Consider the following 56,386-nt stretch of genomic DNA (forward strand, 5'->3'; position numbering starts at 1 on the left):
AAACAGAGCGCTTGGCAAAAATGGCCGGTATTCCATTAACCACCTTCTCTGAAGTGAACATGTTGGACCTTTCGATTGATGGCGCCGATGAAGTGGATGCCATGTTCAACTTGATAAAAGGGGGAGGCGGGGCATTGGTAAGGGAGAAGTTCATTGATACGTTCACCCGCAAGTTCATCATTGTCGTGGACGAGTCCAAATTGGTCTCAAAGCTTGGCTCCTTTCCCCTCCCTGTTGAGGTCATCCCCTTCGGATGGGAAGTGACATGCCAATCACTAGCTGAATTAGGTTGTACCCCGGTTCTAAGAAAAAGAAATGATGGACGATTTATATCCGATAACGGAAACTATATCGTGGATTGTCATTTCAGAGGCATTGATGCCCCTGCCTCCCTTCACTCCCAATTAAAACAATTATTAGGTGTCGTGGAAACAGGTCTTTTTATTGACTTGACCGACCTGATGATTGTCGGCAAACGAGATGGCGTGGAGGTTGTCTCACCTCATAAGAATCTCCCATGACGGCACTCAGCACAAAAGCCAACCTTATTGGTTGGCTTTTTGGAATTCCATGTCTTTTTCTCTCATCAAATACTGAAGTGCTGTGCGGAATGTCAGGAAAGTTTTGATCCCTTCAAGCTCCCTCACTCCTGAATTGATCATGATTTGTGTAAGAGAAGGAGTGAATCCGACAAAAAGAGTTTCGATTCCCATTAACCCGATGGCCTTCGTCAAGTTATGGATATAGGTGCCAAAGATATCAATTTCCCCGATTTCTTTTTCTGATATCGCTGAGAAATCTATAATGATGGTGTTAATATCCCCTCCATAAGAGACATCCAATATCTTTGTCATGATTTTTTCAAAGCGTTCCGGACTTAGCCTGCCTGTAATGGGAATCAGGATGGTTTCAGGAACGATGGATGGAATAATAGGTGCTGAAATTTCCATGATGAGCTGCTCTGATTGAACCAGCTGTTCTTTCAATTCTTTGATTTCCTGCTTTAATTGATTAATTTCTTGACTTTCGCTTGTCATGACAACCCTCACCACTTATAGAATGTTTTTTAAAGTACCTTTCTCTATTCTAGCACTTTGCATACAGAATAACCTAATAATTTCATATGTTAGGAGATAAATAGATGACAGTGAAAAACCAGCCTCGTCGGCTGGTTTTTCTCACGCGAATGCTTTTTCCTGCTCCTTGTGGAAGAAACTCTTCATGGCATGGAATACATCGGCTTTTTGTTTAAGGATGTAGTAGCGGAAATCGTCGTTCTTTATATTTTTATAGGCTGACATTAATGTAGAGTGACGATTATACTGATTCACTTCCCCATATCCAAACATGCTGGAGACTTTCATTAATTCTTCGACAAGCTTGACACAACGCACATTATCACTCGTCAGGTTATCCCCATCGGAGAAATGGAAAGGATAAATATTGTAACGGCTTGGAGAATACTTTCCATCGATGAGCTCAAGGGCTTTTCGATAGGCTGATGAACAGATCGTGCCCCCGCTTTCCCCTTTCGAGAAGAAGTGCTCTTCTGACACCACCTTGGCTTCGGTATGATGAGCGATGAATTCGATTTCCACGGTTTCATATTTCGTGCGCAAGAATCGGGTCATCCAGAAAAAGAAGCTTCTTGCCATATACTTCTCCCAAACTCCCATACTTCCGCTCGTATCCATCATCGCGAGGACAACGGCTTTGGATTCCGGCTTCAATACTTCGTTCCACGTCCTGAACTTCAGATCTTCTGTAAAGATCGGATGGAAGCTTGGTGCTCCTTTCATGGCATTTCGTTTGAAGGCAGACATCATTGTCTTCTTTTTATCTATATTTCCCATTAGGCCAGTTTTACGGATATCATTGAATTCAATATGCTCGACGGTTTGGACATCCTGCTCTTTCTTCTTCAGGTTCGGAAGCTCCAATTGGCTGAATAAGGCTTCTTCAATTTCAAGCATTGACACTTCTGCTTCATAATAATCTTCACCGGCTTTGTCTCCGGCCCCTTGACCTTTTCCTGGACCCTGCTGCTGTTGTGAGCCGTCCCTTGCAATGACGTCCCCTACCTTGCTCTCACCGTCTCCCTGCCCGACGTGTTTATTCTTATCATAGTTGTAACGGATTTTATATTCATCTAACGAACGAATCGGGATTTTGACGACGTCACGGCCATTGGACATGACAATGTTTTCTTCTGTGATCAAGTCTGGTAAATTATTGCGGATAGCATCCTGTACTTTCTCTTGATGTCTCTGCTGATCATCGTGACCTTTGCGGTGGAGGGCCCAATCTTCCTTGGAAATGACAAACTGATGATTATCCATTTGACTCAAATTATTCCCCTCCTTAATTTTTTTCACATTTTTTCATTTTTCTGCATACACTATGTTGACTGTCTAAACTGCACGTATCCCATGAAGTGAAACGGGGATTACTCTATCCTATGCAGAAGTATTAATAAATTTACAAATAATTTCGACAATTAACCGTTCTTTACTATTTGGACGAGCCTATTTTTCTGACAGGTTGTAATGCCTGTCCCGAATTGATCGGATTCCAAAAAAAATAATCAGGCACGATCACCTGATTAAGCTTCCTCTTCATATTGAGCCGGGTCTGAAACTCGATTGTGCAACTTTAATTCGCCACTGGAACGTAATTTCTCCATTTGCTTTCCCAGTTTAATGACTTCCTCCATATTGGAAGCCATGCTTCCGTTAAGAGGTTCCGCTTCTTCCCGAGGTTTAGGTGTAAAAGACATCCTATCAACCCACCTTCATTCGATAATGGGTCCGGCTCTCTATTTATAGATTATTATATTCAGAGTTTTCTGTCAACTAATCCTTGTCTTTCTCCTTATATTGAACAGGATCGGGCTGCTTTTTATCCTCTTTCAATTCTTCATTCGTTCTGAGCTTATCCATCTGTTTCCCTAACTGCTCCATTTCTTCCATATCATGTGCCATTGAACCGTTTTCCGGTTCATGATTTTTATCTAATTCGTGTTTGCTTTTACTCATATCTCTTCACCTCTTGGATACTACTTTTCCCTTTAGATGAGAGATTTAAACACCCCGGAAAAAAACCGGGAGATGTCGAAGCACCTCCCGATTGCACTTATATTAACGGTTTAACAGGCTGCCCACATAGCGCAGTAATTCGTTGGCGGATGTCGAGTTGTAGCCATGTTCATCGATGAGGCGGGCAACCACTTCGTTGACTTTTTTCAGCTGCTGTTCATCTGGCGTTTTGGATGATGTCGTGATCTTTACAACATCCTTCAAGTCAGCGAATAGCTTCTTCTGAATGGCTTCTCTCAGGCGATCATGTGAATTGTAGTCGAATCGCTTCCCTTTACGGGCATAGGCAGAGATACGGATCAGGATTTCTTCACGGAATGCCTTCTTCGCATTTTCAGAGATTCCGATCTGCTCCTCGATGGAACGCATCAGCTTTTCATCCGGATTGATTTCTTCACCCGTTAACGGATCATGAAGCTTTGCTTTGTTGCAGTAGGCTTCAACATTATCAAGATAGTTATCCATAAGCGTTTTGGCAGACTCTTCATACGAGTACACAAAGGCTTTCTGGACTTCTTTCTTCGCAATATCATCATACTCTTTCCGGGCAAGGGAGATAAAGTTTAAATATTTTTCCCGAAGTTCATTGGTGATCGATGGATGTTGGTCCAGCCCTTCCTTCAAAGCCCGGAGAACATCTAATGCGTTAATGGTCGGTACTTCTTTTCGAATGATGGTAGACGAGATACGGTTGATCACATAACGCGGATCGATACCGCTCATACCTTCATCCTGGTATTCCTTCTTCATTTCATCCACATCTGCAGAATTGAAGCCTTCTACATTTTCTCCATCATACAGGCGCATCTTTTTGATTAAATCGATGTCACCACGCTTCGGTTCCTTCAGCCGGGTCAGGATCGTGAACATCGCTGCGACCCTTAATGTATGAGGAGCCACGTGGACGTTCGAAACATCACTTTCGTTGATCATTTTTTCATATATCTTCTCTTCCTGGGTGACCTTCAAGTTATACGGAACCGGCATGACGATGATACGTGAATGCAGGGCCTCATTCTTTTTATTCGAAATGAAGGATCGATACTCGGTTTCATTTGTGTGAGCCACAATCAATTCGTCAGCAGATATCAGGGCAAACCGGCCAGCTTTGAAGTTCCCTTCCTGGGTAAGAGATAATAAGTGCCATAAGAACTTTTCATCACATTTGAGCATTTCCTGGAATTCCATCAACCCACGGTTCGCTTTATTTAATTCCCCATCAAACCGGTATGCACGAGGATCGGATTCTGAACCAAATTCAGCAATCGTTGAGAAATCGATGCTTCCTGTTAAATCAGCGATATCCTGTGACTTTGGATCTGAGGGACTGAATGTACCAATTCCAACACGTTTATCTTCAGAGAAGAAGACTCTTTCCACTTGGACGTCTTCAATGCGGCCCTGGTATTCTTTCTCCAAACGCATTGTATTCAACGGAGAGAGATTTCCTTCAATGCGGATGCCATACTCTTCATAGAACTCTTCACGTAAATGCTGAGGGATCAAATGCAGCGGGTCTTCATGCATCGGACAGCCTTTAATGGAGAACACTCCTCCTCTTTCAGACCGTGAATACTGCTCGAGTCCCCGTTTCAGCATGGAAACGAGTGTCGATTTCCCTCCACTTACAGGACCCATCAATAATAAAATCCTCTTTCTCACGTCTAATCGTTTCGCAGCAGGATGAAAGTATTCTTCAACGAGTCTTTCCAGCGCCTCTTCTAAGCCAAATAATTGATTGCTGAAGAATTTATACTTCCGTTTCCCCTCGACCTCCTCGACTCCGGCATCTTTAATCATATTAAAGACTCTTGAATGAGCAGACTGCCCGATCCAAGGCTTCTCTTTCAGCAGGTCTAAATACTGAGCAAACGTCCCTTCCCATTTCAGTTTCTCTTCTTCTTCTCGGTAATGTTCAATTCTTTTTAAAATATCCATAAGGACCTCCCCCTGTCGCTTAATGAGAGACGATTAATATAATCTATGCGCTTGTTCACCCGAACATGTTAAGAAGATATTTTAATTAAAGACAAACGGTCGGTATTCGCTTCATTCTTTGTAATAGGGCTTAAATATGAAACGCTTTCTCTTCCGACCTTCAAACTTTCACAAAACAGCAAAAAAAATCCAACTTTCGTTCACATCAATTTAAAAATAGGCTATACTAAAGACAGACTGTGAAATATGTTAACTGGGAGGTTGCAAAACATGGGTACTGTCATGATCGTAGGTGTATCTTTAGTATTCTTAGTAGCGATTTTCACTGCTGGATATAACGATAAACCCGGCTCAAACTAATTAATAAAACCTGAAAAAGAACTGACCACATGGCCAGTTCTTTTTCATTTTTCCGGTTGAATTTCTTATCTTTTATTAAAACCTTTCTTCTCCACGAATTCCTTCATATACATCCGCTTCTTACCAGACAGCATCTTCGCCATTTGCGCGGTCCAGCGATCCGATCGTTTACCCGCGGTCCGTGCATGATAATAAGCAGAAATGGTTTCATCATAACAGTCGAGTCCTTCCTTTATGGACGTCTCATCCACATTGTATGAATCCTCATGATAAACCGATTCCATCGGCAGTCTCGGCTTAACATCCGAATGATGTTCGGGAATACCGACAGCAAGTCCAAATAAAGGGATGACCCTCTCCGGCAGCCCCAGCAGTTCACTCACGGATTCCAGATCATTACGGATCCCGCCGATATAGCAGATTCCAAGTCCCATTGATTCAGCAGCGATGGCTGCATTCTGTGCTGCCAGGGAAGCGTCAATGAGAGCCACCATGAATTTTTCCGTGCTTTCCAAAGAAGGAATTACGTCTGCTCCTTCCCAATCACCGATTTTTTCATGGCGGTATAAATCAGCACAGAATACGAAGAAATGACCGTTTACTTCAACATAAGGTTGATTCCCGGCAAGCTCAGCAAGCTTCTTCTTTTTCACGGGGTCCTTCACTCCAATGATCGAATACGCCTGTATATAACTTGATGTACTCGCAGCCTGTGCACTGGAGATAATCGTACGGATCTGCTCCTCTGTCAGTGATTCATTTTTAAATTTACGGATGGATCGATGTTTCAGGATGGTCTCGATGGTTTCATTCATTATGTAGTCTCTCCCTTCTCATTATCCTCCTAGTATAAGCTAAATAAAAAAAGGAATGAAAATCATTTGATTTTCATTCCTGCTTTTTATAAGAGACCCGGATAATTCCGCTGCCTTAAGGCTTCATAGATGAGTATCGCCGCTGTGTTGGAAAGGTTTAAAGAACGGACGTTTTCATTCATCGGGATGCGGAGGGCCCGGTCCAGATTATTCTGGATGATGTCATCAGGAAGTCCGGATGTTTCCCTGCCGAAAATGAAGAAGTATTCTTTATCTTCCACACTATAATCAAAGTTCGTGTGAGGGATTTTCCCGTACTTTGTTAAATAGAAAAATTCACCGCCTTCGTTTTTCTCGAAGAACTCTTCAATGGAATCATAGTAGACAATGTTCACAAATTGCCAGTAATCAAGGCCGGCGCGCTTTAACATTTTATCGTCCGTCGAGAATCCGAGTGGCCGGATCAGGTGCAGGGTTGTGTCTGTCGCTGCACAAGTTCTTGCGATATTCCCTGTGTTAGCAGGGATTTCTGGTTGATATAATACAACATGTACTCCCATGTCAATGTCACCTCATTCATAAAACTCTAAGTGACATTATACCATTTCTCCCCCATAGAACAATACTTAACGGTCATCTACAATCGTAAAAAAACGATATTTGATATTAGGTGTATAGGCAGTGGAATCTTCATATTTCCAATATCTCATCCGGCTATTGAAGGTATGGGCATTCACGAGGGGCTCTCCCCCGGCATCATTCCCAGTAACGATAGTCGTATGATCAAAACGTCCGTCCCCTTCAAAGTCGTAGCAGATCACATCCCCAAGCTTTAATTCTTTCGGATCATCTACAAGCTTCCCGCGAAGACCGATCGTCGAATTAGGGATATACCACCTCAAGGAATTCGCCACCGTCCAGCTGTAACTCCAGTTCTGATTCCGCATCCACCAGCCCTTTCCCTTGGTGGGATACCCACGCATGGGAGCATCCCCTGCATGAAGGCATTGCGAAATATAGTTCGTGCAATCATTCTCGAACTTCTTGAATGCCGGGTTATAGCTGTTCCACCACCGCTCTGCATATTGAACGGCACTTAGTCGGTCATACCTGTACGTCACTCTTTCTTCTTCAGTAGCGACGCTCTCGTCTTCTTCCACACCCTCTTCACGTTGAATCTGGATTTCTCCATCTTCATACATTTTATCATTGTAGAAGACCGCCCTTCGATTCTCTACTTCCTCTTCCAAATAGAGCAGGTCGCCCTGCTTGATGAGATATTTATAATGAACATCATATAAAATGGTTTGAGTCTCATTGCTTTCTTGTGTAATACGGAGGACCTTTCCGGTTGCATCCACCTTCACGATTTCTGCGTGGCGCTCCTGACAAGATGTTTTTTTCCTTCTCACTTTGTCACTCTCGTAATCTGATTGACTGCGAGAAGTATATTCTTCGATTACATGATGGACTTTTTCCATTAACAGCTTTCGAATCATCGTCTCCCCTCCTCACTAATTGATATGCTCCACTCAAACCATTCAAAACAAAAAAGGATAAACTCGAGGAGAATTGATGAGTTTATCCTTTGTGGCGTATTAGGTTAAGACCTTTTTGTATTTCATCTATGACTTCTTCATCCGTTTCAACCGCTTGCTGCATGAGGAGTGCTTTTTCCGCTGTTTCTCCGCCGATTTTCCCCAGGGCCCATGCGGAGGTTCCCCGCATGACGGGCCTCACATCTTTTTCCATCACATGGATAAGGTCATCTACGGCCGTAACATCTTTAAAGTGAGCAAGAGCAATGATGGCATTTCGCTGAATGGGCTTCTTTCCTCTCCAAGAACCCGATACATGACCGTATTTCTCTTTGAACTCACGGTTACTGATGGTTAATAGGGGCTTTAAGAGTGGCTTTGCGATTTCAGGATCCGGCTCCATCTCTTCATGAAAATGAAAGTCCATCCCTTTATTTTCCGGACAAACGGTTTGACAGGTGTCACAACCGTACAGACGATTGCCAAGCTTAACACGGTACTCATCCGCAAGAAACCCCTTCGTTTGGGTTAAAAACGCAATGCATTTCTGGGAATCCAGCTGCCCGCCTTCAATGAGGGCCCCTGTCGGGCATACGTCCACACATTTATTACATGTCCCGCACTGGTCTTCCATCGGTGTATCCGGTGCAAATGGCAGGTTTGTCACCATCTCCCCCAAATACACATAAGAACCGAATTCAGGTGTAATGATCGAACAGTTTTTTCCGCTCCAGCCAATCCCTGCACGCTCCGCGACGGCCCGGTCCACGAGTTCCCCCGTATCCACCATGGATTTGAAACGCGCCTGTGGGACTCTGGAGACAATATACTCTTCAAGTCTAGAAAGACGATCCCTGAGCACATGGTGATAATCCGTCCCCCATGATGCCCTGCAGAATATCCCCCGTCTCTCCCCCCTCTTGCTTTGGGGGGCATTTTTCATCTTGGAAGGATAGGCAAGGGCAATCGCGATGATCGATTTCGGTTGATCAAATATCAAGGAAGGATCGACCCGCTTCTCAATATCCTTCTCCTCAAACCCGGATTGATACCCGAGCATCTCCTGACGAAGGAGCCGGTTCTTCATCTCAGAGAACGTACCGGCGGTGGTGAATCCAATCTTATCTATTCCAATCTCCTTACTGTACCGAATGATATCCTGCTTTAATTGATCTATATCCATTGCCCCTGCCTCCTTTCTGAATTTTTTTAAAATAAGCATTCGTGAAATAGCAACGTGTATTATGATAAACTATTTTAAAACAAATGTGGAGGGAAAATAAGTGGAAATCACAATTGATTCATCCATAACCAGTAAAATCCCCGATTTCAAAGTCGGATTCATTCAATACCATCATATCGAAGTCGGCGCTTCTCCTCAAATGCTGAAAGGCAGACTTCAGCTGTTTCAGGAATCGATCTTCTTTGATCTTCATGATAAGAGCGTGACTGAACTGGAAGGGATAGCCACATGGAGGGGAATTTTCAAAAGTACAGGAAAAGATCCGAACCGTTACCGACATTCAGCCGAGGCCCTTTTCCGCCGTGTCAAAAAACAAAACTATCTGACTACCATTAATTCTGCCATCGATCTCAATAACTTCTTCTCCCTTCAATACGAAGTGCCGATCGGTATCTACGACTGTGCGGGGCTCAAGGGGAATCACCTCGAGTTAAAAGTCGGGGAAACAGGACAAACCTACACAGGTCTCAACGGCCGGGAAAACTCCCTGGAAAACCTCATCGTCGCCTGTGACGGGGACGGACCCTTCGGCAGTCCATTCGTCGATTCCGACCGCGCCCCTGTCGGCGAAGAAACCAAAAATGCCGTGCAGATCATCTTCCTTAAGCCTTCCCTTTCTAATGAAGAAAGCGGGAAACTGACGAAGTCATTGATGGATATGTTCATCGGGATTCATGGTGGGGAAGGGTCGTTTGAAGTGGTTGGTGGATAGTGGATTCTCCAACCTAATTTTGACTGTGGCCGGGGTCAATCCGAATCCGGCCGAAATTCACCATAATCCGGCCGTTTTTGCCGTTAATCCAGCCGAAATTACGTTGTATCCGGCCATTTTTGTGAAAATCCGGCCATTTTAACAAATAATCCAGCCAATTAACAATAAATGCAAACCCGAAACACCTACTCGAGACAATCACACTTACGCCTCAAAAAAAAGAGAGCCCAATGGACCCTCTCCCTTCAAAAAACCTACACCCACCACATATCCGACGGCTGTTCTTCAATCAAAATCGATTTCAGATTCTTCACGGCACGGCCGAATCCTTCTTCAATCGACATGATCGGATCTTCATGCTCGATGCTGACGACATAATCATACCCGAATGTGCGCAGGGCACTCATCATATCCGACCATTCCTGCAAGCTGTGTCCACAGCCTACTGAACGGAAGGACCACGCCCTTGTCTGGATGCTGCCGTATGGCTGCATATCTGTCAGACCGTACATATTGACGTTGTCCTGGTCGATGTATGTGTCCTTCGCGTGGAAATGATGGATCGCATTTTCTTTTCCAAGGATCTTGATGGCTGCAACCGGATCGATCCCCTGCCACCAAAGATGACTTGGGTCCAGGTTGGCTCCGATCGCATCGCATGTTTCTTCACGAAGCTTCAATAAGGTATACGGAGTATGTACAAGGAAACCTCCGTGCAGTTCGAGACCGATCTTCACGTTATGATCCGCTGCCAGCTTCCCGATGTCTTTCCAATACGGAATCAACTTTTCTTCCCACTGCCATTTCAAGATATCCCCGTATTCATTTGGCCAGGGGGAGACAGGCCAGTTCGGGTGCTTGGCTCCTTCATGGTCACCTGCTGTTCCGGAGAAGCAGTTCACGACAGGTACGTTCATCAACCCGGCAAGCTTGATCGTTTTCTGAAGCGCTACATGGGATTCTTCCGCAAAGGCAGCATCAGGTGAGATCGGATTTCCATGACAACTGAAGGCACTGATCTCAAGCCCTCTAGACGTCACTTTCTCTAAATACTCGTTTCTCTTTTCTTCGCTTTCTAAAAGGGCGTCCAGGTCACAATGGGCATTTCCGGGATATCCTCCCGTACCGATTTCCACCCCGTGAAGACCGGCTTCTTTTACATAATCAAGCATTTCATCAAGATTTTTTTGTGAAAATAATACGGTAAATACGCCTAGTTTCATTTATACTTCCTCCTATTTCAATGTGATGCTCTGTCCGGTTTCACTGCTTCTATAAATGGCATCTATGATTTGGGACACCTGCTTGGCTTCCTTTGGTTTCACAACCAATTCCTCTAAACCGAGACAGCTGTTGATAAAGTTCCGGGCTTGTGGAAAACTCGGATCATCTTCACCGGGAACCCAATCCGCGTCACTATTCAGGAGCATGCCATGTTTCATCTGGTTCATCTGGAACGGGAATAGATCGATTCCTCCCGTTTCCCCTGAGATGCTCATGCTTTCTTCATCACTCTTCACGTTTGCGGACCAGGACGTTTCAAAAAGCATGGATGCACCGTTATCGAATCTGATATAAGCGGTCACGTGGTCATCGACTTCGAAGCTCTCTTTATCAAAATCTCCCCATTGATTCACTTGATCAGGCATTCTACTAAGTTTGTTATAGGTCGTCCCCGTCACTTCAACAGGTGCCGGATTTCCGAGAAGCCACAGGGATAGATCGAGGAAGTGACATCCGTAATCGATCAGGCTGCCGCCGCCTTGAAGCTCCTTATTGGTAAACACTCCCCAGCCCGGTACTTTGCGTCGACGGATCGCTCTTGCCCTCGCGACCATCGGTTCTCCGATTTCATCTTCCATGATCACCCGCTTCGCCGCACGTGAGTCCTTCATGAAACGATAATGATAGGCGATTGCCAGAACCTTCCCTGATTCTTCAGCGGCAGCGATCATTCTTTCACATTCCTCAGGAGTCATGGCCATCGGTTTCTCGCAAAACACGTGAAGACCCGCTTCGAGGGCGGCAATCGTGATTTCCGCATGAAATTTATTCGGAGTACAGACCGTTACGGCATCCACATGCCCGAACATATCCCGATAATCACTGAATACGTGTGGGATGTTAAAGGTTTCTGCCACGGTTTGAGCCGTGACTGGATTGATATCACTGATTGCTTCAATAGATACTGAATCTGATAGTTTAATAAAAGTAGGGATGTGACGCGTCTGGGCGATACCTCCGACGCCGATCACTCCCATCCGAAGTTTGGTCATCGCTCGCATTCCCCTTTATAGCTTTACAATTCGTTTTGTTTCACTTGATTCAAGAGCAGCCAAGACAACCTCAAGTGATTTCTTTCCTTCTTCACCCGGTACGGGAGGCTCTGCATCGTGGAGGATGCTGTGTACAAATTGATCGATCACGCGGGAATTCGATTGTCCTCCCTCGTCATTCGTTTGAATGCCCCCAAGCTCATACTTCACTACTTCCCCGCTCGAGTATTGCACGATAAGGGAGTTGACCGGATCATCTTCTAAACGGAGAATCGCTTTCTCCCCATATATGATTGTCGAGTTGTCTTCTTTTGACACATAAGACCAGCTTGCTGCAAGGGTACCGATTGTACCGCTTTCCGTTTTCAATACGCATACTGCTGTATCATCCACATCAGCATTTTCCTTTGCGCTTGTTTCCACAAAGGCACCGACTTCGGAAAATTCTTCCCCTAGAATGTAACGAAGAAGATCCGTTTTATGAACACCAAGGTCACCCATGGCACCGATGAACGCTTCATCCTTTTTAAAAAACCAACTGTTCTTCCCGTCAGCACTCCAACCTTCTGGACCGCCGTGGCCGAATGCAGAACGGAAGCTGTAGATTTTGCCCACTTCCCCGTTTTCAATGAGCTGCTTCGCCTTTTGATGCGAAGGGACAAAACGCTGGTTGTGAGCGATCATCAGCTTTTTACCGTTTTTAGCAGCGGCCTCGATCATGCTTTCTGCTTCTTCACTTGAAGTCGCCATCGGCTTTTCACATAGTACATGCTTTCCTGCGTTCAGGGCATCGATGGAAATCGGTGCATGCAGGTAGTTCGGTGTACATACGCTCACTGCTTCCACATCAGCGTTTGCCAGCAGTTCTTTATAATTGGTATAAGCTTTAGCTCCGACAGCATCAGTGATTTTCCATGCCCGTTCCTCGACGATGTCACACACTGCGACTACTTCAACGTTTGGATTATTAGCATATTCCGGAAGGTGACGGTGCCGAGCGATACTTCCACATCCGATAACCCCGATTTTTAATGTATTCATGATTTTTCCTCCTCTATTATCAATTTGATCCTTTGATTTCTTCGAGCGGTTTTGCATTACCATATACAGGTCTTGCATGATCCACAGGTGCTGCCCATTTCACTGCATTGACGATGACCTTTTGGACATTTTCATTGTAATAAGTTGGATAGGTTTCATGTCCCGGACGGAAGTAAAATACTTTTCCGTTCCCACGCTGATACGTACACCCGCTTCTGAACACTTCTCCACCCTCGAACCAACTGACCATCACAAGCTGATCAGGAGCCGGTATGTCAAAATGCTCTCCATACATTTCTTCTTTTTCAAGCTCGAAATACTCCCCTAAACCGGCTGTGATCGGATGGCTCGGGTCGACAATCCAGATTCGTTCCTTCTCATCCGCTTCACGCCACTTAAGGTCACAGGATGTCCCCATCAAGGTTTTGAAAATTTTAGAAAAATGACCTGAATGAAGGACGATCAAGCCCATTCCGTCAAGAACCCGCTGTTTCACACGTTCTACCACATCATCCTTCACTTCTTCATGGGCGATATGTCCCCACCAGACCAATACATCCGTCGCTTCCAGTACATCTTCCGTCAATCCGTGATCACCTTCATCCAATGTAGCTGTTTTCACATTGTAGGACGCTTCTCCGAGGAAAGAGGCAATGGCACCATGAATTCCTTCAGGATACACTTCTCTCACTTTAGGATTCTTTTGTTCATGACGATTTTCATTCCATACTGTTACGTTTATCATTGTAAAACCTCCAAATTAAGTTTGTGTATGCCGGTATTCATTTGGTGTGAGGCCGGCATGTTTCTTGAATACTTTACTGAAATATTTTTCATTTCCATACCCTACACCATAGGCCACTTCATAAATCTTCAAGTAAGGATTCTCAAGGAGCTTCTTTGCCTTTTCCATCCGGATATTCGTGACATAATCTGTGATGGTCGCACCATAATCCTGCTTAAACTTACGGGAAATGTATTCCCTGCTTAAGTAGAACCTGTCGGCAATGTTCTGAAGATTGATATCCTCCTGATAATGCTGCTGCAGATATTCCTCAATATATTGCATATTGTTTTTTTCCTTTTGATATTTAGCCTGAGTCAGCGTCTGAATGAGTTCGATAAACTCTTTCGTCTTTTCCTCTTTAAATTTCCTGAACGAAAACGAGCCATCTTCCCTCCAGTAATCCGTGCCCCGGTAAAATGCTTCCTGACGCCTGATCTCGTATTCTTTCAACCAATTATTCCGCAGAATCTCAAACTGATCCTCCCACACCTGAATCTGCTCGAGTGAAAGAATATGACTGTTTTCTAATTTGGAAAAGATCCCTTCCAGCTGGGACTGGACTTGTTCCCTGCTTCCGGAACGAATCGCCCACTTCAATTCATTGGAGTGATCCAGTAAATGGAGATGGGCCCCTGCCTTCACATCCTGATGGGTGACGAACTTTTTCTGGGCAAGCAGGGGGTGCCTGGAATACACTTCAAGAGCGGATTCATAAGCTTCCTTCACCTTTCTCGACTTACTACCAAGAGCCATGACCGGGGAAACCCTGCCATATTGATAGATCAATGAGTGGATTTCCTCCAGTAAGTACGATACATGCTTATGATTCCAGAAGAGAATAACAAGTTCTTCTTCTTTGTTGCTATTCCGGAAACAAACCCCATCGTTCTGCTTCCGTAAAAGCTCATTGCAAATATTGATGATGGTAAAAAAGGCAAGATCCCTGTCTCCCTGAAAAGACTTCATCACGATCGGCTTGATCGGCAGGAGTGCAACAGTCTTATGCAGCTTTTCGATGGACACACCGAACTCTTTTTCAACTTTTTCTGCCATCTCTTTTGTAATGCCTTCTTTCGAACAAAGAGATGAGAAGAACCGATCCCAGTAAAGGGGTTTCACTTCATTCATGACCCGGTTTTCCTCTACTTGAGATTTTCTGGAGCGTGCCTGCTCATTCCACTCCTTCACCGCTTTATCCAGCGTGTCATTCAGCACATCCGGTTCAATCGGTTTCAGAATGTAATCGAAACTCTTATAATGGATTGCGTTTCTCATATATTCAAAGTCATCATATCCGCTTACGACGATGGTCTTGCTTGTCAGATCAGAGGCATGAAGCCACTTTAACAGGGTGATGCCGTCCCTCTTCGGCATCCGCATATCCGTGAAGATGATCTCGGGCCTGTGCTTTATGATCAATTCGATGGCTTCGTCTCCATCTTCCGCCTCGAGGATGGTGTGGATGCCATGCTTATCCCATTCAGCCAACAAAAGTAACCCTTCACGCACATGCTTTTCGTCGTCAATGATGATTGCCTTCATTTGCTTCACCCTCCATTCATAATGGCAGCCTCATGGTGACCATAAAGCCTCCATCTTCATGATTCTCAAGTAGCAGAGTGGCCTTGTGGTCATAGTAAAGCTTCAACCTTACATAAACATTCTTCAGCCCGATGTTGGTTTCTTCACCGGTTTTATTCCATGCATCTGCTTTGAAGTGCTCTTCTATTTCCCTGAGCCTGTCTTCTGTCACCCCTGCTCCATTGTCCCGGACGACCATCACCAGTTCTGCCCCATCCTGAAAGCAGACAAGATCAATCCTCCCCACTCCATCACGGATGTCGAACCCGTGCTTGAAGTAGTTTTCTATAAGGGGCTGCAGGATCATTTTCGGAACGAGAACCTCCTTCACCCCTTCGTCCATATCGACACTGTACTCCAGGTTTTCGCCAAACCGCTCCTTTTGTAAAAGGAGATATGCGTTCGTATAGTTGATTTCCTTGCTTAAAGGAACCACATCCTCTTCCATATTCATCCCATACCTCATAATTTTAGATAAATGGGTGATCAGGGAGTATATTTGCGGAACCTTGTTCTTAAGCGCAATCGTTCCGATGGACTGCAGGGCATTGTAGAGAAAATGGGGATTGATCTGCGACTGCAGAACCTTTAATTGATTCGTTTTGTTTTCAAGCTCCAGCTTATATTCCCTGTTGATTAAATGATTGATCCGCTCGATCATCTGCTGAAACCGATTTCCAAGGATCCCGATTTCATCAAAGCCGAATGATTCCGCCTGCACCTTCATATTCCCTTTTTCCACCTCCTGGATATTTGAGAGCAGTATCCGGATTGGTGAGGTGATTTTAAAGGAAACAAACAGAGTCGCCAGCACAACGAGGGTCAATCCAATAACCCCGAACAAGATATTGATCTTCGCCACACTAAAGGCACTTTCATACAGGTTGCCATAAGATACCCTCTTCACAAGGAACCATCCGCCCGCAGAAGCTGGAAGCTGATCGTACATCATCACTCCGTTGAACCTATCTTCCTTCCACTCAAGGGTCCCTGAAACATCCTTTGACTCCATGATCCTTCTGATCCATTCCTGATTGTTTCCATCATCTGATACGTCGCGATCCGAGCTGTAAATCATTTCCCCTTCTGAAGATAATAAATAAAATTCCTCTGATTCTGGATTATAGAGATTCCTGCTCAAATCGATGATTTTATCAGGTGAAATATCCAGGGATATATACGCCAGCACCTCATCACCAGGTACATTGCGGAATACCCGGTGGATCGTGATGATTTCCTTCGAACGGTTAATATTCTCTTCTTCCTGGCTAAAGGTGGGTTCAATGTACATATTGTACGGGCTTCGCTCTGCTTTTCTGAAGTATTCCCACTGTGAATCTTTTATTCTATTGGAAAACACAACGGTGGAACGCTTTGTTGCCGAAATAACACGGTCACCGTCGGCAAAGGAAATGCGTACTCCGTTGATCGTGTCCCCTGTGTAGAGAATCGTTTGCACAATATTCTTCACGATGCCGATCGTCAGGTAATTATTCTCCTTACCCGGTGACCTCATGAAATTAATGAAATCGGGATTATTATAGAGGGATAGCGATAACCCGTTGAGCTCATTGATATAGCTCTCCAAGTTCACCTTCCCCTGATAAAGGAGATTACTGCTCTCCTTCACCACCTGCTCCTCTATCGAATCCTTCGTATACAAATATGTAATAATGATCGAACTGCCAAACGGCACAATCGTCGTAATCATCAACAGCGCAATCAACTTATTCCGAATGCTTGTCTTTAACATGAGGGACGGACCTCCCAGGTCTCACTTATACACTAGTATAAAGTGTTATTCCCCGCTCTTGGAAGTGTTTTTTCGAAATATTCCTACTAAACTTATAAAATAGAAAGCATGCCTTAAGTAGACATGCTTTCCATTATTGTGTTTACTTCAAGTTATCCCATGTTTGCTGGAATCTCTCAAGTACCGTATCATAATCAATTTTTCCGGCTGCATATTCCTGGATGGTTGCAGCAAATTCTTTGTTCGCTCCATCCGGCCATTTGAACCAAGTCCAAGGGATCGTCTTCTCATCCTTAGAGTAGTCAAGGATGGATTGACCTAAGTCACCAAGACCATTCGGCTCGATATTGTCGAAAGCAGGGATGAACGCAAATTCTTCTGTGATATAACGCTTACCTGTTTCAGAAGAAACCATCCACTCCAAGAATGTTTTCGCTTCTTCAAGATGTTTAGAGTTCTTATTCAATACCCAGTTATTCGGCACACCGACAGGAAGGCGATCTGCATTATCGTCATTGCTGATTGGAATCGGAAGGAAGCCCATATTGATATCAGGGTTGATCTCCGTGATCATGTTCTCAGTCCAGTTCCCTTGCTGAAGCATCGCCGTTTCACCAGAAGCAAACAACGTAACCTGTGTATTATAATCCGTCGTTAAAGGATTATCATTGGCATATTTAAGCTCAGTGTCCAATACTTCTTTGAACTGTTTAAACTTTTCGTTACCTACAATTTTCTCAGAACCGTCATAAAGTCCCGCGATGAACTTATCCGGATCTTCCTGTTGTGCAAATGGAATGTTCAGTAAATGCTGCCCGATTACCCACCACTCACCGTAACCCGCTGAGAAAGGAGTGATTTTCTTCGCTTCGAGCTTCTTCGCAGCGTCTTTCAACTCATCAATCGTTTTAGGAGGCTCAGTGATGCCTGCTTTTTCAAATAAATCTTTGTTGTAAACAAAACCATACCCTTCCAAGTTAACTGGCATACCATAAAGCTTACCGTCCTCATCCGTCATCGGAACTTTCCCGATCGGAAGGACATGCTCTACCCATGGTTCACCAGAAAGATCCGCAAGCTTCTCTTTCCAAAGCTCTAACTCTTTGAATCCGCCATTGTTGAAAATATCCGGCTCTTCACCTGAAGCAAATTTCGCTTTAAGGGCAGCTCCGTAATCGGCACCTCCACCAACGGTTTCAAGCTTGACCTTAATGTTCGGATGCTCCGCTTCGAATTCTTTGATCATTTCTTGCAGCTGATCGGCAATTTCAACCTTGAACTGGAAGAAATTCAGCGTTACGACATCCTCACCTGAACCCGAATCTCCGCCTGAGCTGCTAGTTTTGTCTTTAGAAGAACAACCTGCAATGATTCCAAATACTAAAACCAAAGACATACACAGTAATAAAATACGTTTCATAAATGGATTGACCTCCCTGATATAAAATATTTTATATAAATTTCTGTATCAATGATAGACCATCTCGACAGAAACTTTATATCTACTTGATCGAACCTGAAGCAATCCCTTTTATGATATGCTTCTGTAAAAATAGGAAGAAGATGATGATCGGTGTGATTCCAAGCACCAATGCTGCAAGTCCCATATCCCATTGCTTCGTATACTGTGCAAAGAACGAACTGGCTGCAAGTGGGATTGTCCTCAGTTCCGCATCCTGTAAAACAAGGAGTGGAAGCAGGTAATCATTCCAGATCCATAATGTGTTCAAAATGATCACAGTAACCGTAATCGGCTTCAGTAATGGGAAGACGATTCTCCAAAATACGCCAAACTGACTGCAGCCGTCTATCATCGCTGATTCCTCGATTTCAATCGGGACGGTTTTCACAAATCCGTGAAATAAGAATAGGGAAAGTGGCACTCCGAACCCAAAGTACATGATAATGAGACCAGGAATGCTATTTGTCAGTCCCAACGTCCCCCCAACTTTCATCAAAGGGATCATCACCGTCTGGAACGGGATCACCATGGCGGATACAAAGATGACAAATAGGATTTTACTGAACTTCCCAGGTGTACGAACCATCTTCCATGCTGCCATGGAACTGATGATCACTAAACCGAGGTTACTGAAAACCGTGATGACCAGTGAATTCCAGAAAGCCCGGGGGAAATTGATGATTTCCCACACTTTTGCATAGTTGGAAAACACAAATTCTTCCGGCCATGCCGCCGCATCAATCAGAATTGCAGCGAACGGTTTCACCGAGTTGATCAATACGAAGTAAAAAGGGACAAGGAAAATGAGCCCGATCACAATCCCGATAATCTCTAATACAAATGTTCTCTTCGTATAACGATTGCCCATTATGCCTCAACCTCCTTCTTCTTCGTCACCATCACCTGGACTGTCGTAAACACAGCCACTACCACAAAGAACAGAATCGATTTCGCCGTTCCAAGTCCATAACGGTTATTCTGGAAAGCTTCCTGATAAATATTGATCGCAACGGATTGTGTAGAATTGAACGGCCCACCGCCTGTCAGCGAGATATTCAAATCGAATATTTTAAAGGCCATCGAAATCGTCAGGAAGAAACAAATCGTGAATGCCGGTAAAATCAATGGAATGATGATCTTCGTCAGGAGCGTCCAGCTCGATGCACCATCTATCTTCGCTGCTTCAAGAAGAGAATTGTCGACCCCTTGCAATGCCGCTACATAAATGACCATCATATACCCTGAGATCTGCCATGCAAATACGATGACAATACCCCAGAAAGCCGTCTTCTCATCACCAAGCCATGGCATCTTAAAGAATCCAATATCCGTCATATTCCCAAGTGACGCGAATCCCTTGACAAAGATGAACTGCCATATGAACCCGAGTAATAATCCACCAATGACGTTCGGGATAAAAAATACCGTCCTCAAGATATTTCGGGTCTTCAACGCTGCATTCAGTAAAAGAGCAAATCCGAATCCTATCAAGTTACTGATGATCACTGCCGCAAACATAAACTTCGTCGTGAACATGAATGAATTGAAAAACGTCTTATCGTCCGTGAAAATCTTCTTATAATTATCAAATCCTACCCACTCAACAACCGAACTGACACCATTCCATGAGGTAAAGGAATAATACACCCCCATTAAGAATGGAAGAATCTGAATCACTAAGAAAAATAAAAGTGCCGGTCCTACAAAGGCAGCGTACGTCAGCAAGCTCTTATACTTGAACCTTTTCTTCGTCACTGCCTTCATTTGTACATCTGGGCTTACTGGTCCAGTCTGAATCTTTGGTTCCACCCGTATCACCACCCTAACTGTGTAATCGCTTTCTTATATTATAATGGTAGCGCTTTCTCAAAAAGGGGAACTCAATTGACGAAGAAGGTGCAATATTTTGACTAGATGGGGTTTGTTTTGATGGGTGGTGGGTAAATGAAAAGGTTGGATTCCTTTGTGGTTCTGTTTGGGGAATGAGTGGGCGGTGAATCGGCTTTTTGAAAATAAAATGCTGGAATTGAAAATAAAAGTGGTGTTTTTGAAAATAAAATCGTGGAATTGAAAATAAGTGGTCCAGTTTTGAAAATAAATTGGCTTTGATCGAGAATAAATATAGTGAAGTCGATCAGATAAACGTCCATAACGGTAAAAATGATGCTGGTTAAACGTTTTTTCATAATTAAACATTAAAAAAGACTTCCTCATGAAGAGAAAGTCTGTCGTATGTAAGTTGGAGCGGGTGAAGGGAATCGAACCCTCATCATCAGCTTGGAAGGCTGAGGTTTTACCACTAAACTACACCCGCGATGTGGTACCGGTGGCCGGGATCGAACCGGCACTCCAGAGGAACACGATTTTGAGTCGTGCGCGTCTGCCAATTCCGCCACACCGGCATTACATTTGGAGGCGGCAACCGGATTTGAACCGGTGATCAGGGTTTTGCAGACCCATGCCTTACCACTTGGCTATGCCGCCTTAATATTGGAGCGGAAGACGGGATTCGAACCCGCGACCCCCACCTTGGCAAGGTGGTGTTCTACCACTGAACTACTTCCGCACTACTGGGCTAGCTGGATTCGAACCAACGCATGTCGCAGTCAAAGTGCGATGCCTTACCGCTTGGCTATAGCCCACTGATAGTATATGTCACGGAAATAAAAATGTGACTTTTATGGGGCGACTGATGGGAATCGAACCCACGAATGCCTGAACCACAATCAGGTGCGTTAACCACTTCGCCACAATCGCCATGAAATAATTGGCAGGGGTAGTAGGAATCGAACCCACACCAAAGGTTTTGGAGACCTTCGTTCTACCTTTAAACTATACCCCTAGAATAAATGGTGGAGGGGGGCAGATTCGAACTGCCGAACCCGAAGGAGCGGATTTACAGTCCGCCGCGTTTAGCCACTTCGCTACCCCTCCAGCTAAATCACTTGACTGGTGCCGGCAAGAGGACTTGAACCCCCAACCTACTGATTACAAGTCAGTTGCTCTACCAGTTGAGCTACACCGGCATCAAGTAAATAAATGGTGGCTCAGGACGGAATCGAACCGCCGACACATGGATTTTCAGTCCATTGCTCTACCAACTGAGCTACTGAGCCATATAGTTTTCGGCTTCCGCTAAGCTTCGAATCTCTTCGTCAGCTCACTCAGTCACATCCTCACGTATGTAAAATACGCTCCGGTGTTCCTTCGATCGCTTCCTCGACCTTCTCGCTTATCGAAACCCTTTTCCATTTCATGACTATCTAATATAAAAATGGCGGTCCGGACGGGACTCGAACCCGCGACCTCCTGCGTGACAGGCAGGCATTCTAACCAACTGAACTACCGGACCAAAAATGGTATTGCGGGGACAGGATTTGAACCTGTGACCTTCGGGTTATGAGCCCGACGAGCTACCGAACTGCTCCACCCCGCGACGATAAGAAATGGTAAGTTACAAATACTAATTAAGGAAGATTATTTTACTCTGCTTACGCTTCGTAAAAAATCATGGTGGAGGATGACGGGATCGAACCGCCGACCCTCTGCTTGTAAGGCAGATGCTCTCCCAGCTGAGCTAATCCTCCATATTACATGGTAAGTTCTTTTGCTTCCGCAAAAAAATTGGTGACCCATACGGGATTCGAACCCGTGTTACCGCCGTGAAAGGGCGGTGTCTTAACCGCTTGACCAATGGGCCTTACTGAAAACAAAATGGCGGAGAGCAAGGGATTTGAACCCTTGAGACAGCGTTAACCGTCTACACGATTTCCAATCGTGCTCCTTCGGCCACTCGGACAGCTCTCCATATATTGGCTCCGCAGGCAAGATTCGAACTTGCGACCGATCGGTTAACAGCCGATAGCTCTACCACTGAGCTACTGCGGAACGATATGCCTGGCGACGTCCTACTCTCACAGGGGGAGATCCCCCAACTACCATCGGCGCTGAAGAGCTTAACTTCCGTGTTCGGCATGGGAACGGGTGTGACCTCTTCGCCATAGTCACCAGACTATGTATTGTCCCTTTTTTAAGGACAAGTACTATTATATCGTGTTGATAATTTTTTTCAAGGATTTTTTTATATTTTCATATAAATTTTATTCCTTCAAAACTAGATAAAGAATTGATGTCAAGAAAGCCGAATATCGACCAATTGTTGTATCTACTATTGCAATAGATAACATTCCAGCTCCGGCGGCTAGAGACTCGAGGTCATTTCAGTTCAATCAGCTGAGGGTAAAAAACACCCTCTTCTGATTGCCCAGAAATGCTTGTCGTCTCTGTTCAAGCCGCCTCCGCTTTATAGTTTGGTTAAGTCCTCGATCGATTAGTATCAGTCAACTCCACATGTCGCCATGCTTCCATCTCTGACCTATCTACCTAGTCATCTTCTAGGGATCTTACTCACTTACGTGATGGGAAATCTCATCTCGAGGGGGGCTTCATGCTTAGATGCTTTCAGCACTTATCCCTTCCGCACATAGCTACCCAGCGATGCCTTTGGCAAGACAACTGGTACACCAGCGGTGCGTCCATCCCGGTCCTCTCGTACTAAGGACAGCTCCTCTCAAATTTCCTGCGCCCACGACGGATAGGGACCGAACTGTCTCACGACGTTCTGAACCCAGCTCGCGTACCGCTTTAATGGGCGAACAGCCCAACCCTTGGGACCGACTACAGCCCCAGGATGCGATGAGCCGACATCGAGGTGCCAAACCTCCCCGTCGATGTGGACTCTTGGGGGAGATAAGCCTGTTATCCCCGGGGTAGCTTTTATCCGTTGAGCGATGGCCCTTCCATGCGGAACCACCGGATCACTAAGCCCGACTTTCGTCCCTGCTCGACTTGTAGGTCTCGCAGTCAAGCTCCCTTGTGCCTTTACACTCTGCGAATGATTTCCAACCATTCTGAGGGAACCTTTGGGCGCCTCCGTTACTCTTTAGGAGGCGACCGCCCCAGTCAAACTGCCCACCTGACACTGTCTCCCACCCCGATAAGGGGCGCGGGTTAGAATTTCAATACAGCCAGGGTAGTATCCCACCGATGCCTCCACCGAAGCTTGTGCTCCGGTTTCCAAGGCTCCTACCTATCCTGTACAAGCTGTACCAAAATTCAATATCAGGCTACAGTAAAGCTCCACGGGGTCTTTCCGTCCTGTCGCGGGTAACCTGCATCTTCACAGGTACTATAATTTCACCGAGTCTCTCGTTGAGACAGTGCCCAGATCGTTACGCCTTTCGTGCGGGTCGGAACTTACCCGACAAGGAATTTCGCTACCTTAGGACCGTTATAGTTACGGCCGCCGTTTACTGGGGCTTCGATTCGCACCTTCGCTTACGCTAAGCACTCCTCTTAACCTTCCAGCACCGGGCAGGCGTCAGCCCCTATACTTCGCCTTACGGCTTCGCAGAGACCTGTGTTTTTGCTAAACAGTCGCCTGGGCCTATTCACTGCGGCTCTCTCGGGCTTGCACCCTACCAGAGCACCCCTTCTCCCGAAGTTACGGGGTCATTTTGCCGAGTTCCTTAACGAGAGTTCTCTCGCTCACCTTAGGATTCTCTCCTCGCCTACCTGTGTCGGTTTGCGGTACGGGCACCTTTTTCCTCGCTAGAGGCTTTTCTTGGCAGTGTGGAATCAGGAACTTCGCTACTATAATTCGCTCGCTATCACAGCTCAGCCTTCACGATGACGGGATTTGCCTCATCATCAGCCTAACTGCTTAGACGCACATATCCAGCAGTGCGCTTACCCTATCCTCCTGCGTCCCCCCATTGCTCAAACGGAAAAGAGGTGGTACAGGAATATCAACCTGTTGTCCATCGTCTACGCCTATCGGCCTCGACTTAGGTCCCGACTAACCCTGAGCGGACGAGCCTTCCTCAGGAAACCTTAGGCATTCGGTGGATGGGATTCTCACCCATCTTTCGCTACTCATACCGGCATTCTCACTTCTAAGCACTCCACCAGTCCTTACGGTCTAGCTTCGCAGTCCTTAGAACGCTCTCCTACCACTGACACCTAGAGGTGTCAATCCACAGCTTCGGTGATACGTTTAGCCCCGGTACATTTTCGGCGCAGAGTCACTCGACCAGTGAGCTATTACGCACTCTTTAAATGGTGGCTGCTTCTAAGCCAACATCCTGGTTGTCTAAGCAACTCCACATCCTTTTCCACTTAACGTATACTTTGGGACCTTAGCTGGTGGTCTGGGCTGTTTCCCTTTCGACTACGGATCTTATCACTCGCAGTCTGACTCCCATGGATAAGTCTTTGGCATTCGGAGTTTGTCTGAATTCGGTAACCCGATGAGGGCCCCTAGTCCAAACAGTGCTCTACCTCCAAGACTCTTACACATGAGGCTAGCCCTAAAGCTATTTCGGAGAGAACCAGCTATCTCCAAGTTCGATTGGAATTTCTCCGCTACCCACACCTCATCCCCGCACTTTTCAACGTGCGTGGGTTCGGACCTCCATTCAGTGTTACCTGAACTTCATCCTGGACATGGGTAGATCACCTGGTTTCGGGTCTACGACCACATACTAAATTCGCCCTATTCAGACTCGCTTTCGCTGCGGCTCCGTCTTATCAACTTAACCTTGCATGGGATCGTAACTCGCCGGTTCATTCTACAAAAGGCACGCCATCACCCGTTAACGGGCTCTGACTACTTGTAGGCACACGGTTTCAGGTTCTATTTCACTCCCCTTCCGGGGTGCTTTTCACCTTTCCCTCACGGTACTGGTTCACTATCGGTCACTAGGGAGTATTTAGCCTTGGGAGATGGTCCTCCCAGCTTCCGACGGGATTTCACGTGTCCCGCCGTACTCAGGATCCACTCAAGAGGGAATGAAGTTTCAACTACAGGGTTGTTACCTTCTTTGACGAGCCTTTCCAGACTTCTTCGTCTACTTCATTCCTTTGTAACTCCGTATAGAGTGTCCTACAACCCCAAGAGGCAAGCCTCTTGGTTTGGGCTATATCCCGTTTCGCTCGCCGCTACTCAGGGAATCGCAATTGCTTTCTCTTCCTCCAGGTACTTAGATGTTTCAGTTCCCTGGGTCTGCCTTCCATACTCTATGTATTCAAGTAAGGATATTGTTCCATTACGAACAATGGGTTCCCCCATTCGGAAATCTCTGGATCAAAGCTCACTTACAGCTCCCCAAAGCATATCGGTGTTAGTCCCGTCCTTCGTCGGCTCCTAGTGCCAAGGCATCCACCGTGCGCCCTTCATAACTTAACCTAAATTTCGCTTTATCAGCTTTGCTGCTAAATCAAAATTTGATCACTTACTAATTAAGGTTTAAACCCTAAAATGGCGATACTCGGTAATTTCTTGACTATCAATTTATCTTTATCTAGTTTTCAAAGAACAATCATTTGTCTCACAAGAGACATTATGGTTGGATATTTTGCTTTCGCAAAAATCCCTGATGGTTGAACCATCAAAACTGAACAAAACTTCGACTGTCAACTTGTTTTGTAAATCTTCCTTAGAAAGGAGGTGATCCAGCCGCACCTTCCGATACGGCTACCTTGTTACGACTTCACCCCAATCATCTGTCCCACCTTAGGCGGCTGGCTCCAAAAGGTTACCTCACCGACTTCGGGTGTTACAAACTCTCGTGGTGTGACGGGCGGTGTGTACAAGGCCCGGGAACGTATTCACCGCGGCATGCTGATCCGCGATTACTAGCGATTCCAGCTTCATGTAGGCGAGTTGCAGCCTACAATCCGAACTGAGAACGGTTTTATGGGATTGGCTAAACCTCGCGGTCTTGCTGCCCTTTGTACCGTCCATTGTAGCACGTGTGTAGCCCAGGTCATAAGGGGCATGATGATTTGACGTCATCCCCACCTTCCTCCGGTTTGTCACCGGCAGTCATCTTAGAGTGCCCAACTGAATGCTGGCAACTAAGATCAAGGGTTGCGCTCGTTGCGGGACTTAACCCAACATCTCACGACACGAGCTGACGACAACCATGCACCACCTGTCACTCTGTCCCCCGAAGGGGAAAGCCCTATCTCTAGGGTTGTCAGAGGATGTCAAGACCTGGTAAGGTTCTTCGCGTTGCTTCGAATTAAACCACATGCTCCACCGCTTGTGCGGGCCCCCGTCAATTCCTTTGAGTTTCAGTCTTGCGACCGTACTCCCCAGGCGGAGTGCTTAATGCGTTAGCTGCAGCACTAAGGGGCGGAAACCCCCTAACACTTAGCACTCATCGTTTACGGCGTGGACTACCAGGGTATCTAATCCTGTTTGCTCCCCACGCTTTCGCGCCTCAGTGTCAGTTACAGACCAGAAAGTCGCCTTCGCCACTGGTGTTCCTCCAAATATCTACGCATTTCACCGCTACACTTGGAATTCCACTTTCCTCTTCTGCACTCAAGTTCCCCAGTTTCCAATGACCCTCCACGGTTGAGCCGTGGGCTTTCACATCAGACTTAAGAAACCACCTGCGCGCGCTTTACGCCCAATAATTCCGGACAACGCTTGCCACCTACGTATTACCGCGGCTGCTGGCACGTAGTTAGCCGTGGCTTTCTGGTTAGGTACCGTCAAGGTGCCGCCCTATTCGAACGGCACTTGTTCTTCCCTAACAACAGAGCTTTACGATCCGAAAACCTTCATCACTCACGCGGCGTTGCTCCGTCAGACTTTCGTCCATTGCGGAAGATTCCCTACTGCTGCCTCCCGTAGGAGTCTGGGCCGTGTCTCAGTCCCAGTGTGGCCGATCACCCTCTCAGGTCGGCTACGCATCGTTGCCTTGGTGAGCCGTTACCTCACCAACTAGCTAATGCGCCGCGGGTCCATCTGTAAGTGATAGCTAAAAGCCACCTTTCAACATTTCCTCATGCGAGGAAATGAGTTATCCGGTATTAGCCCCGGTTTCCCGGAGTTATCCCAGTCTTACAGGCAGGTTACCCACGTGTTACTCACCCGTCCGCCGCTGATATCAGGGAGCAAGCTCCCATCAATCCGCTCGACTTGCATGTATTAGGCACGCCGCCAGCGTTCGTCCTGAGCCAGGATCAAACTCTCCGATAAAAGTTTGAATAGCTCTTTAAAAATAAATCTAGAATTAACGTTGACGTATTGTCTTGTTTTGTTCAGTTTTCAAGGTTCAATGTGAAAGCGCTTCGTTTAAGCGACTTTTTTATCTTATCAAGCTGTATACGTATTGTCAACAACTTTTTTGTTTTTTTAAGTCGCCACTGACCGCTCGTTGCCGTCGTTCAGCAGCGACATTTACTAATATACCAAGGCAGCAGATTGAAGTCAACGAAAAATTAATATTTTACTATAATTATTTCGCTGCACGATAATAGCGATGATAGATACCTTGTCCCTTCGTCTCTATATCGACGATTTCAACAAACCCTTTATCCGTTAAATATTCGATGAGCATACTTAAATCAACGGAGTACTGTCTTGCTTCTGAATGATTAAGAAGATCCTGGAACGTCCAGTGTTCCTTTTGGCCAAGGATGTCTAACAGATGTTCAGTAGAAACCTTCGTTCTTGAGTGGATGAGAAACTCACTTGCCAGGAACAAGAGCTCCAGCCGTTTATCAATTTCTTCATCACTGGTAACGAGCTCTTCATATAGCTTATAAATCTCAGGTTCTATTTGCTTGACCTGGTTCCAAACGGTCACTTCCGGATGGAACCCGTTTTCAATGACCGCCAGTCTCGCTAAATGATGCAATGAATGGACGATGTGATTGTAAGCATCCAAATAATGTTTGCTTTCAAAGAATTCTTTACCGTCCATATAACGGCGAATCAATTTGGCAAATTCCATGCCCATTTTGATCTTTCTGCCATAGAAAGGGAAGTCTCGTAACTCCGTTTTAAGATTCTGGATGAACTCATTGCGATCAAACAGGACTTTTCCATTGAACAGCCAATCGATCACTTTCCGGTTGGATCCGAGTAAGATCCACTCGTTCAGCTTGGCTTCTGTTACGATATGTAACGCTGCCTTTTGTTCTTTATAAGAATAATGCTTGATGAACACCGGTTCTTCCGCTTCCTTCACAATAAGGAACAGGACAATATCAAAGGTATCGGTCAAGGGACTTGATTTCTTGCTTTGTTCTATTAGAAGCGCTCCTAAAGTATTGGGGTGACTTGTACGCTCTTGGTATATCGGTCGTAAAATGTCTTCCATTTCATACTCCTCCACATCACTCATTGGTTGGTTACTATTTCGACATTGAAAGGGGATTTCCTTCTCTGAATATAGTCATTTTTCGACAAAATGGTTTCGTATCCCTCTACTACCAACAAATATGGTATAGTATTTTTTTAGGAGGGACAAACAAATGGCTAAGAAATATTCAAGTAAGATCAATAAAATCCGTACGTTTGCCTTAAGTTTAGTTTTCATCGGATTTATCATTATGTACGTCGGTATATATTTTAGAGAACATCCATGGGTTATGACAACATTCATGCTGCTGGGTTTTCTGGGAATCATCGGAAGTACGGTTGTCTACTTCTGGATCGGGATGCTGTCTACGAAGGCCGTACAGGTGACTTGCCCCAATTGCGGTAAGGTCACTAAGGTACTGGGACGTGTAGATATGTGCATGTATTGTAACGAGCCCCTGACCCTTGATCCGAACCTTGAAGGTGAAGAATTCGATGAGGACTATAATAAAAGGAAAAGATAAAGCTGAATGAGAAAAGACCTTCAACGGAAGGTCTTTTTTTGATGCGGAAAATAAAAGAAGAATGGTTCTAATTTAGAACCATTCTTATCTAATGTGTCTCCTTAATAGAACAGTCGGAGCATGTGCCGTAGATTTCCATGCGATGGTTGTTCACCTTGAAACCCGTGACATGGGAAGCCAGTTGTTCGACTTCATCAAGTCCAGGGTAATGAAAGTCTACGATTTTGCCGCATCCATCGCAAATGACATGGTAATGATCGGTCGTCACAAAGTCAAAGCGACTGGAGGCATCCCCGTATGTCAGCTCTTTCACTAAACCTACTTCACGGAATACACGTAAATTATTATAAACGGTCGCTACACTCATGTTTGGGAATTTTCCTTCGAGCGCTTTATATATGTCATCGGCAGTTGGATGGGCCATTGAATCAATGAGATACTCTAATATCGCATGACGTTGAGGAGTGATACGGACTCCCGTTTCCTTCAATGTCGAAATCGCTTCTTTCAATTGTCCTTCTTCAGACATCGTCATGCACCTCTTTTCATAAGAATTATTATTTTATAATCTTTATAAATAGTGTACTAATCAACGGTCCCTTTTGTCAATCATTCTCCCTGTTACTCGTGGAGGTTTTTCTCCTGCTCACCAAGCATCTGGTTGATGTATCTGCCTGCTACGAAGAGGTAGTCAGATAGCCGGTTCAGATAAGAAAGGACTAATGGATTGATGTCTTCATCAATTCCTACAGCTTCTCTTTCAGCTCTCCTGACAATCGTTCTGGCAGTATGCAGGGCGGCACCGGCCGGCTGACCACCCGGAAGGATGAAATTGCTGAGAGGTGTGAGAGACCCGTCCAGGAAATCGATTTGATTTTCCAACTCTTTGATATGTGTTTCATCAAGCTTCCATTTCACTTCTTTTCCAGCTGGAGTAGCAAGTTCTGCCCCGACATGGAAGAGGACCGTTTGAACCTTGTGAAGAAACCCTTCAAATTCTTCTTTACCATCAAAGTATTCAGCTTTGATATAACTTAGACCAAGACCAATCATGGAGTTCGCTTCATCACAGGTTCCGTATGCCTCTACCCGTTGATCCTTTTTGGATACGCGGGTTCCATATACCAGGGAAGTCGTCCCTTTGTCTCCCGATTTCGTATAAATCTTCATATTAATAACCCCTCTCTGTATCAATCACGTTAATAAAGTTTTCACTCTTATTACTATATGTAGATAAATTCTTTTTAAAGATTTCAAGTGCCCTTGGCATGTACTTTTTTGTAATGCTTGATAGGTGAGGTGTCACCGTGATTCCTTCCGACTTCCAAAATGGATGATTTTCAGGCAATGGCTCTTGATCAAATACATCCAGATACATATGTTGAATCAACTTCTTTTCCATTGCTTCAAGAAGGATGGATTCTTCAACAAGGTCACCGCGGCCAATATTGATGAATACAGCCGAATCCTTCATCTGTATGAAATGATCATTTTCCAAAATCCCCTTTGTCTGGTTCGTACTCGGAAGCACAGAAACAATGTAATCGGCTTTCGGGAGCTGATCCCTGAACGTCTCCAAGGTGAACATGCTGTCAAAATGCTCCCCGGGTGAGCCGGTAGAATTCACTCCACTTACGTTCATTTGAAATGCCTTTGCCAGTCGGGCGATTTCTCCTCCAATGGCCCCCGCTCCAAGAATAAGGAGAGATGATTCATGAAGTTCAGTGGTAGGTAACCTTCTGCTCCACACGGCTTCTTTTTCCTGTTCCCATACTGACTGAAGCTGTTTCGCATGCTGAAGCATCAAGCCGAGCGTGAACTCCGCCATGGGAATCTTGTGGATTCCCCGTGCATTGGTGACTAGGATCCCCCTTCTTTTGATCGCTTCAAACGGCATTTTTTCGAGTCCCGCGGAAGTGACCATGATCCATTTGCATTTCTTGCTCTTCTCAATATGATCACTCGTTAGATCTTCCCCCATCGTGACGATCACTTCCGCATCGGGAAGCTCACTTTCCGCTTGATTGATTTTTTTATAAAAAAGGAACTCAACTCTGGGGAAGCTATTCGTTAAATCTGAAACGAATTCTTCTTTCGGTTGAAATGTAAAAATGATTTTCATGTAGCTGCCTCCCATCCCTATTGCCCATTATTTTACCATATAGGAGAGGATTCTCCCTAGTTTCGAGCATCCCCGTGAGCATAAAAAAAGAGGATCGACCTGGTCGATCCTGCTACACGGATGAGACTGACTTATTTGAGGAGGTTGCCCTACTCTTACTATATGTCCTTACAGCTTTTGTGAATGGACAAAAGCCTCAAACCGGTTAAAATAGGCTTGAAAATAGGCTTAGGAAAGGTTCTCTTGAATATATTGAAGAGCCTCTTCTACATGCCCCTTCACTTTCACCTTCCGCCATTCCTTTAGTAGGTTCCCCTCTTTATCAATGATGAAGGTGGAACGTTCGATTCCCATGTATTCTTTGCCGAAGTTTTTTTTCAGCTTCCATACGCCGTATTCCTCCGCCACTTTATGATCTTCATCTACAAGCAGGAGGAACGGCAGTCCATGCTTGTCCACGAATTTCTCATGTTTATCCTTGGGGTCCGGGCTTACCCCAAGGATAACGACATCAAGATCTTCAAAGTCCTCATGCTGATCCCTGAAATCACACGCTTCTGTTGTACACCCTGGCGTCATGTCCTTCGGATAAAAATAAAGGACCACGTTTTTCCCTTGATAATCAGATAGCTTCACCTTTTCTCCATTGCTTGCTAATAATTCAAATTCAGGTGCTTTTTGACCAACTGTCATACATCTTCCCCTCCTAATGGTTATCGTTCTGACTTTAGCGTACCCAATAGGAGGAAAAAACTCAAACCATACGCTACTTGTTCTCATAGTGTAAAAAGGACTTCACGACAAAGGCTGCCGGTATCGTATAACCAAGCCAGGACTCGAGAAGGGCGATCCCTCTTCCGATCCCCATAGGAGTTACATCTCCATATCCAACCGAGAAGAGGGTAATGCCGCTGAAATACATGGTAGTAAAAAAATGATCGAGGAAGTCTCCGGAAAGTGGCCTCCCCGCCTCGACAAGAATCTGGATGCCTTCGAGCTCAAGAAGCATGAATAATAACCCGAACCCGATCATAATCGTGATGTAACACATTCCCAAAAAGAAAAAGTGATGAAGGGAAACGTGATGTTCTTTCCATCTTGAAGGATAAAATAATGCCCGCAGGCTCATTGCCATGCAAAACAGAATAAAAAATCCAATGATATAAAGCATGTACATACCCTCTTTTTTTCTGCTTGTCTTAGTATATGTACGCTTATCATCGAGGAATCATTCTAGTTACCTGCACCCCTGTACCGTTTCACCCCTTCATTCCATAGAACAATGGAGAAAATGAAAAATCCGATTCCGACGAATGGAGTCAGGAACGAATACGGGTACCATTCCGTCTTTTCTAGGAAAAAGGCAGAAGGATATACGCCAACGAACGCAAATGGAAGAATCCAGGTCAGTACAAAACGGATCACGCTATTATAAATATCGACCGGATATCTTCCATAGTTTCCGATATTGTACATCATCGGCATGATGGACGTTTTCGCATCTGACCAGAAGCCAATGCTTGCAAGAGCAATGAAGATCCCTGCATAGACAAGGGCCCCTCCCAAGACAAATACGATGAATAGAACCGGCTCATACCACTCAAATGTGATATCAAGCCTGCCACCTGCGTAGTACATGACGGCCATTCCCGTGATGACCCCAAAAAGGGACTCTAGCTCCATCCGCTCCAATATGACTTGAAACAAACTGTGTATGGGTCTTGTCAGGATCCGGTCGAACTCACCCTTGACTACATACCGGTCGTTAAAGTCCCAGATATTGAAGAAGGAACTGAATAGGGCGAACGGTACAAGAAAAAATCCATAGATGAATATAATTTCATCCCTTGTCCATCCGCTCAATAGCTGAGTGTGACCGAAAACAACAAGGATGAATACGAGATTAACAGCTTGAAATAGTAAATCTGATAATATCTCGACAATCAGATCGGCCCTGTACTGCAACCTGATCTTCATGTATTGGGCGACATATTGAAAAAACATCTTCACATAAAACATCGGTCACCCTCCCTGTATGATCATTTGTTTTTTTGCCATGACCCAAAGCACTTTAATCGGTATAAGGAGAAGCAACGACCAAAGACCCTGCATCATGATCGCGTTGAAGGCTTCCGACGTCGAAAAACCATTGGTGAAAATCATGCTCGGGACATAACTGATGCTCTGAAAAGGCAGGTACTCCATCACATTTTGTGCCCAAAGGGGGAAAAAGTGAATCGGAAGCAGGAGTCCCGAGAATAAATCGATAACAACCCGTTTGGCCCTGATGAGACCATCGTTATTAAATAAGAAAAAGGTCGTGATCCCTGTCAGCAAATTGATTTGAGTATTGATGATGAAGCTGAAAAGAATCGAAATGGCGAATAAGCCGATTGTATCAAAACCTGTCCCGATTTGAAGCGGGAAAATCAGGCTTACGATGATCATTCCTGGAAATGAGAAAAACGCCAAGCGGAAGACCCCCTCACCCAGTCCCTGCATCGTCTTCATGCCAAGATAGTTATAAGGCCTGATGAATTCAACGGCCACCTTGCCCTCTTTTATTTCCTGCGCAATTTCACGATCAATATTATTAAAGTAAAAGGCCCTGGCCATCCATGATACGGCAACATATGTCGTCATCTGAATGATCGATAATCCTTCAATATCCTGTTTCCCTCCATAAATGGCCTGCCATAAGAAATAGTAAGCCCCGATATTGATACTGTAAATCAGGATTCCACTATAATAATTCGTACGGTAGGCAAGCATCATCAGAAATCGGATACGAATCATTTCAATATACTTAGCCATGATTCTCCCCCCCAAGTACAAGCCTACGTTTCATACCTTCCTTTCCACCACTCAACTTGTCACAGCCCCTTTTTCATAGATGTTTCGGATGATTTCCTCAGTAGTCGTTTCTTCTATCTTCATGTCTTTCACTTTGAAGTTTGCCACGACATCCGTGATGAGCTGTGAGATGACTTCTTCGTCGGCTTCCGTTATAGCCGCGTAGGATTGCTTTTTCTGATCAAAACTCCATGAGATACCCTGGTTCCTGGTAAGGTCCGATAAAGCAGACAGAGAGGTATTATCCAGGAATTGAAAGACGACTTCTTTCTGATCTCCCCAGTTTTCTTTCAGCCGACTCAGTTCACCGTCGTAAATGATCTTCCCTTCATCGAGCATCACGACCCGTTCACACAGCGCTTCGATATCAGATAAATCATGGGTCGTAAGTAAAATGGTTGTGTTGTATTTCTCATTGATTTCCTTTAAGAACTGACGGATTTTCAATTTCACCAGAACATCCAACCCGATTGTCGGTTCATCCAGAAAGAGCAGTGGTGGATTATGAACAAGTGCAGCGGCGAGTTCACATCTCATCCGCTGGCCCAAGGATAATTTACGGACAGGTTTGTCCAGGAGCGGGGCTATATCCAGGGTTTCAATTACATGATCCATATGCTCCTTGTATTGTTGATCCGGCACTTTATACACTTTTTTCAGCAGTTGAAAGGATTCCTGCACGGCAATGTCCCACCATAGCTGTGAACGCTGCCCGAATACGACACCGATTGTCTGTACGAACTTCTCTCTGTCCCTATGAGGGTTCATTCCATTGACGGTTATTTCTCCACCGGTCGGAGTCAGGATCCCCGTCAGCATTTTGATGGTGGTCGACTTCCCGGCCCCATTTTCGCCAATATAACCGACCATCTCACCCTGCTTCACATTAAATGAAATATCGTTCACCGCCGGAACGACTTTATAATTACGCGTAAATAAATCCCTGAAGGCACCCTTCAGCCCTGAACGGCTGGAAAAAACCTTGAATTCTTTACGCAAATGATTCACTTCGATTGCGTTCATCTTGCGTCCTCCTACATTCCATTAAAATAGGTATAAATTTTAGAAACAAAGAATAGTGTACCACAATGAGCAGACTCTCTTTGAACAGTCTGCTTGAGTGCACTCATTGATTCCCTATTTGCTAAAGTGGAAAAGACCGTACTACAATAGAAGGGTAGTTCATAGACAAATACACTTTTACCGGGAGGAAAATATGAAATTCACTGAATCAGAAACTTTACATACAGAAGCATTGGAGCATATAGTCGGAGGCGTGAACAGCCCATCCCGCTCTTATAAAGCAGTAGGTGGCGGCTCACCTGTTGCCATGGAAAGAGGAAAAGGCGCATACTTCTGGGATGTGGACGGGAACAAGTACATCGATTACCTGGCGGCGTACGGTCCTATCATAACGGGACATGCCCACCCTCATATCACCGAAGCGATCACAAGAGCAGCGGAAAACGGTGTCCTGTATGGAACGCCTACCCGCCACGAAGTGAAGTTTGCGAAAATGATCAAGGAAGCCATGCCTTACATGGACAAAGTCCGCTTCGTCAATTCAGGTACCGAAGCCGTGATGACGACGATCCGTGTGGCAAGAGCTTATACAGGGAAAGACAAAGTCATCAAGTTTGCAGGCTGTTACCACGGGCACTCGGATCTGGTTCTCGTTGCAGCCGGTTCCGGTCCGTCAACGCTCGGAACGCCTGATTCTGCAGGTGTCCCGAAAAGCATCGCCCAGGAAGTCATCACCGTACCATTCAATGATATCGAGCCATTTAAAGAAGCGATGGAGAAATGGGGAGATCAAATTGCCGCTGTCCTCGTCGAACCGATCGTCGGAAACTTCGGGATCGTGAAACCGAAGGAAGGCTTCCTCGAGCAGGTGAATGACATCGCCCATGCGTCTAATTCCCTTGTCATCTATGATGAAGTCATCACAGCATTCCGCTTTACTTACGGCGGTGCCCAGGACATGCTGAAGGTAAAACCGGATCTGACTGCTCTTGGAAAAATCATCGGCGGAGGGCTTCCAATCGGAGCTTATGGCGGAAAGAAAGAAATCATGGAACAAGTGGCCCCATTAGGTCCTGCCTACCAGGCTGGAACGATGGCCGGCAATCCCGCCTCCATCCTCTCAGGCATCGCCTGTCTTGAAGTGTTAAAAGAAGACGGCGTATACGAGAAATTGGATCAACTCGGGGAGATGCTTGAAAAAGGTATTTTATCTGCAGCAAAAAAACATAACACCCCAATTTCCATTAACAGGCTGAAGGGCGCACTCACTCTCTACTTTACAACTGAAAAAGTGGAGAACTATGAGCAGGCGGAAGCAACAGATGGAGAAATGTTTGCGAAGTTCTTCAAACTAATGCTCAATCAGGGAATCAATCTTGCCCCATCTAAATATGAAGCATGGTTCCTGACGACGGCTCATACCGAAGAAGATATCAAGGTAACACTCGAAGCTGTAGACCATGCCTTTGCACAGCTATAAACACGATCAAAAAGACTGCATGCCACTAGCGTGCAGTCTTTTTTTTGATAAGTAATACTAATCCTTTCCCTTTTTGCATATCTATGAATTTTGGGGAGTTTGATCCCCATCATAAAAAGGAACATATTTTGTAAAAACTTATTCGGATTTGCCTATTGATATTACTTGTAAGTACATGTATAGTACAGTATTGTTTATAAATAAGTTACACAAGAAAGGATTCTAATTCCATGAAACTTGGTGCTCGCATCCTTAAAACGGGAATTGCGATTGTATTAGCTTTACTTGTATCCCAGCTGCTCGGCATACCTTCTCCGGTGTTCGCTGGAATCGCCGCTGTCTTTGCCGTCCAGCCCACCATATATCGTTCTTATCTATCCATTATCGAACAAATTCAAGGAAACCTGATCGGTGCCGGAATTGCCGTCATATTTGTATTATTATTCGGAAGTAATCCATTGATTGTCGGTCTTGCTGCTGTTATCGCCATTGCTATCATTCTAAAATTAAAGCTGCAAAACACAATCGGTCTGTCACTTGTGACGATGATTGCGATCATGGAAGTGACGGATCAGGACTTCATTCAGTTTGCATTCATCCGCTTTTCCACCATCATGATTGGTGTCTTCTCATCGTTTCTGGTGAATCTCGTCTTCCTGCCTCCTAAATACGAAACCAAGCTTTATCATAAAGTAGCCGATTCAACGGAGGAAATCCTGAAGTGGATCAGGTTGAGTATGAGGCATGCAACGGAGTTCCATCTTTTGAAAAAGGACCTGGAACGCATTAAAGAAAAGTTGATAAAGGTCGACCAGCTGTATCTTCTATATAAAGAGGAAAGGGATTATTTCAAGAAAAATTCGATTGTCAAGAGTCGGAAGCTCGTGATTTTCAGACAAATGATTTCCTCTACCAATCGGAGTTTTGAAATATTGAAGCGCCTGAATCGCTATGAAAACGAAATCTATCAATTGCCCGACGAATTGCGTGGCGTCATTAAAAATCAACTTGATTGTTTACTGACCTATCACGAACAGCTACTATTGAAGTTCCTTGGAAAGATGCATCCACATGCGGAATCGGAAGCCCAACAGGATGTATGCCTCCACCGTAAGGAGCTTATGAGGATCATGCTGGAAGAGGTCAATCATCATACAAAGAATGATAACATCCATAATTTCCATCTACTTCATATTTTCTCTGCTATTTTTGAATACGATGAGCATCTCGAGCACTTGGAAAAACTGATAACAAGCTTCCAGTCGTATCATAAAGATGATAACGAAGTAATGATCGGGGAAGAAGAAGAATAAATAAAAAACGGAGCAAAGGATGATGTCCTTTGCTCCGTTTTTTATTAGTTTTTCATTTTCGGATCCAGGGCATCCCGTAGTCCGTCCCCCATCAGGTTGAAGCCTAATACAGTCAGCATGATGGCGAGGCCCGGGAAGATCATCGTCCAAGGGGCCTGAAGCATATACTGTCTTGCATCGGACAGCATCTTCCCCCATTCAGGTTCAGGTGCCTGAGCCCCGAGACCAAGGAAGCCAAGTGCTGCCGCTTCAATGATGGCAGTCGCAATGGCAAGTGTTCCCTGTACGATGATAGGAGCCATACTATTCGGCAGTACATGACTGAAGAGAATCCGAACGTCACTCATCCCGATCGCTTTTGCAGCCATGACATACTCTTCCTGCTTCACACTCAGCACCCGTGAACGGATGAGTCGGCCGAAATTCGGTATATTGATGATGGCAATGGCAATCAGAGCATTTCGGAGTGACGGCCCAAGAGCTGCCACAACGGCGATTGCGAGCAGAATACTTGGAAATGCAAGCATGATATCAAAGATACGGGAAATGATTGTATCGACCCATCTGCCATAATAGCCCGCTACGATCCCCAGTAAACTTCCGATCACGGAAGAACCGATGACGGCGAAGAAACCGACCCATAATGAGATACGCGCACCATGGATGATTCTTGATAAAATATCCCGCCCAAAATCATCCGTACCCAGCCAATGCTCTGAGGACGGTGCCTGCAGTCTTTTTGATAAATCCTGCTCATTAATTCCCTGCGATGCAATGAGTGGTGCTGCAATCGCCAGGATGACAAAGAACAGGACGATACAAAAGCCGAGCAAAGCAATTTTATTCTTTGTGAAGCTTTTCCAGGCTTCCTTCCAGGGAGATACCGTTTCTTCTTCCAGGGAAGGATGAAGCTCCTTTTGCGGTTCTGCTAATTCTGCCATGAGAGTTCACCTCTTTCTTCATTGATGTTAGTTGTATTTAATGCGGGGATCGACAGCCGCATACAGTAAATCGACAATTAAGTTAATCGTGACAAAGATCGTGGCAACAACCAGGATCCCGGATTGAACGACTGGGTAATCCCTATAGTTAATTGCTTCATAGATATAACGACCGATTCCCGGCCAGCCGAAGATGGTCTCGGTCAAGATCGCGCCACCGAGGAGAAGACCCATCTGTAAACCAATGACCGTCAGCACCGGGATGATGGCATTTTTCAATGAATGCTTGTACACGACCCAGAACATTTTCAATCCTTTGGCACGTGCAGTTCGAATATAATCCGAACGCATAACTTCTAACATGCTAGAGCGTGTCATCCGGGCAATGATGGCCATCGGAATAGTTGCAAGTGCGATACCAGGGAGGACAATGTGTTTTAGAACCTCACCAAGCTGGTCGAATCGTCCCTGCATTATGGTATCTATAATATAAAAGTTTGTAATGGAGTCTACAGGATTCCGAATATTTTCCCTACCAGTTGTCGGTAGAATGTCAAGCTGAATCCCGAATGTCCACTGTCCCATCAACCCTAACCAGAATATAGGTACGGAAACCCCGATAAGCGCCAGAATCATGGCGGTATAATCGAACCAAGAGTTTTGGAACCATGCACTGATGATGCCTGCATTCACTCCGATGACGACGGCAATGATGATCGCCACGATTGCAAGTTCCGCAGTTGCAGCTAAATATGGCCAAATTTCCGATGAAACTTCCGTCTTCGTTCGCAGGGAACTTCCTAAATCCCCGGTCAATAGGCCTTTTAAATAATCAATGTATTGGATATACCAGGCATTATCCAGACCGAGCTGATCCCTTAATGCTGCCACGGCTTCTTTCGTTGCCTGTTGCCCCAGTATCACCTGAGCGGGATCTCCCGGAATGGCACGAATAATCGAAAAAACAATAATGGTCATTCCCAGTAAAACAGGAATAAGCTGTAATAACCGACGAATGGTGTATTGGAACATCTTGTTCACCTCTCTGAGTGGAGATTCTGATTTCGATAAAAATAATAAGATTGCTTGTCGGGGCTGATCAGTCGGCTCCGCTTTTCTATGTACAAAGGGGAGACATCTATGATTTCTCCCCTTTGGTTTGTTGCTTATTACTCCATGTCCACTGCGCCTAACCAGTCGGAACCGGTTGGATGCGGCTTGAAGTTTTTAAGTGCTGCGCTTCCTGCAAGCAGTGGGGTAGAGTGAGCAAGTGGTACCCACGGGGCATCCTCATGGATGATTTCCTGGGCTTTCTTGTACAGCTCTTCACGTTTTTCTGGATCTACTTCTGTTTGAGCATCGATCAAGAGTTTATGAACTTCATCGTTTTTGTAGTAAGAGTAGTTGTTGCTTCCGATATTGTCCTGGTCAAGCAGAACATATAGGAAGTTATCAGCGTCTCCATTATCCCCTGTCCAACCAAGTAAGAATGCATCCGCTTCTCCATTTTTCGCTTTTTCCAAGTAAGTCGCCCACTCGTAAGATACGATTTTGGCCTTCACTCCTACTTCAGCAAGATCCGCTTGAATCGCTTCCGCTACTTTTTGGCCATCCGGCATGTATGGACGAGGTACTGGCATTGCCCATAGTTCCATTTCGAACCCATCTTTATGACCGGCTTCAGCAAGAAGTTCTTTCGCTTTTTCAGGGTTGTACTCATAAGGCTCGATATCATCATTGTATCCGCCGATTACCGGAGGCATTGGATTTTTTGCCATTTCAGCTTTTCCTTCGAAGAATGCATCAATGATCTCCTGCTTGTTAATTGCATAGTTGATCGCTTGACGTACTTTAGGGTCATCGAAAGGCTCGCGGGTAGATGTTAACCCTAAGTATCCAACGTTCATAGATGGACGTTCGAATAATTGCAGGTTGTCATCCCCCTCCACTTTACTTGCATCACTCGGGTTGATTCCATCAGCAAGATCGATTTCACCTGAAATCAGCGCATTCAGACGAGCTGAGTTTTCAGGGATCGATTTGAATACAACTTGATCTAATTTTGGTAAATCTTTGTTCCAGTAGTCTTCATTTTTCTCGATGACGATTTTGTCATTACGCTTCCACTCAACAAATTTGAAAGGGCCAGTCCCTGCATCTGTCGGTGCTTCAGCAAGCTTGTCACCCAGTTCATCGATTGCTTTCGGGCTTACGATCGCAAACGGGCTCATGGCAATGTTTTTCAAGAATGGTGCTTGAGGACGCTTTAATACGAATTCGACCGTCATGTCGTCAGCCGCTTTCACTTCTTTGATCACATGACCTTCATCACCTTTGAAACCGCCAAACATAGAACCGTAGTAAGGGAACTGATCTGCATTCCCGTTCATCCAGCGTTCAAAGTTTTTAACAACGGCATCTGCATTGAAATCAGTGCCATCCTGGAATTTCACGCCTTCACGCAGCATGAATTTGTACGATAACCCATCATCGGATACTTCCCACTTTTCAGCTAATCCCGGGTTTACTTCTGTATCCTGCTCTCCGAATTTCACAAGTGTTTCGAAGATGTTTTTCGTTACTTTAAATGATTCCCCGTCCGTTACTGTTCCCGGATCAAGAGCTACAGAGTCTCCCCCGCGACCGAAGATCAGTACTTTGGGATCTCCCTTATCTCCACTGTTTCCGCCGTCACCTGAAGATTTTTCATCTCCTCCACATCCGTATAGCGCGGATGATACGAGCAGGATGAGCAGCATTAAAATTGACCAGCTTTTTTTCCTCAACTAAATCCCCTCCTAAAATATTGTTTATATACTTATGAGACCTGTCTTCTAGTAAAGATGACAAGCTACATAATGCCCTGGTTGGTGTTCCTTGAATTCCGGCACTTGCTGTTTGCAAATGTCCGTGGCATGCGGGCACCTGGTATGGAATGTGCAGCCGCTCGGTGGATTGGATGGACTCGGGATGTCCCCCTGTAAAAGAATGGTTTCCCTTTTAAAATCCGGATCCGGTACCGGTACCGCCGACAGGAGCGCCTGGGTGTATGGATGAAGGGGCTTTTCATAGAGATTCTCACTCTCGCTCAGCTCCACCATTTTGCCGAGATACATCACGCCCACACGGTCACTTATATGTCTGACTACCCCCAGATCATGCGCGATGAATATATAAGTGAGTCCGAATTCTTTTTGTAAATCCTGCATTAAATTCAGTACCTGTGACTGAATGGATACATCAAGGGCCGATACCGGCTCATCTGCAATAATCAGCTTCGGCTTCGTCATGAGTGCCCTTGCAATCCCGATACGCTGCCTTTGCCCTCCACTGAATTGATGTGGATACCGTTTGGCATGGTAGCTGCTCAAGCCGACGATATTGAGAAGTTCATGAACCCTTTCTTTTCTTTCCTTGGCTGAACCCATTCCGTGAACCTTCAAAGGTTCTTCGAGAATCTTCTCTACCGTATGTCTTGGATTCAAGGATGCAAAGGGATCCTGAAAGACCATTTGCATTTCCCGGCGAATCTTCCTCATCTCCGAGTTTGATAGACTCGTAAGTTCCCGGTCCTCGAAGGTCACCTTTCCGTCGGATGGATCGATGAGTCTCATGAGCATCCTGCCCGTCGTCGATTTTCCACAACCACTTTCTCCTACGATTCCAAGGGTTTCTCCTTTATTCACCGTGAAAGATACCCCGTCCACCGCTTTTACAGAGCTGACAGGTCGTCCGAGGATCCCCCCGGTGATCGGAAAATGTTTCTTAAGATTCTCAACCTTTAGCAACGGTTCCGTCATAAACTCCCTCCTCCACTTCATCGAACAGGAAGCATCGTGTGCAATGTCCTTGTGATGTTTCATATAATTCCGGTGTTTCTACTAAACAGCGATCGAATGCTGAATCACAGCGGGCGGCAAAGCGGCAGCCTGTCTTGATCGATCCCGGCTTTGGAACATTCCCCTGGATTGAATGCAGTCGTTGTTGCTTGATGCGCATGTCGGGTACAGATTGTATCAGACCTTTCGTGTAAGGATGCTGAGGGTCCTTGAAGATTTCTTCAACAGTACCCTCTTCCACCACCTTGCCTGAGTACATGACAACGACCCGTTCACATGTTTCTGCCACCACCCCCAGATCATGTGTGATCAGGAGGACCGCGGTGTTCAGTTCTTTATTTAATCGCTTCATCAATTTTAAAATCTGGGCCTGGATCGTTACATCCAGTGCCGTTGTCGGCTCGTCTGCTATCAGGACGCGGGGATCGCACACCATCGCCATGGCAATCATGACCCTCTGTCTCATCCCTCCGGATAATTGATGAGGATATTCCTTGATCAATTCTTCAGATCTCGGCAGGCCGACCATTTTCATGATGTCGACGGCCTTATCCCTTGCCTGTTTCTTTCCTGCTTTCGTATGTATGCGTATCGCTTCGATTAATTGATCTCCTATGGTAAAGACGGGGTTCAACGATGTCATCGGTTCCTGGAAAATCATCGCTATGTCATTGCCCCTGATATCTCTCATCCGCTTCTCGGATGCCTGTGTCAAGTCTTCATCTTTATAAAGGATTTTTCCACCGACGATTTTCCCTGGCGGTTTCGGTACGAGACCCATGATCGATAAGGATGTCACACTTTTTCCACATCCACTTTCCCCTACGATCCCGAGCACCTCCCCTTCATTCACATGAAAACTGACTCCATCGACTGCAGGAACTTCTCCATCATCCGTAAAAAAGGAGGTCCTTAAATCTTCCACTTTCAGTAAAGGATGCTGTCCGCTCATTCAAATCCTCCTCTTCGAAACTATCTCTCTTTTCTTAATAGTGTTTATTTTCTAAATTTTATATGTCTCTTATTATACAAGATGTTACAAATGTTGCAATCCATTTTCAGAATTTTTCTACACAAAGTCGATATTCCCATTTCAATTCAATATATGTCCAATTAACCCTTTCATTCCTTCCATATAAAGTTATTTAGCACTACTTTATTCACGACACACCTGAAATAAGTTTGATATGTTTTTTAGAAATACAAAAAAAGTCATGACATTTATCACAGGAATCGTGATATGTCATGACTTTTATTCTTATTGGTCAAGCTGTTGTACTTGGAAGAGTTTGTAGTAGTGTCCTTGCTTTGACATCAACTCTTCATGAGTTCCCATTTCCACAACTTCACCGTGTTCCATGTGGATGATCCGGTCCGCATGAGTGATCGTGGATAGACGATGGGCCACGATGAAAGTCGTTCGATCTTTTGCCAGGATCTCAAGAGATTCCTGGATGAGGTGTTCACTCTCCAGATCAAGGGCAGATGTTGCTTCATCCAGAATGAGGATCGGCGGGTTCTTTAGAAATACCCTTGCAATCGCCACCCTTTGCTTCTGCCCCCCCGAAAGCTTCACGCCGCGTTCGCCAACACGCGTATCGTAGCCTTGCGGCAATTTCACAATGAAGTCATGGGCATTCGCTGCTTTTGCTGCTGCGATGACTTCTTCATCCGTCGCCTCAGGATTACCGAACTTAATATTCATCTTGACGGATTCGCTAAAGAGAATATTATCCTGCAGTACCATTCCGATGTTGTCTCGTAAAGATCTGACCTGAAACCTCCTGATGTCCGTTCCATCTAAAAGGATCTCCCCTTCGGTTACATCATAGAAGCGGGGTATCAGACTGACAAAGGATGATTTCCCCCCGCCGCTCATCCCGACCAGCGCGACGGTTTCCCCCGACCTGATATCCAAATTAAGGTTGCGGAGCACTCTTTCTTCATCTGATTCATAACGGAAAGAGACATTGTTGAACCGGATATCCCCCTGTACATTTTCACATGGAACTGCTCCCGGTTCATCATCGATATCATACTTTTCGTCCATGAATTCAAATACACGGTCCATGGAAGCAATCGATTGAGTCAGTGTTGTAGATGAGTTCACCAATCTTCTTAGCGGACCATACAGGCGGTCGATATATGCAATGAAGGCCGCCATTGTACCGATTGTAAGGTCACCATTGATCACTTGCAGCCCGGCATACCCGATGATGATCAATGGCGAGATATCCGTGATGGTATTGACGACCGCAAACGCTTTGGCGTTCCAGCTCGTTTGCTTTAAAGCCTTCGTCAGGAAATTATGATTTTGATCCTGAAATTGCTTTTGTTCATAATCTTCAACAGCAAAGCTCTTGATGACAGCCATCCCCTGTACCCGCTCATGTAAATGACTTTGAACTTCTGCCAGCGCCTGGGAACGATCTCTCGTCAAGCCCCTTAACCTTCCGAAAAAATAGCGGACACTGAAGGCGTAAAATGGAAAAGCAATGAGTGACACCAGGGTGAGCGATACATCCATCGTGAACATGATGGAAAGGGCGATTACAATGGTTGCCGCGTCCAGCCAAAGATTCATCAGTCCGGTGATGACGAAATTCTTCGTCTGCTCCACGTCATTGATGACCCTTGAAATGACTTCCCCCGCCCTTGTATTCGAATAGTACTTAAAGCTGAGTCTCTGAATATGTGAGAAAAGATAATCCCTCAAGTCATACAGGATCTTGTTGCCCGTCCACTGGGCAAAGTACTGCCTGTAATATTCCACCGGGGGCCTCACAAGGAGGAACAGGACGAGCATGATTCCCATGATCATGAGCAGCTGACTTGTCTTCTCATCTGTGGTCAGTCCTTTTGCCCCGACGATATCATCAATGACATATTTGATTAACACGGGGATCAACAAAGGAATGGTGAATTTAATGATGCCTATGATTAATGTACCTATGATCTGCCATTTATAAGGTTTGACAAACTGAAGGTACCTTTTGATACTATCCAAGTGATTACTCCTTTCTAAGATGTATGTATTTATTCTGCCCCAACAAAAAGGGATGACCCTGTATGGAACGCAGCACTGTTGCTCTTCATATCCCGAATGGGAGTGAACAGGTTGCTCCTTACTGGGTCAGCCCTTTGATTCCTATACAATTTTCAACACTCTATTACCCCCTGTGAGTCAGATAGCGCTCGTACCAAATATCAATAAAGTCCGGGGCAAAAGGCCCTTTTCTTTGTCGGATCCAGCGGACAAGCTTGTCTACATTCCGCTTCAGGATATGATCGATCACATCCGGGTAACCGTATAGTTTCCGATGAGTTTCGTACTCATCTTCATCGAGCAGTGTATATGTCATGTCGGGAAACACTTTAATATCCAAGTCGTAATCGATATACTTGATCCCCTCATGATCATATACAAATGGTGAGCTTAAATTACAATAATAATAAATACCGTCCTCACGAATCATACAAATAATGTTAAACCATAGCTCCGAATGAAAATAGCAAATAGCCGGCTCTCGGGTCATCCATGTCCTTCCGTCTGACTCCGTCACCATCGTCCGGTCATTTCCACCGATGATCTGATTGGTCGTTCCTTTAAGGACCGTCGTTTCATTCCATATGCGGTGAATGTTTCCATCATGCTTAAAGCTATGTATTTGTACAGATTTTCCTTCAGTGGGAACCGCCATCGTATCCCCTTCCTTCATTTCAGAATTACCATTATATAAACTTGTCTATTTTATCATTATAACGTTTCCTCAGAAAATTTAAAACAAAAGGGCTATCCTTAAAGAAAATATCCTTTAAGAATGGCCCGATAAGGTTGAAAAATGGGGTTTATAATGGTCTTGGAAACATAAGTGGGATCTATTGCTCCTTACGTTGTGACACTGCTTTGTTCTTTCTGATAGGAAAGAATCACTTCATCTGTTTGTCTTTGGAACATTTGTTGAATCTCCCTGAGTTCCTTCTTTTTCAAAAGGATTTCCTTTTGAAGCGATTCAACCCTGGTCATTTCCTGTAGCCCCACCAATTCCTCCTCCAATTCCTGACACCGCTCTATCTCAGACTGAAGATATAACAACTTATCCATCGTCTCTAACTGCTCAGTAACCAACTCATTAAAACGCTGCTGAATCACTTCAACCAACTCCTCTAAACAAACTCTCCTAACACATTCTCCCTTCTGTGCACAAACCCTTTGACTATTTATGTCACAATCGTGGAAGTTTTGTCGATGGAGGGACGGACCTCTATTTTAAATGGTTATTACAATAAGAAATGTTGTTAAATAAGGATTTGTATGAATATGAGCGGCGTTTTGAGAGGTCCGTCCCTCAAAAATGAAAAAGCACCCATCGAAATGGGTGCTTTTTCTGTCAAGAACAATGCGATTATTGTTGTTGACCGTATTTTCCAGAAGCTTTCGCTTTGTTAGCTTCTGCTTGTTGGTTTTGTTGCTTCACTTGTTGAGCTGCTGTCGTTTCTGAAGCGAACTCAGTACCGTATTGTTGTTGCTGAGCTTGACCAGCTTGAGCGTTTTGTTGTTTCACGTGTTGAACGCTTGTACCAGATTGAGTTTTGTTTGGTTGTTTTGCCATTGTAATCACCTCCACGCTTATTAAGATAACCAAGCGTGGATTTCACTATTCGGTTAATTTCAGGAAAAACATTCCATTACACAAGAAGTGAACGACCACCGTCCACGATGATGGTTTGACCCCTGATCATGGAAGAATCGTCTGAAACAAGGAACATGACTGACTTCACAAGATCATCGATTTCAACCATACGTCCTGCAGGCGTTTTGCTACGGGCATCCTCAAGGAGCTCTTCACGATTAGGGAAGTGTTTAAGTGCATCCGTGTCGATTGCGCCGCCTGATACGGCATTTACGACGATGCCCCTCGGTGCAAGCTCAACAGCAAGATAACGCGTCAATGCTTCTACGGCAGCTTTTGACACTCCCACCGTTGTGTAATTATCCAGATAGCGGATGGATCCCAAAGAGCTGATGCTCACAATGCGTCCACCCTTGTCCATTAATTTAGCTGCTTCCTGTGCACAGAATAATAGAGCTTTACTGTTAATATTCATCGTCCAGTCCCAATGAGACTCTTCAAGCTCCATGACAGGGCGTAATACTCCTGATGCTGCGTTGCTGACCAATACATCCAACTGGCCGAACTCTTCTTTGATCTGTTCGAACATGGATTTGATTTTATCGACATCCCCGACATTCGCACGGACAACAAATGCTTTCCGCCCCAGTTTTTCAACTTGCTCAGCCGTTTCAAGTGCACCTTTTTTACTCCGGGCATAATTGACGACGATATCGTACCCCTTTTCTGCAAGTTGGATGGCGATTTCTCTTCCAAGACCGCGACTGCTTCCTGTTACTAATGCTACTTTTTGACTCATGTTACTTCATCCTTTCAATTTCATTTTTCCAATTGGTCCAAAGCATAATGCGACCCTGAACACGCAAACTAATAAGAGCATATCAGTTAAATGGAGGAATGAGTTATGTATGTAGGCAGAGATATGACCGAGCTTTCAATGATACCGAAAGATGAATGGAAGGAAAGCGAGCTTGCTTTCTTTCACCATTCACTACAACAAATAGTACCTTATTTGAATGGAGAAGGACAATCGATTCATCGGGAAATTATCGAAGAAATCGAAAACCGCGGTGGATTGAAGCGTGGCGAAGCTGATTATACTCATGGTACGAAGATAAGTTACGACTGAAATGACATGGATGAAAGGAGCAGCGTGTCCCGCTGCTCCTGTCTATTTCTGTAATATCCCTGCTCCTGTTTCCTGCCAGATTTTCTGGTGTGAGACAGGAAAAGCATACTTTTCCATTTCAAGAGGAGTAACGGCAATCAGTTCGTTTCCTTCTAAAGTATTGCTGTCCACAGATCCGACATATACTTCAATATCCCAAACGATGTGAGAGAATATATGCTGTATCTTTGTCACAACTCCGGCCTTTAATGAGCAATCCACTTTATACTCTTCTTCCATGAGCTGGAGCAATTGCTTCCGGCCACTGCTTGCATTTCCCACTTCAAAATTAGGGAATTCCCATAAATTAGCGAGCAGTCCCTTCCCAGGACGCTTATGGATCAGTATCCGCTCATCTTCCGTGAACAGAACCGCTGCCGCCATATTAAGCTTGCGGGCGGATTTTTTCTTCGACTTATTCGGAAGTTCAGTCTGAACACCTTCTTCAAAAGCCTGACAGTGCTCACGTACAGGACAAAGCAGACAGGATGGGGATGTCGGCGTACAGATCAGAGCACCGAGTTCCATCAAAGCCTGATTGAAAAAGGAGGGATTTTCTTTTGAAATCAGCTCCCTTACTGCTTCTTCAAACACTTTTCTGGATGAAGGCTTGGCAATATCAAGCCATATGGATAAAATACGTGAAAATACCCTCATCACATTTCCGTCCACGGCAGGCTCAGGTTTACTATAAGCAATACTTAAAATCGCACCCGCTGTGTAAGGGCCGACACCTTTTAAAGAAGAAATTTCTTTCGGCGTATCCGGAACGATTCCTTCATATTTTTCGTTTACTTCTTTTACGGCTGTTTGCAGATTCCTGACTCTCGAATAATAACCGAGGCCTTCCCACGCTTTCAGGACATCCTCTTCACCTGCTGAAGCGAGGGCATCTATTGAAGGAAATTTCTCGATGAATCGGTTAAAATAAGGGATGACCGTATCCACCCTCGTTTGCTGAAGCATGATCTCTGATACCCATACTTTATATGGATCTTGATCCTTTCTCCACGGCAGATCGCGTTGTTCTCTTGTAAACCATGAAATCAAATCATTCTGAAATTCCTCACGGTTGATGGTCTGTAAGTGTTTCAGTGGCTCTTCTATCAATTTTGTACCTCCAGGATGTTAATTGTTGCATTGAATAGGGAATAAATAATTAGTACTCTGTTTTTAGACAAATAAGGTTTATTTCTTGTAACCCACCACAAATACATTCGTCCAATAATCCAAATAATAAATGACGACGGGACATCCGTAAACGTTTTAAAGCATGAAAATGGGATTCTGTCGGAACTACGAAGGTTTCGATATAGCGATTCGAATCATCTTCAGCCTTTTCCCAATGGAAGTTGAAAGCATCATATTGTGGTAATGTCTCTGCGATATCGTTCATAATTTGCTTATATCGAGGCTTTGAATTCTGCTTTATTTCGTATTCCAAATGTATGTGCAAAGTGTTTTTCATTGAAATAATCTCCTTTTAACCATATCATGTTCACCAATGATACGTCATAAACAAATCTTAGAAATGCGAGCCAAGGGAGGACTTTTTTTGGATACAGGCACTCATATCGTCATGGGCTTCGCTCTCGGGGGATTGGCTACTTTAGATCCCGTCGTAGCTGAAAGCGCGGCCTCTTCTCAAAGTGTGTTAGTCGCAGCAGTGATCGGCTCTCAAATACCTGACATCGACACCGTGTTGAAATTGCGCAATAATGCAGTTTATATTCGTCATCACCGTGGAGTTACCCATAGTATACCTGCGGTTATCCTATGGCCGCTCTTAATAGTCGCTTGTCTTTATCCGTTTTTCCCCGGGGCAGATTTGCTTCATCTATGGATTTGGACATTTGTGGCGGTATTCCTCCATGTATTTGTCGACATTTTCAACGCATATGGGACCCAGGCCATCAGGCCGATCTCGTCGAAATGGGTCGCTTTAGGGGTCATTAACACGTTTGACGCCATAATATTCGCCATACATGTAGTCGGTTTGATTTTGTGGGGTCTTGGACTGCCACCGGGAAAAACCTTTTTGATCATGTACATTGTCATTTTTGCTTACTATGTATTGAGATTCCAGGTTCAAAAAGCCGTGAAGAATGCGGTCAAGCGAAGAATCCCCAAGGCTGAAAAAATCATCGTTTCACCGACGATCCGGTTTTTCCAGTGGCGGCTCGCGATCGTTACGAAGGAGCATTACTATGTGGCACGGGCATTTAGGCGGTCGATTACGATTTTTGATAAATTTGAGCGCGTGAAACTGCCTGATAGTCCCATCATCAATGCTGCGAGTAAAGATAAGAATCTCGCAGCATTTCTCTCCTTTTCCCCGGTTTACCGCTGGGAAGTGGATGAATACGATGACCATTATGAAGTCCGCTTCATCGATCTGCGATATCGAAATAACGGACACTACCCATTCGTGGCCCTGGTACAGCTCGATAAAGACCTAAAAATCATCAGCTCCTACACAGGATGGGTCTTCAGCGAAGAAAAACTCCGCTCAAAAGTGGACATCGACATTTTAATTGATTAATGCAGTGAGGGACGGACCTATTAAAGGTCCGTCCCTCATTACTTTAATGTACTAAATCATCATCTTCTTTATCGTCGATCAGGTGTTTGTATTTCGGGTTTTGGGCGGCGAATTCATGGATTTGCTCACCGTACGTATCGACCCATTGACGGACGACTTTCTCCGTCACTGCTTTTCCTTTGTAATCGTAACCTGCTTTCGCGTATGTTGCTTCGAAATCTTCCCATACAAGTTCAATCCAAGTCCTCGCTTTTTCATACGAAAGCTTATTATTTTTTTCAAGTAGCAGTTGTGTTAATTCGTGGAATGTTGACTCCATTTTGTCTCCTCCTTTTCCATATATTTAGTTTGTACATTTATGATAATGTTGACCATTTCACCCATACTAAAGATACGTGGTTAAGCTTAGTTGTGAATCTTTGCTTCTTCACGGTATAAGTCAGTAAATTTCACCTTTTAGGAGGCACATTATGCGAAATAAATCGACAGGGTTCCCCAATATGAATAACAACAAATTCGAAGGTGAACCGAGGGCAAAGGCGGAATATGCATCTAAAAGGGCTAACGGCACCATCAATACCCATCCTCAAGAACGAATGAAATCTTCAGGACAAAGAGATCACGACTCACTTTAATACAGTGAAATTTGATTAGGGGGTAGTCACGATGGCAAACATGAAAAACAACTTCTACCGAAATAAGTACAGCAGTCCATTTAACAAGGCATTCTACAATCCGAAGCATGCCCATTCACAGGCAAATGGACAAACCACACAAACTCAAGACTTAATCATTCTGGAGAACCAGACACGTAAGCGTTCCTAGATCTTCCGAGGTCCGTCCCTATTGACGGACCTCTTCCTTATTTCTTTTCCCCGGCTAGAAGGGAAATAGGTAAAGCTTCTTCTTTTCCGTCTCCTCCGAGGCGATATCCCCAGGCAAATACTCCATTCAGATAGTCCACTTTGAAATAAGTGCCCGGATCTCCTTCAATCCCATAAATCCCCCCAGGCTTGTAAGCATCAGGATTCATCAGATAAGCCTGCGCCATAAGTGCCTTTCTCTCCAATACGGCAAACTCATTCACAATTCCCAGCTGTTCAGCCTTTCTCGCCTTCTCCTTCAAAGAAGCAATCTCCTGCCTCAACTCATGCTCCGTCATCTCACTATATCTTCTCTCTTGCTCCATTCCTCATCACCTCTACTAATAGTAGTATAGAGAAAATGATACAATAAGAAAAGCGCAAGCGGCTTGTTCAGCCCCGACAAGCATAAGACGGGATGGCCGGAAAGGCGTCCTTTGCCTTTTTGGCCATCCCGGCTTATGACCTCGAGGGGCTAGCCGCTGGAGCTGGACAATAAGAAAAGCGGAGGGGCTTTGCCCAGAGGCGACAAGCATAAGTCAAGTCCACCGGAAAGGCGCTCGTTGCCTTTTTGGTGGGCTGGCATTATGACCTCGAGCCTCTAAGCCCCGGAGCTGGACAATAAGAAAAGCGCAAGAGGCTGGTCAGCCCCGACAAGCATAAGACGGGATGGCCGGAAAGGCGTCCTTTGCCTTTTTGGCCATCCTGGCTTATGACCTCGAGGGGCTAGTCGCTGTAGCTGGAAAAAGAAAAGCAGAAGCGGCTTGTTCAGCCCCGACAACCATAGAAAGGATGAAGAAACATGAAGACAGCCATCATTACAGGTGGAGGCTCAGGCCTCGGGAAAGAATTGGGAAAACTTCTTAGCCAGCAAGGATATCATATCCTCCTGCTTGGACGAACAGAAGACCGTTTAAAGGAAGCTGGAACAGAAATTGAAAACATAGGCGGACAGGTTTCATTTGCCACGTTGGATATATGCTCCGCTCATGACATCCAACAATTTTGCAGGAATCAACTTAGTGATATTAATATTGAATTACTCATACATAACGCAGGCGTAGGCTATTTCGGTCCTTTCAAGGAGTCAAGTGACCATGAGTTAATTAGTATGTTTGAAACCAATGCCCTTGGGCCAATCCGGTTAACAAAGGCATTGCTGCCCAAAATGGAGCATGAGAGCACAATCATCAATATCATTTCTACTGCCGGCCTTAGAGGCAAGAAAAACGAGTCCTTGTATGTAGCAAGCAAATTCGCTCTAAGGGGGTTTGGTGAAAGCCTTCAAAAGGAATATGAAGACTCAAACCTTCGCATCGTGAATGCCTATATGGGTGGAATGGATACTCCATTCTGGGAAAACAGTGATCATATCAGTGACACGTCAAGACTTCGCTCTCCTAAAGAAGTAGCGGAGACGATCGTAAATGAATATCAGAAAAAAGACGAAATCGTCATTGAATCAAAAAAATAAACCGCAAAAGGCAGCCTTCGATTATCGAAGGCTGCCTTGATTTAAGGAGCAAACGGAAAAAACATAAAGGCCACAAAAAATAATAGCATAGGGACTAAAAACAGTGCGAATACATCAATGACCACGACAAAGGCGATCCATATCCAGCGGATGCCATCCTTTCTTTTTAAAAACTGCTGAATCATCCTGATATTGACCAGGATCAAGAAGATTGCCACTCCGAGAAGAAAAAATGGCACGACCCATTTCCCCATATCCTCAGCAAATCCCTGGTTATACCACTCCTGCCTGCCTAAAGAAAAAAAGTCCGTTTGCACTTTAATAATCAATTCACCAATGAGAAATAGCAGGGCCGTACCAATCACTATTCCTCCGGCGTAAAGCTTGAATTTTCTCCCTGTCCCAATGAGAAGTGGCAGGGTAACAACAACAAACAGGATTGTAACTATCTCCACTGAACTCTTCCTTTCCCCACCCTACTAATGATGAAAAAAATCACTCTTCATTTTCTTTTAATTCTTCCATCAGCCTTTCAATGTCTTCCATTGAAAAACCTTTTCGATATAACGTTTGTTTCATTTTTTGTACATATTCATATCCATCATATTTTGAACTGAGCTTTCTGTGAGCCTTCAACCCTTGATGGTAAACCGCATCCCATCTCTCATCATCATCCCGTTCGGATTCAACTGTTTCCCATACGATTTTCATGACTGAGCCAGGATACCCTTTCCTCATCATGTTTTGTTCAATCTTTTGCTTGGCAACCATCTTGGAATCTTTACGATATTTATGAAGGAGCTTTTCTGTCAGGGCGACCGCTTTGTCCACTTGCTTTTCTTGTGTAAAAGCAGCCAGGGCTTCTTCAATATGGGAATCCCCTACACCCTTTCTTCTTAATTCACCGCGGATCCAAGTGGGCCCCTTGTCAGCCGTATTCATCTGAGTACCTACAAACGCATGGGCGAATTCTAAATCATTGATGTATTTAATCTCATTTAATTTATGAATGACTTCCTGGATGACCCCATCCTCCGGGTCCCCTTCCTGCAGGTGATCACGGATTTCCTTTTCCGTTCTCATCCGATAGGCCAGATACTGAATGGCTTTATTAAACGCTTTTTTTACATCGTCTTCATACTGAAGCTCTGAAATCTCGAGCTCATCCACCTCCAGCCCTTTTCTGAGCTGGAATTTAGCAAGAATCGCTTCATCGACACTGAAAGAATATTTCCCATCTATAAATAAATTGTAACGCTCATCGTTCTTCACTTGCTTCGTTATTTTCGTAATCTTACCCATATTTTCCACCTCCTTTTAATCCTAACACATTCAACATATGTTTTTTATTCTGAAGATAGGTAAAATAATAAGTATAATTGGAGGGATGATGATGAAGATTGCCATAACAGGTGGAACAGGTTTTGTCGGCAAGGCTCTGACTGAGGAACTTCTCAAACACCAACATGAAGTGATGATCCTGACCCGAAATCCGGATAAATACGAGGCGCGGCCAGGTGTGACGTATGTGAAATGGCTATCCGACGGGGCAAGACCCGAAGAGGAGCTCGAAGGAATTCACTCCTTCATTAATCTTGCGGGAGAGTCCATCAATAGCGGAAGATGGACCGAAGAACGCAAGAAACGGATCATCAACAGCCGGATCAACTCAACCGGGGAAGTCATAAATATCATAAAAGCACTGAAAGAGAAACCCGCCTGCCTTATCAATGCAAGCGCAATCGGCTATTACCCTTCTTCCAAAACAAATACGTATACGGAAGCCTCAACTGAGACTGCAGACAATTTCCTGGGGGAAACCGTTCAAATATGGGAAAAGGAAGCAGCCAAAGCCACACAACTCGGCATACGGGTAGCCTATACGCGATTCGGCATTATTCTCGGCAAGGATGAAGGCGCCCTTCCACGGATCGCCCTTCCCTATAAAATGTTTGTCGGGGGGACTGTCGGCTCTGGTGAACAGTGGATGTCATGGGTTCACATCAAAGATATCGCGAGAGCCGTGCATTTTGTCGCCGAAACAGAAGGGATTGCTGGACCGGTTAATGTCACCGCTCCTTCCCCTGTCACCATGAAAGAATTCGGAAAGTCACTAGGGACGATCCTTGGCAGACCCCACTGGATACCGGTCCCTTCCCTTGCTTTAAAAGTGGCAATGGGTGAAATGAGCGCACTCGTACTGGAAGGACAAAAGGTCTTACCTGGTGTCCTTTCAGAACACGGTTTTCAATTTCAATATCCGGAATTAAAAAGTGCCCTCATTGATATATATCAGTAAGTCACAGGTATGTCCCTTCCTTTTCACGGCAAAAATAGAAGTAATCTTGAAAAGAAGGGATGTACATAGACATGGATAATAAGAAAAAGAAAGACAAAAACAAGTCGGTTCTATCAAGTGCACAAGAAGTAACGTACTCAAGGGAGTTCAAATCAGCAGATCGTGCAGGCGGTTTCAGTTCGAAAGCCCACAGATAGACAATTATTACCTAACTAAAAGCCCTTACTTTGAAGAAAGATAAAGGTACAGGTTCCAAAGGATCCTGTACCTTTATTTTTTAACCAAAAGGGGATGTTGATATTGGGAAGATCACGCGGCCATAGCAAAAGAGGAAATAAAAACAGCCTGCCACAAACACCCGCTCAGCTCAAATCTGACGGTGTTGACGAAGAGTTCTCAACAGAACTTGCCGACCAGGCAGATATGGAAGCACAAGCCCGGGCGAACGCTGCAAACCAGCGTGCACGAGTGAAGAAAAACCAATAGTGAATCCCGTTAGTTAAAAATGTCGGGGTTGAGGAATTCAGCTTTAAAGTTGCCCCACGCTGTGA

At 44.9% G+C, this 56,386-nt stretch carries 57 protein-coding genes, 16 tRNA genes and 3 rRNA genes (1 of these 76 running past the window's edge); 14 read left to right on the plus strand and 62 right to left on the minus strand.

The genetic code is table 11. The features are described 5' to 3' along the window. Positions 1–521, plus strand: partial view of a ribose-5-phosphate isomerase RpiA gene (gene rpiA / locus ACSQ2E_RS16385; protein ID WP_435992241.1) — the 3' portion only. Its footprint begins 193 nt before the window's first position; only the last 521 of its 714 coding nucleotides appear in the window; its start codon lies beyond the left edge, outside the window; the stop codon is at positions 519–521. A gap of 24 nt (positions 522–545) precedes the next feature. Here rpiA and ACSQ2E_RS16390 read toward each other — a convergent pair whose 3' ends face one another. From ACSQ2E_RS16390 to queG, 9 genes are all read right to left on the minus strand, one after another. Beyond that, positions 546–1,037: an STAS domain-containing protein gene (locus ACSQ2E_RS16390; RefSeq protein WP_435992243.1), complete on the minus strand. Its 492-nt coding sequence runs from the start codon at positions 1,035–1,037 to the stop codon at positions 546–548. Between the two features lie 141 nt (positions 1,038–1,178). Continuing rightward, positions 1,179–2,339, minus strand: a complete 1,161-nt coding sequence (gene yhbH, locus ACSQ2E_RS16395; protein WP_435994596.1) for a sporulation protein YhbH — start codon at positions 2,337–2,339, stop codon at positions 1,179–1,181. A 263-nt stretch (positions 2,340–2,602) separates the two neighbouring features. Continuing rightward, positions 2,603–2,776: a multidrug ABC transporter ATPase gene (locus ACSQ2E_RS16400; RefSeq protein ID WP_435992245.1), complete on the minus strand. Its 174-nt coding sequence runs from the start codon at positions 2,774–2,776 to the stop codon at positions 2,603–2,605. Positions 2,777–2,852: 76 nt separating this feature from the next. Continuing rightward, positions 2,853–3,035, minus strand: a complete 183-nt coding sequence (locus tag ACSQ2E_RS16405) for a hypothetical protein (protein WP_435992247.1) — start codon at positions 3,033–3,035, stop codon at positions 2,853–2,855. 102 nt (positions 3,036–3,137) lie between these two features. Further along, complete coding sequence (locus ACSQ2E_RS16410; RefSeq protein WP_435992249.1) at positions 3,138–5,033, minus strand: PrkA family serine protein kinase; 1,896 nt, start codon at positions 5,031–5,033, stop codon at positions 3,138–3,140. Positions 5,034–5,458: 425 nt separating this feature from the next. Further along, the gene (nfsA, locus tag ACSQ2E_RS16415) at positions 5,459–6,208 is read right to left on the minus strand and encodes an oxygen-insensitive NADPH nitroreductase (RefSeq protein WP_435992251.1); all 750 of its coding nucleotides are present in this window, start codon (positions 6,206–6,208) and stop codon (positions 5,459–5,461) included. 86 nt (positions 6,209–6,294) lie between these two features. After that, complete coding sequence (gene trmL / locus ACSQ2E_RS16420; RefSeq protein ID WP_098441230.1) at positions 6,295–6,768, minus strand: tRNA (uridine(34)/cytosine(34)/5-carboxymethylaminomethyluridine(34)-2'-O)-methyltransferase TrmL; 474 nt, start codon at positions 6,766–6,768, stop codon at positions 6,295–6,297. Positions 6,769–6,834: 66 nt separating this feature from the next. Next, positions 6,835–7,704: an amidase domain-containing protein gene (locus tag ACSQ2E_RS16425; RefSeq protein ID WP_435994598.1), complete on the minus strand. Its 870-nt coding sequence runs from the start codon at positions 7,702–7,704 to the stop codon at positions 6,835–6,837. An 85-nt stretch (positions 7,705–7,789) separates the two neighbouring features. Next, positions 7,790–8,929, minus strand: coding sequence for a tRNA epoxyqueuosine(34) reductase QueG (gene queG / locus ACSQ2E_RS16430; RefSeq protein ID WP_435992253.1), 1,140 nt, complete (start codon positions 8,927–8,929; stop codon positions 7,790–7,792). 100 nt (positions 8,930–9,029) lie between these two features. On the opposite strand from queG, the gene ACSQ2E_RS16435 reads away from it, so the two are divergent. Both ACSQ2E_RS16435 and ACSQ2E_RS16440 read left to right on the plus strand, forming a co-directional pair. Beyond that, positions 9,030–9,701: a B3/B4 domain-containing protein gene (locus ACSQ2E_RS16435; protein ID WP_435992255.1), complete on the plus strand. Its 672-nt coding sequence runs from the start codon at positions 9,030–9,032 to the stop codon at positions 9,699–9,701. Next, positions 9,682–9,843, plus strand: a complete 162-nt coding sequence (locus tag ACSQ2E_RS16440; protein ID WP_435992257.1) for a hypothetical protein — start codon at positions 9,682–9,684, stop codon at positions 9,841–9,843. The genes ACSQ2E_RS16435 and ACSQ2E_RS16440 overlap by 20 nt, the downstream gene beginning before the upstream one ends. 112 nt (positions 9,844–9,955) lie before the next feature. Here ACSQ2E_RS16440 and ACSQ2E_RS16445 read toward each other — a convergent pair whose 3' ends face one another. The 29 genes from ACSQ2E_RS16445 to ACSQ2E_RS16585 all read right to left on the minus strand — a co-directional run bounded on the left by ACSQ2E_RS16445 (position 9,956) and on the right by ACSQ2E_RS16585 (position 28,779). Further along, positions 9,956–10,924, minus strand: a complete 969-nt coding sequence (locus ACSQ2E_RS16445; protein WP_435992259.1) for a sugar phosphate isomerase/epimerase family protein — start codon at positions 10,922–10,924, stop codon at positions 9,956–9,958. Positions 10,925–10,936: 12 nt separating this feature from the next. Further along, positions 10,937–11,977, minus strand: coding sequence for a Gfo/Idh/MocA family protein (locus tag ACSQ2E_RS16450; RefSeq protein ID WP_435992261.1), 1,041 nt, complete (start codon positions 11,975–11,977; stop codon positions 10,937–10,939). A 15-nt stretch (positions 11,978–11,992) separates the two neighbouring features. Next, complete coding sequence (locus ACSQ2E_RS16455; RefSeq protein ID WP_435992263.1) at positions 11,993–13,018, minus strand: Gfo/Idh/MocA family protein; 1,026 nt, start codon at positions 13,016–13,018, stop codon at positions 11,993–11,995. A 19-nt stretch (positions 13,019–13,037) separates the two neighbouring features. Next, complete coding sequence (locus tag ACSQ2E_RS16460; RefSeq protein WP_435992265.1) at positions 13,038–13,763, minus strand: ThuA domain-containing protein; 726 nt, start codon at positions 13,761–13,763, stop codon at positions 13,038–13,040. A gap of 15 nt (positions 13,764–13,778) precedes the next feature. Further along, entirely contained in the window at positions 13,779–15,347 is a 1,569-nt protein-coding gene (locus tag ACSQ2E_RS16465; protein WP_435992267.1) for a response regulator transcription factor, read from the minus strand. Between the two features lie 16 nt (positions 15,348–15,363). Continuing rightward, a complete protein-coding gene (locus ACSQ2E_RS16470) occupies positions 15,364–17,139 on the minus strand; it encodes a cache domain-containing sensor histidine kinase (protein ID WP_435992269.1) in 1,776 nt (591 codons plus the stop codon). 142 nt (positions 17,140–17,281) lie between these two features. Next, positions 17,282–18,559, minus strand: coding sequence for an ABC transporter substrate-binding protein (locus ACSQ2E_RS16475; protein ID WP_435992271.1), 1,278 nt, complete (start codon positions 18,557–18,559; stop codon positions 17,282–17,284). An 82-nt stretch (positions 18,560–18,641) separates the two neighbouring features. Beyond that, positions 18,642–19,469 carry a carbohydrate ABC transporter permease gene (locus ACSQ2E_RS16480; protein ID WP_435992273.1) on the minus strand — a complete coding sequence of 276 codons (828 nt, stop codon included), beginning with the start codon at positions 19,467–19,469 and terminating at the stop codon, positions 18,642–18,644. Then, the gene (locus tag ACSQ2E_RS16485) at positions 19,469–20,365 is read right to left on the minus strand and encodes a carbohydrate ABC transporter permease (protein ID WP_435994599.1); all 897 of its coding nucleotides are present in this window, start codon (positions 20,363–20,365) and stop codon (positions 19,469–19,471) included. Before ACSQ2E_RS16485 ends, ACSQ2E_RS16480 begins: the two co-directional genes overlap by 1 nt. A 476-nt stretch (positions 20,366–20,841) precedes the next feature. Further along, a tRNA-Gly gene (locus ACSQ2E_RS16490) sits at positions 20,842–20,915 on the minus strand. A gap of 4 nt (positions 20,916–20,919) precedes the next feature. Continuing rightward, positions 20,920–21,003, minus strand: a tRNA-Leu gene (locus tag ACSQ2E_RS16495). Positions 21,004–21,011: 8 nt separating this feature from the next. Continuing rightward, positions 21,012–21,085: transfer RNA gene (locus tag ACSQ2E_RS16500), tRNA-Cys, on the minus strand. A 7-nt stretch (positions 21,086–21,092) separates the two neighbouring features. Then, positions 21,093–21,167: transfer RNA gene (locus ACSQ2E_RS16505), tRNA-Gly, on the minus strand. A 4-nt stretch (positions 21,168–21,171) separates the two neighbouring features. Beyond that, positions 21,172–21,243 (minus strand) — tRNA-Gln (locus ACSQ2E_RS16510). 39 nt (positions 21,244–21,282) lie between these two features. Next, a tRNA-His gene (locus tag ACSQ2E_RS16515) sits at positions 21,283–21,358 on the minus strand. 11 nt (positions 21,359–21,369) lie between these two features. Then, a tRNA-Trp gene (locus ACSQ2E_RS16520) sits at positions 21,370–21,443 on the minus strand. 8 nt (positions 21,444–21,451) lie between these two features. Further along, a tRNA-Tyr gene (locus ACSQ2E_RS16525) sits at positions 21,452–21,535 on the minus strand. Between the two features lie 16 nt (positions 21,536–21,551). Further along, positions 21,552–21,627: transfer RNA gene (locus ACSQ2E_RS16530), tRNA-Thr, on the minus strand. Between the two features lie 14 nt (positions 21,628–21,641). After that, a tRNA-Phe gene (locus tag ACSQ2E_RS16535) sits at positions 21,642–21,717 on the minus strand. A 159-nt stretch (positions 21,718–21,876) separates the two neighbouring features. Further along, positions 21,877–21,953, minus strand: a tRNA-Asp gene (locus tag ACSQ2E_RS16540). A 10-nt stretch (positions 21,954–21,963) separates the two neighbouring features. Then, positions 21,964–22,037 (minus strand) — tRNA-Met (locus tag ACSQ2E_RS16545). Positions 22,038–22,112: 75 nt separating this feature from the next. Then, positions 22,113–22,188 (minus strand) — tRNA-Val (locus ACSQ2E_RS16550). A 38-nt stretch (positions 22,189–22,226) separates the two neighbouring features. After that, a tRNA-Glu gene (locus ACSQ2E_RS16555) sits at positions 22,227–22,301 on the minus strand. 15 nt (positions 22,302–22,316) lie between these two features. Beyond that, positions 22,317–22,408 (minus strand) — tRNA-Ser (locus ACSQ2E_RS16560). Positions 22,409–22,414: 6 nt separating this feature from the next. Further along, positions 22,415–22,489, minus strand: a tRNA-Asn gene (locus ACSQ2E_RS16565). A 7-nt stretch (positions 22,490–22,496) separates the two neighbouring features. After that, a 5S ribosomal RNA gene (rrf, locus tag ACSQ2E_RS16570) occupies positions 22,497–22,613 on the minus strand. Between the two features lie 298 nt (positions 22,614–22,911). Next, positions 22,912–25,847 (minus strand): 23S ribosomal RNA (locus ACSQ2E_RS16575). A 254-nt stretch (positions 25,848–26,101) separates the two neighbouring features. Next, positions 26,102–27,653: ribosomal RNA gene (locus ACSQ2E_RS16580) — 16S ribosomal RNA — on the minus strand. The 16S, 23S and 5S rRNA genes sit together here with 16 tRNA genes alongside, the layout of an rRNA operon. 259 nt (positions 27,654–27,912) lie before the next feature. Next, the gene (locus tag ACSQ2E_RS16585; RefSeq protein WP_435992275.1) at positions 27,913–28,779 is read right to left on the minus strand and encodes a nucleotidyltransferase-like protein; all 867 of its coding nucleotides are present in this window, start codon (positions 28,777–28,779) and stop codon (positions 27,913–27,915) included. A gap of 154 nt (positions 28,780–28,933) precedes the next feature. Here ACSQ2E_RS16585 and ACSQ2E_RS16590 point away from each other — a divergent pair, with 154 nt between their 5' ends. Next, on the plus strand, positions 28,934–29,284 hold the full coding sequence (locus tag ACSQ2E_RS16590) for a YgzB family protein (RefSeq protein WP_034762624.1): 351 nt from the start codon (positions 28,934–28,936) through the stop codon (positions 29,282–29,284). Positions 29,285–29,372: 88 nt separating this feature from the next. Here ACSQ2E_RS16590 and perR read toward each other — a convergent pair whose 3' ends face one another. The 8 genes from perR to ACSQ2E_RS16630 all read right to left on the minus strand — a co-directional run bounded on the left by perR (position 29,373) and on the right by ACSQ2E_RS16630 (position 35,282). Further along, positions 29,373–29,813: a peroxide-responsive transcriptional repressor PerR gene (gene perR, locus ACSQ2E_RS16595; RefSeq protein ID WP_397540941.1), complete on the minus strand. Its 441-nt coding sequence runs from the start codon at positions 29,811–29,813 to the stop codon at positions 29,373–29,375. A 92-nt stretch (positions 29,814–29,905) separates the two neighbouring features. Then, on the minus strand, positions 29,906–30,454 hold the full coding sequence (locus ACSQ2E_RS16600) for a cob(I)yrinic acid a,c-diamide adenosyltransferase (protein WP_435992278.1): 549 nt from the start codon (positions 30,452–30,454) through the stop codon (positions 29,906–29,908). Between the two features lies 1 nt (position 30,455). Further along, complete coding sequence (locus tag ACSQ2E_RS16605) at positions 30,456–31,406, minus strand: D-2-hydroxyacid dehydrogenase (RefSeq protein ID WP_435992280.1); 951 nt, start codon at positions 31,404–31,406, stop codon at positions 30,456–30,458. Between the two features lie 228 nt (positions 31,407–31,634). After that, positions 31,635–32,099 carry a thioredoxin-dependent thiol peroxidase gene (gene bcp, locus ACSQ2E_RS16610; protein ID WP_435992282.1) on the minus strand — a complete coding sequence of 155 codons (465 nt, stop codon included), beginning with the start codon at positions 32,097–32,099 and terminating at the stop codon, positions 31,635–31,637. Between the two features lie 73 nt (positions 32,100–32,172). Next, entirely contained in the window at positions 32,173–32,577 is a 405-nt protein-coding gene (locus tag ACSQ2E_RS16615) for an ion channel (RefSeq protein WP_435992284.1), read from the minus strand. Positions 32,578–32,639: 62 nt separating this feature from the next. Further along, positions 32,640–33,425 carry an ABC transporter permease gene (locus ACSQ2E_RS16620; protein ID WP_435992286.1) on the minus strand — a complete coding sequence of 262 codons (786 nt, stop codon included), beginning with the start codon at positions 33,423–33,425 and terminating at the stop codon, positions 32,640–32,642. A 3-nt stretch (positions 33,426–33,428) separates the two neighbouring features. Next, positions 33,429–34,220 carry an ABC transporter permease gene (locus tag ACSQ2E_RS16625; protein ID WP_435992288.1) on the minus strand — a complete coding sequence of 264 codons (792 nt, stop codon included), beginning with the start codon at positions 34,218–34,220 and terminating at the stop codon, positions 33,429–33,431. A gap of 51 nt (positions 34,221–34,271) precedes the next feature. Beyond that, a complete protein-coding gene (locus ACSQ2E_RS16630; RefSeq protein ID WP_435992290.1) occupies positions 34,272–35,282 on the minus strand; it encodes an ABC transporter ATP-binding protein in 1,011 nt (336 codons plus the stop codon). Between the two features lie 193 nt (positions 35,283–35,475). On the opposite strand from ACSQ2E_RS16630, the gene ACSQ2E_RS16635 reads away from it, so the two are divergent. Then, a complete protein-coding gene (locus ACSQ2E_RS16635; RefSeq protein WP_435992292.1) occupies positions 35,476–36,762 on the plus strand; it encodes a glutamate-1-semialdehyde 2,1-aminomutase in 1,287 nt (428 codons plus the stop codon). Positions 36,763–36,992: 230 nt separating this feature from the next. Then, entirely contained in the window at positions 36,993–38,075 is a 1,083-nt protein-coding gene (locus tag ACSQ2E_RS16640; RefSeq protein ID WP_435992294.1) for an FUSC family protein, read from the plus strand. A gap of 44 nt (positions 38,076–38,119) precedes the next feature. Here the strand turns inward: ACSQ2E_RS16640 and nikC are convergent, their stop codons facing one another. From nikC to fabL, 10 genes are all read right to left on the minus strand, one after another. Further along, on the minus strand, positions 38,120–39,016 hold the full coding sequence (gene nikC / locus ACSQ2E_RS16645) for a nickel transporter permease (RefSeq protein WP_435992296.1): 897 nt from the start codon (positions 39,014–39,016) through the stop codon (positions 38,120–38,122). Between the two features lie 27 nt (positions 39,017–39,043). Next, the gene (locus ACSQ2E_RS16650; RefSeq protein ID WP_435992298.1) at positions 39,044–40,048 is read right to left on the minus strand and encodes an ABC transporter permease; all 1,005 of its coding nucleotides are present in this window, start codon (positions 40,046–40,048) and stop codon (positions 39,044–39,046) included. Positions 40,049–40,185: 137 nt separating this feature from the next. Next, a complete protein-coding gene (locus ACSQ2E_RS16655) occupies positions 40,186–41,775 on the minus strand; it encodes an ABC transporter substrate-binding protein (protein WP_435994601.1) in 1,590 nt (529 codons plus the stop codon). A 75-nt stretch (positions 41,776–41,850) separates the two neighbouring features. Further along, positions 41,851–42,816 (minus strand): ABC transporter ATP-binding protein, encoded by a 966-nt coding sequence (locus tag ACSQ2E_RS16660; protein ID WP_435992300.1) that lies wholly within the window; start codon positions 42,814–42,816, stop codon positions 41,851–41,853. Then, entirely contained in the window at positions 42,791–43,807 is a 1,017-nt protein-coding gene (locus ACSQ2E_RS16665) for an ABC transporter ATP-binding protein (RefSeq protein ID WP_435992302.1), read from the minus strand. Before ACSQ2E_RS16665 ends, ACSQ2E_RS16660 begins: the two co-directional genes overlap by 26 nt. A 306-nt stretch (positions 43,808–44,113) precedes the next feature. Next, positions 44,114–45,862 carry an ABC transporter ATP-binding protein gene (locus tag ACSQ2E_RS16670; protein WP_435992304.1) on the minus strand — a complete coding sequence of 583 codons (1,749 nt, stop codon included), beginning with the start codon at positions 45,860–45,862 and terminating at the stop codon, positions 44,114–44,116. A gap of 163 nt (positions 45,863–46,025) precedes the next feature. After that, the gene (gene ntdP, locus ACSQ2E_RS16675; RefSeq protein ID WP_435992306.1) at positions 46,026–46,556 is read right to left on the minus strand and encodes a nucleoside tri-diphosphate phosphatase; all 531 of its coding nucleotides are present in this window, start codon (positions 46,554–46,556) and stop codon (positions 46,026–46,028) included. Between the two features lie 188 nt (positions 46,557–46,744). After that, positions 46,745–46,960, minus strand: a complete 216-nt coding sequence (locus tag ACSQ2E_RS16680) for a YgaB family protein (RefSeq protein WP_435994603.1) — start codon at positions 46,958–46,960, stop codon at positions 46,745–46,747. A gap of 301 nt (positions 46,961–47,261) precedes the next feature. Beyond that, positions 47,262–47,468: a gamma-type small acid-soluble spore protein gene (locus ACSQ2E_RS16685; protein ID WP_435992308.1), complete on the minus strand. Its 207-nt coding sequence runs from the start codon at positions 47,466–47,468 to the stop codon at positions 47,262–47,264. 76 nt (positions 47,469–47,544) lie between these two features. Continuing rightward, positions 47,545–48,288 carry an enoyl-[acyl-carrier-protein] reductase FabL gene (fabL, locus tag ACSQ2E_RS16690; protein ID WP_435992310.1) on the minus strand — a complete coding sequence of 248 codons (744 nt, stop codon included), beginning with the start codon at positions 48,286–48,288 and terminating at the stop codon, positions 47,545–47,547. 105 nt (positions 48,289–48,393) lie between these two features. On the opposite strand from fabL, the gene ACSQ2E_RS16695 reads away from it, so the two are divergent. Beyond that, positions 48,394–48,618 carry a hypothetical protein gene (locus ACSQ2E_RS16695; RefSeq protein ID WP_435992312.1) on the plus strand — a complete coding sequence of 75 codons (225 nt, stop codon included), beginning with the start codon at positions 48,394–48,396 and terminating at the stop codon, positions 48,616–48,618. Between the two features lie 42 nt (positions 48,619–48,660). On the opposite strand, the gene mutY is transcribed toward ACSQ2E_RS16695, so the two are convergent. Beyond that, a complete protein-coding gene (gene mutY, locus ACSQ2E_RS16700) occupies positions 48,661–49,767 on the minus strand; it encodes an A/G-specific adenine glycosylase (protein WP_435992314.1) in 1,107 nt (368 codons plus the stop codon). Positions 49,768–49,816: 49 nt separating this feature from the next. Further along, positions 49,817–50,125 (minus strand): hypothetical protein, encoded by a 309-nt coding sequence (locus ACSQ2E_RS16705; protein ID WP_435992316.1) that lies wholly within the window; start codon positions 50,123–50,125, stop codon positions 49,817–49,819. Positions 50,126–50,212: 87 nt separating this feature from the next. Between ACSQ2E_RS16705 and ACSQ2E_RS16710 the strand changes: the two genes are divergently transcribed. Beyond that, positions 50,213–51,199, plus strand: coding sequence for a metal-dependent hydrolase (locus ACSQ2E_RS16710; RefSeq protein ID WP_435992318.1), 987 nt, complete (start codon positions 50,213–50,215; stop codon positions 51,197–51,199). A 43-nt stretch (positions 51,200–51,242) separates the two neighbouring features. Here the strand turns inward: ACSQ2E_RS16710 and ACSQ2E_RS16715 are convergent, their stop codons facing one another. Beyond that, entirely contained in the window at positions 51,243–51,518 is a 276-nt protein-coding gene (locus ACSQ2E_RS16715; protein WP_435992320.1) for a YfhJ family protein, read from the minus strand. A 151-nt stretch (positions 51,519–51,669) separates the two neighbouring features. Here ACSQ2E_RS16715 and ACSQ2E_RS16720 point away from each other — a divergent pair, with 151 nt between their 5' ends. Next, a complete protein-coding gene (locus ACSQ2E_RS16720) occupies positions 51,670–51,834 on the plus strand; it encodes a small, acid-soluble spore protein K (RefSeq protein ID WP_034762570.1) in 165 nt (54 codons plus the stop codon). Positions 51,835–51,865: 31 nt separating this feature from the next. Continuing rightward, entirely contained in the window at positions 51,866–52,024 is a 159-nt protein-coding gene (locus ACSQ2E_RS16725) for a YpzG family protein (protein ID WP_082051311.1), read from the plus strand. A gap of 37 nt (positions 52,025–52,061) precedes the next feature. On the opposite strand, the gene ACSQ2E_RS16730 is transcribed toward ACSQ2E_RS16725, so the two are convergent. Beyond that, positions 52,062–52,388 carry a YfhH family protein gene (locus ACSQ2E_RS16730; protein WP_435992323.1) on the minus strand — a complete coding sequence of 109 codons (327 nt, stop codon included), beginning with the start codon at positions 52,386–52,388 and terminating at the stop codon, positions 52,062–52,064. 476 nt (positions 52,389–52,864) lie between these two features. On the opposite strand from ACSQ2E_RS16730, the gene ACSQ2E_RS16735 reads away from it, so the two are divergent. Then, positions 52,865–53,536 carry an SDR family NAD(P)-dependent oxidoreductase gene (locus ACSQ2E_RS16735; protein ID WP_435992325.1) on the plus strand — a complete coding sequence of 224 codons (672 nt, stop codon included), beginning with the start codon at positions 52,865–52,867 and terminating at the stop codon, positions 53,534–53,536. 41 nt (positions 53,537–53,577) lie between these two features. Here the strand turns inward: ACSQ2E_RS16735 and ACSQ2E_RS16740 are convergent, their stop codons facing one another. Together ACSQ2E_RS16740 and recX are read right to left on the minus strand one after the other, a co-directional pair. Further along, positions 53,578–53,991: a hypothetical protein gene (locus tag ACSQ2E_RS16740; RefSeq protein WP_435992327.1), complete on the minus strand. Its 414-nt coding sequence runs from the start codon at positions 53,989–53,991 to the stop codon at positions 53,578–53,580. A 40-nt stretch (positions 53,992–54,031) separates the two neighbouring features. Beyond that, positions 54,032–54,838 carry a recombination regulator RecX gene (gene recX / locus ACSQ2E_RS16745; protein ID WP_435992329.1) on the minus strand — a complete coding sequence of 269 codons (807 nt, stop codon included), beginning with the start codon at positions 54,836–54,838 and terminating at the stop codon, positions 54,032–54,034. Positions 54,839–54,929: 91 nt separating this feature from the next. Between recX and ACSQ2E_RS16750 the strand changes: the two genes are divergently transcribed. The 3 genes from ACSQ2E_RS16750 to ACSQ2E_RS16760 all read left to right on the plus strand — a co-directional run bounded on the left by ACSQ2E_RS16750 (position 54,930) and on the right by ACSQ2E_RS16760 (position 56,321). Continuing rightward, positions 54,930–55,835 carry a TIGR01777 family oxidoreductase gene (locus ACSQ2E_RS16750; RefSeq protein ID WP_435992331.1) on the plus strand — a complete coding sequence of 302 codons (906 nt, stop codon included), beginning with the start codon at positions 54,930–54,932 and terminating at the stop codon, positions 55,833–55,835. Between the two features lie 71 nt (positions 55,836–55,906). Next, entirely contained in the window at positions 55,907–56,032 is a 126-nt protein-coding gene (locus ACSQ2E_RS16755; protein WP_435992333.1) for a YfhE family protein, read from the plus strand. Between the two features lie 103 nt (positions 56,033–56,135). After that, a complete protein-coding gene (locus ACSQ2E_RS16760) occupies positions 56,136–56,321 on the plus strand; it encodes a YfhD family protein (protein ID WP_258264275.1) in 186 nt (61 codons plus the stop codon). Positions 56,322–56,386: the final 65 nt, after the last annotated feature.

The organism is Rossellomorea sp. LjRoot5 (assembly GCF_964253455.1).
In the GTDB taxonomy this organism is placed as follows: domain Bacteria; phylum Bacillota; class Bacilli; order Bacillales; family Bacillaceae_B; genus Rossellomorea.

Excerpts from the sequence above, each read along its gene's own strand:
- ACSQ2E_RS16390 (WP_435992243.1), bottom strand. The coding sequence starts at position 1,037 with ATGACAAGCGAAAGTCAAGAAATTAATCAATTAAAGCAGGAAATCAAA.
- yhbH (WP_435994596.1), bottom strand. The coding sequence starts at position 2,339 with ATGGATAATCATCAGTTTGTCATTTCCAAGGAAGATTGGGCCCTCCAC.
- ACSQ2E_RS16400 (WP_435992245.1), bottom strand. The coding sequence starts at position 2,776 with ATGTCTTTTACACCTAAACCTCGGGAAGAAGCGGAACCTCTTAACGGA.
- ACSQ2E_RS16405 (WP_435992247.1), bottom strand. The coding sequence starts at position 3,035 with ATGAGTAAAAGCAAACACGAATTAGATAAAAATCATGAACCGGAAAAC.
- ACSQ2E_RS16410 (WP_435992249.1), bottom strand. The coding sequence starts at position 5,033 with ATGGATATTTTAAAAAGAATTGAACATTACCGAGAAGAAGAAGAGAAA.
- nfsA (WP_435992251.1), bottom strand. The coding sequence starts at position 6,208 with ATGAATGAAACCATCGAGACCATCCTGAAACATCGATCCATCCGTAAA.
- trmL (WP_098441230.1), bottom strand. The coding sequence starts at position 6,768 with ATGGGAGTACATGTTGTATTATATCAACCAGAAATCCCTGCTAACACA.
- queG (WP_435992253.1), bottom strand. The coding sequence starts at position 8,929 with ATGGATATAGATCAATTAAAGCAGGATATCATTCGGTACAGTAAGGAG.
- ACSQ2E_RS16445 (WP_435992259.1), bottom strand. The coding sequence starts at position 10,924 with ATGAAACTAGGCGTATTTACCGTATTATTTTCACAAAAAAATCTTGAT.
- ACSQ2E_RS16450 (WP_435992261.1), bottom strand. The coding sequence starts at position 11,977 with ATGACCAAACTTCGGATGGGAGTGATCGGCGTCGGAGGTATCGCCCAG.
- ACSQ2E_RS16455 (WP_435992263.1), bottom strand. The coding sequence starts at position 13,018 with ATGAATACATTAAAAATCGGGGTTATCGGATGTGGAAGTATCGCTCGG.
- ACSQ2E_RS16460 (WP_435992265.1), bottom strand. The coding sequence starts at position 13,763 with ATGATAAACGTAACAGTATGGAATGAAAATCGTCATGAACAAAAGAAT.
- ACSQ2E_RS16465 (WP_435992267.1), bottom strand. The coding sequence starts at position 15,347 with ATGAAGGCAATCATCATTGACGACGAAAAGCATGTGCGTGAAGGGTTA.
- ACSQ2E_RS16470 (WP_435992269.1), bottom strand. The coding sequence starts at position 17,139 with ATGTTAAAGACAAGCATTCGGAATAAGTTGATTGCGCTGTTGATGATT.
- ACSQ2E_RS16475 (WP_435992271.1), bottom strand. The coding sequence starts at position 18,559 with ATGAAACGTATTTTATTACTGTGTATGTCTTTGGTTTTAGTATTTGGA.
- ACSQ2E_RS16480 (WP_435992273.1), bottom strand. The coding sequence starts at position 19,469 with ATGGGCAATCGTTATACGAAGAGAACATTTGTATTAGAGATTATCGGG.
- ACSQ2E_RS16485 (WP_435994599.1), bottom strand. The coding sequence starts at position 20,365 with ATGAAGGCAGTGACGAAGAAAAGGTTCAAGTATAAGAGCTTGCTGACG.
- ACSQ2E_RS16585 (WP_435992275.1), bottom strand. The coding sequence starts at position 28,779 with ATGGAAGACATTTTACGACCGATATACCAAGAGCGTACAAGTCACCCC.
- ACSQ2E_RS16590 (WP_034762624.1), top strand. The coding sequence starts at position 28,934 with ATGGCTAAGAAATATTCAAGTAAGATCAATAAAATCCGTACGTTTGCC.
- perR (WP_397540941.1), bottom strand. The coding sequence starts at position 29,813 with ATGTCTGAAGAAGGACAATTGAAAGAAGCGATTTCGACATTGAAGGAA.
- ACSQ2E_RS16600 (WP_435992278.1), bottom strand. The coding sequence starts at position 30,454 with ATGAAGATTTATACGAAATCGGGAGACAAAGGGACGACTTCCCTGGTA.
- ACSQ2E_RS16605 (WP_435992280.1), bottom strand. The coding sequence starts at position 31,406 with ATGAAAATCATTTTTACATTTCAACCGAAAGAAGAATTCGTTTCAGAT.
- bcp (WP_435992282.1), bottom strand. The coding sequence starts at position 32,099 with ATGACAGTTGGTCAAAAAGCACCTGAATTTGAATTATTAGCAAGCAAT.
- ACSQ2E_RS16615 (WP_435992284.1), bottom strand. The coding sequence starts at position 32,577 with ATGCTTTATATCATTGGATTTTTTATTCTGTTTTGCATGGCAATGAGC.
- ACSQ2E_RS16620 (WP_435992286.1), bottom strand. The coding sequence starts at position 33,425 with ATGTTTTATGTGAAGATGTTTTTTCAATATGTCGCCCAATACATGAAG.
- ACSQ2E_RS16625 (WP_435992288.1), bottom strand. The coding sequence starts at position 34,220 with ATGGCTAAGTATATTGAAATGATTCGTATCCGATTTCTGATGATGCTT.
- ACSQ2E_RS16630 (WP_435992290.1), bottom strand. The coding sequence starts at position 35,282 with ATGAACGCAATCGAAGTGAATCATTTGCGTAAAGAATTCAAGGTTTTT.
- ACSQ2E_RS16635 (WP_435992292.1), top strand. The coding sequence starts at position 35,476 with ATGAAATTCACTGAATCAGAAACTTTACATACAGAAGCATTGGAGCAT.
- ACSQ2E_RS16640 (WP_435992294.1), top strand. The coding sequence starts at position 36,993 with ATGAAACTTGGTGCTCGCATCCTTAAAACGGGAATTGCGATTGTATTA.
- nikC (WP_435992296.1), bottom strand. The coding sequence starts at position 39,016 with ATGGCAGAATTAGCAGAACCGCAAAAGGAGCTTCATCCTTCCCTGGAA.
- ACSQ2E_RS16650 (WP_435992298.1), bottom strand. The coding sequence starts at position 40,048 with ATGTTCCAATACACCATTCGTCGGTTATTACAGCTTATTCCTGTTTTA.
- ACSQ2E_RS16655 (WP_435994601.1), bottom strand. The coding sequence starts at position 41,775 with ATGCTGCTCATCCTGCTCGTATCATCCGCGCTATACGGATGTGGAGGA.
- ACSQ2E_RS16660 (WP_435992300.1), bottom strand. The coding sequence starts at position 42,816 with ATGACGGAACCGTTGCTAAAGGTTGAGAATCTTAAGAAACATTTTCCG.
- ACSQ2E_RS16665 (WP_435992302.1), bottom strand. The coding sequence starts at position 43,807 with ATGAGCGGACAGCATCCTTTACTGAAAGTGGAAGATTTAAGGACCTCC.
- ntdP (WP_435992306.1), bottom strand. The coding sequence starts at position 46,556 with ATGGCGGTTCCCACTGAAGGAAAATCTGTACAAATACATAGCTTTAAG.
- ACSQ2E_RS16680 (WP_435994603.1), bottom strand. The coding sequence starts at position 46,960 with ATGGATAAGTTGTTATATCTTCAGTCTGAGATAGAGCGGTGTCAGGAA.
- ACSQ2E_RS16685 (WP_435992308.1), bottom strand. The coding sequence starts at position 47,468 with ATGGCAAAACAACCAAACAAAACTCAATCTGGTACAAGCGTTCAACAC.
- fabL (WP_435992310.1), bottom strand. The coding sequence starts at position 48,288 with ATGAGTCAAAAAGTAGCATTAGTAACAGGAAGCAGTCGCGGTCTTGGA.
- ACSQ2E_RS16695 (WP_435992312.1), top strand. The coding sequence starts at position 48,394 with ATGTATGTAGGCAGAGATATGACCGAGCTTTCAATGATACCGAAAGAT.
- ACSQ2E_RS16705 (WP_435992316.1), bottom strand. The coding sequence starts at position 50,125 with ATGAAAAACACTTTGCACATACATTTGGAATACGAAATAAAGCAGAAT.
- ACSQ2E_RS16715 (WP_435992320.1), bottom strand. The coding sequence starts at position 51,518 with ATGGAGTCAACATTCCACGAATTAACACAACTGCTACTTGAAAAAAAT.
- ACSQ2E_RS16720 (WP_034762570.1), top strand. The coding sequence starts at position 51,670 with ATGCGAAATAAATCGACAGGGTTCCCCAATATGAATAACAACAAATTC.
- ACSQ2E_RS16725 (WP_082051311.1), top strand. The coding sequence starts at position 51,866 with ATGGCAAACATGAAAAACAACTTCTACCGAAATAAGTACAGCAGTCCA.
- ACSQ2E_RS16730 (WP_435992323.1), bottom strand. The coding sequence starts at position 52,388 with ATGGAGCAAGAGAGAAGATATAGTGAGATGACGGAGCATGAGTTGAGG.
- ACSQ2E_RS16735 (WP_435992325.1), top strand. The coding sequence starts at position 52,865 with ATGAAGACAGCCATCATTACAGGTGGAGGCTCAGGCCTCGGGAAAGAA.
- recX (WP_435992329.1), bottom strand. The coding sequence starts at position 54,838 with ATGGGTAAGATTACGAAAATAACGAAGCAAGTGAAGAACGATGAGCGT.
- ACSQ2E_RS16750 (WP_435992331.1), top strand. The coding sequence starts at position 54,930 with ATGAAGATTGCCATAACAGGTGGAACAGGTTTTGTCGGCAAGGCTCTG.
- ACSQ2E_RS16755 (WP_435992333.1), top strand. The coding sequence starts at position 55,907 with ATGGATAATAAGAAAAAGAAAGACAAAAACAAGTCGGTTCTATCAAGT.